Here is a 57,671-nt window from a genome sequence, read left to right on the forward strand (position 1 = left end):
CGCCTCCAGCGGATGCAGGTCACGAGAGTCGACATACAGCTCGGCATGCCACCCCAGCAGTTCATGCACGCGCTTGGCAAAGGGTTCCAGCTTGTCCAGTTGTTCGGAACCACCGCGCTTGAGGTTGAAGCGCAGCGCGCGCACGCCATGGCGGTCCAGGTGCTGCAACTCGTCATCGGTCACCGAGGCGGGTAGCTGGGTGACGCCGACGAAGCCGGGCCCCAGGCGAGCCAGGGCGTCGAGCAGGTAGCCCTGGTCGAACACCTGGAAGGACCCGGACACCACCGCGCCGCTGCTTACGCCCAGCGGCGCGGCCTGGGCCAGGTAATCATCCACCGTATAGGTGGGCGGCAAGTAGCCGTCATTGGCGACCAGCGGGAAACGCGGGTCGATGATGTGGCAGTGAGCGTCGAATACCTGGCCGGTCATGGGTGCGCTCCTGTTCAGGAATCAGCGGGCGATATGGCTGATGTAGGTGCCGGTGCCGTCGAGGATGTTGCGAAGGGTTTCTTCGACTTCCAGCAGGTCTACCTGGCTGCTGTCATAGTTGATCACCAGTTCCACGTCACCGTTCAATACGTCGGCATCGTCGGCGGCCAGTTCCAACGTCAGGGTCTTGTCGTCCAGGGTCACCTTGAAGTCGCGCACGTAGCAGGGGTCTTCCTCGCCCAGGGTGAGTTCCACGTCCTTGTCGTCGGCCAGGCGGGTGATCAGGATCATACCGCCCTTTTCGTCATGGCAGCACACCAGGGCCATGTTGTCTTCTTCGTCGTCGCACGGGTTGACCATCAACTGGCTGGCTTGAAATTGCATGATTATTACCAAGGTAGGAGGGCAGGAAGCGATTCTGACACTGTTTGCCCGGAATCAGAAACTGGCGTGTGCAACGCCCTGTGTAGCTCGTACGACAACTCCCCGTTGACCGAATATGTCGCAGCGTCGCAAGTATCCAACAGGTGGCACTGGGTAAGCTGGGCAGTTGAGGGGGTGTTCCATTTTGGTGCAACGTCCAATGCGCCTTGCAGGGCGCCCCCTGTTCCGGCCCCTGGCCGGAATTTCCTCCCCTGTTGCAACGGGTTGGCTATGGTTGATCCCAGCAGGGGAATACACGCGACGCTTCATTCAAAAACAAGCCCAAGCGGAGTACCACAGATGGCGTTCTTCACCGCGGCCAGCAAAGCCGACTTCCAGCAACAACTGAAAGCGGCCCTGGCGCAGCACATCGGCGAGCAGGCACTGCCACAAGTAGCGCTGTTCGCCGATCAGTTCTTCGGCATCATCTCAATGGACGAACTCACCCAGCGCCGCCTCAGCGACCTGGCCGGCTGTACCCTCTCGGCCTGGCGCCTGCTGGAGCGGTTCAACCACGCCCAGCCCCAGGTGCGGGTGTACAACCCTGATTACGAACGCCATGGCTGGCAGTCGACCCACACCGCCGTGGAGGTCCTGCACCACGACCTGCCGTTCCTGGTGGATTCGGTACGCACCGAACTCAACCGCCGCGGCTACAGCATTCATACCCTGCAGACCACCGTGCTGAGCGTGCGCCGCGGCGCCGACGGCACCCTGCTGGAGGTGCTGGCGAAGGGCACCCAGGGCGAAGGTGTGCTGCAGGAATCGCTGATGTACCTGGAGATCGACCGCTGCGCCAATGCCGCCGAGCTGAACCTGCTGGCCAAGGAACTGGAGCAGGTGCTGGTGGAGGTGCGGGTTGCCGTCGCTGATTTCGAGCCGATGAAGGCCAAGGTCCGCGAAGTGCTGGCGCTGGTGGACCAGAGCCCCTATGCCGTGGACGAGGGTGAAAAGGCCGAGGTCAAGACGTTTCTGGAATGGCTGGTGGGCAACCATTTCACCTTCCTGGGCTATGAAGAATTCGTGGTGGCCGACGAGGCCGACGGCGGCCACCTGGTGTACGACGAGAACAGCTTCCTGGGCCTGACCCGCCTGTTGCGCGCCGGCCTCACCGCCGAAGACCTGCGCATCGAAGATTACGCCGTCAACTACCTCAATGAACCCCTGCTGCTGTCCTTCGCCAAGGCCGCGCACCCCAGCCGCGTGCACCGCCCGGCCTACCCCGACTACGTGTCGGTGCGCCAGTTGGATGCCAGCGGCAAGGTCATCAAGGAATGCCGCTTCATGGGCCTGTACACTTCGTCGGTGTACGGCGAGAGTGTGCGGCAGATCCCGTACATTCGCCGCAAGGTCGCCGAAATCGAGCACCGCTCCGGCTTCGACCCCAAGGCACACCTGGGCAAGGAGCTGGCCCAGGTAGTGGAAGTGCTGCCCCGCGACGACCTGTTCCAGACCCCGGTGGACGAGCTGTTCAGCACGGTGATGTCGATCGTGCAGATCCAGGAACGCAACAAGATCCGCGTGTTCCTGCGCAAGGATCCCTACGGGCGTTTCTGCTACTGCCTGGCCTATGTGCCCCGCGACGTCTACTCCACCGAAGTGCGGCAGAAGATCCAGCAGGTATTGATGGAGCGCCTCAAGGCCAGCGACTGCGAATTCTGGACCTTCTTCTCAGAGTCGGTGCTGGCGCGGGTGCAGTTGATTCTGCGCGTCGACCCGAAAAATCGCATCGACATCGACCCCCTGCAACTGGAAAACGAAGTGGTGCAGGCCTGCCGTTCGTGGCAGGACGACTACGCCGCGCTCACCGTGGAGGCCTTTGGCGAAGCCCAGGGCACCAACGTGCTGGCTGACTTCCCCAAGGGTTTTCCCGCCGGCTACCGCGAGCGCTTCGCCGCTCACTCTGCGGTGGTCGACATGCAGCACCTGCAGACCCTCTCGGAAAAGCGCCCGCTGGTGATGAGTTTCTACCAGCCGCTGGCCCAGACCGGCAAACAGCAGCTGCACTGCAAGCTCTACCACGCCGACACGCCGCTGGCGTTGTCCGACGTGCTGCCTATCCTGGAAAACCTTGGCCTGCGCGTGCTGGGTGAATTCCCGTATCGCCTGCGCCATACCAATGGCCGCGAGTTCTGGATTCACGACTTCGCCTTTACCGCTGCCGAAGGCCTGAACCTGGATATCCAGCAGCTCAACGACACCCTGCAGGATGCCTTCGTGCATATCGTGCAGGGCGACGCCGAGAACGACGCGTTCAACCGCCTGGTGCTGACCGCCGGCCTGCCGTGGCGCGATGTGGCGCTGCTGCGTGCCTATGCCCGCTACCTCAAGCAGATCCGCCTGGGCTTTGACCTGGGCTACATCGCCAGTACCCTGAACAACCACACCGACATCGCCCGCGAGCTGACCCGGCTGTTCAAGACCCGTTTCTACCTGGCCCGCAAGCTCACCGCCGAAGACCTGGACGACAAGCAGCAGCGCCTGGAGCAGGCGATCGTCACCGCCCTGGACGATGTGCAAGTGCTCAACGAAGACCGCATCCTTCGTCGCTACCTGGACCTGATCAAGGCCACCCTGCGTACCAACTTCTACCAGCCGGATGCCAAGGGCCACGCCAAGTCGTATTTCAGCTTCAAGTTCAACCCCAGGCTGATTCCCGAACTGCCCAAGCCCGTGCCCAAGTTCGAGATATTCGTCTACTGCCCGCGGGTGGAAGGCGTGCACCTGCGCTTCGGCAATGTTGCCCGCGGCGGCCTGCGCTGGTCGGACCGTGAGGAAGACTTCCGCACTGAAGTGCTGGGCCTGGTGAAAGCCCAGCAGGTGAAGAACTCGGTGATCGTGCCGGTGGGCGCCAAGGGCGGTTTCGTACCGCGTCGCTTGCCCCTGGGTGGCAGCCGTGACGATATCCAGAACGAGGCCATCGCCTGCTACCGCCTGTTCATTTCCGGGTTGCTGGACATTACCGACAACCTCAAGGAGGGCGGCGTGGTGCCCCCGGCCAACGTAGTGCGTCATGATGATGACGACCCCTACCTGGTGGTCGCCGCAGACAAGGGCACCGCGACGTTCTCCGACATCGCCAATGGCATCGCCATCGACTATGGCTTCTGGTTGGGGGACGCTTTTGCTTCGGGTGGTTCGGCCGGTTACGACCACAAGAAGATGGGTATCACCGCCAAGGGCGCCTGGGTAGGTGTACAACGCCACTTCCGCGAGCGCGGTATCAACGTGCAGCAGGACAGCATCAGCGTGATCGGCGTCGGCGACATGGCGGGCGACGTGTTCGGCAACGGCCTGCTGATGAGCGACAAGCTGCAACTGGTGGCGGCGTTCAACCACCTGCACATCTTCATCGACCCCAACCCGGACCCGGCCACCAGCTTCGCTGAACGCCAGCGCCTGTTCGACCTGCCGCGCTCGGCGTGGAGCGACTACAACACCTCCATCATGTCCGAAGGCGGCGGTATCTTCCCGCGCAGTGCCAAGAGCATTGCCATCAGCCCGCAGATGAAAGCGCGCTTCGATATCCAGGCCGACAAATTGACGCCTACCGAGCTGCTGCATGCGCTGCTGAAGGCGCCGGTGGACCTGCTGTGGAACGGCGGCATTGGCACCTACGTCAAGTCCAGCAAGGAAAGCCACGCCGATGTGGGCGACAAGGCCAACGACGCCTTGCGCGTCGATGGCAATGAGCTGCGTTGCAAGGTGGTGGGCGAGGGCGGAAACCTGGGCATGACCCAGCTGGGCCGGGTGGAGTTCGGCCTGTTGGGTGGCGCCACCAACACCGACTTCATCGACAACGCTGGCGGCGTGGACTGTTCCGACCATGAGGTCAACATCAAGATCCTGCTCAACGAAGTGGTGCAGGCCGGCGACATGACCGAGAAGCAGCGCAACGTGCTGCTGGGCAGCATGACCGATGAAGTCGGCCACCTGGTGCTGGGCAACAACTACAAGCAGACCCAGGCCCTGTCCCTGGCGGCGCGCCGTGCCTATGAGCGCATCGCCGAGTACAAGCGCCTGATGGCTGACCTCGAAAGCCGCGGCAAGCTGGACCGCGCCATCGAGTTCCTGCCCACCGAGGAGCAGTTGCTGGAGCGGGCGGCGGCCAACCAGGGCCTGACCCGCGCTGAACTGTCGGTGCTGATCTCCTACAGCAAGATCGACCTCAAGGAAGCGTTGCTCAAGTCCCAGGTGCCGGACGATGCCTACCTGACCCGCGACATGGAAACGGCGTTCCCGCCCAGCCTGGTCAGCCAGTACGCCGAGTCCATGCGTCGCCACCGCCTCAAGCGCGAGATCGTCAGCACCCAGATCGCCAACGACCTGGTCAACAACATGGGCATTACCTTCGTGCAGCGCCTGAAGGAGTCCACTGGCATGAGCCCGGCCAACGTGGCCGGGGCTTACGTGATCGTGCGTGACATCTTCCACCTGCCGCACTGGTTCCGCCAGATCGAGGCGCTGGACTACCAGGTGTCCGCCGATGTGCAGTTGGCGTTGATGGACGAGCTGATGCGCCTGGGCCGCCGCGCCACGCGCTGGTTCCTGCGCAGCCGTCGCAACGAGCAGGACGCCGGGCGCGACGTGGCCCACTTCGGGCCGCATATCGCCGCGCTGGGCCTCAAGCTCGATGAGCTGCTGGAAGGGCCGACCCGGGAGCATTGGCAGACCCGCTACCAGGGGTACGTCGAAGCCGGTGTGCCGGAGTTGCTGGCACGCATGGTGGCGGGCACCAGCCACCTGTACACCCTGCTGCCGATCATCGAAGCCTCGGACGTCACCGGTCACAATGCCGCCGAAGTGGCCAAGGCGTTCTTCGCCGTGGGCAGTTCGCTGGAGCTGAACTGGTACCTGCAGCAGATCAGCAGCCTGCCGGTGGAGAACAACTGGCAGGCCCTGGCCCGGGAAGCGTTCCGTGATGACATCGACTTTCAGCAGCGCGCCATCACCATCTCCGTGTTGCAGATGATTGATGCGCCCGCAGATATGGATGAGCGAGTGTTGCTGTGGGCCGATCAGCACAAGAACATGGTAGCGCGCTGGCGCGCCATGCTCGAAGAGCTGAGGGCGGCTACCGGGACCGACTATGCCATGTACGCAGTAGCCAACCGCGAACTGATGGACCTGGCGTTGAGTGGTACGTCCAACCCTTGAGGCTACGATAGTCATTTAAACCCGTCCTTGTGACGGGTTTTTCATTCTTGCAGACGGCGCGGGTGTGCCTGGTGGGGTCACGGGCCGTGGGGTGGGCCGGCTACCTTGCGAACTTCCCGGCTATTCTTTGAGGGGAAACCCTTCTGCTGTTTACCTGGTTGCGGACTTGAAGGGTTGTTCATTGCTTCAGTGCGGGAGCTGGTAAACCCGCTCATGCCATTCATCACGGCACCCGCTATCCCTTTTCCGTGGGGCTTTTTCACTCTGTCTTTCCGGTTGCCCCAGGCCTACCTTCCCCGTTACACCGAATTCGCGGTGGTCCAGAAACGGGAATGACATCATGGAAGATATCAAGACAAGGTCCTTTATCGCCAAGCTCTTTTGCACAACTGCCCCTTATGAAGGCGCCGTAGGATGGTCAGATTCGATACTGCATGGCGAGTCGGGCTGGCTGGTAGTAGGGGGGGCGGCGCAGCCGCTGCAGTTACGTTTCGAGCACATCGAAACGACGACCGAGAACCGTATTCACTACCACATCCATACCCACGAGAACGAGTACTACCCGCGGGCCAGGTTGGGCCTGAGCCTGAACCATTACCTGGGGTTGTACACGGTTGCCGAGGTCACCCACCACTGGAAACTCGAACCCTTGGGCGAATGGGCAGTGGGTGAAGACATCCATTTTTACCTTCGCGATAACCTGGGGCAGCGCGTAGGGATTTATCGGCAAAGCTACCTCAATGTCAGGGCGCCTGAAGCTGCCCGCTTCAAGGCGCAGATCATTGAACTGCTATAGGCCGTTTCAGGACGATGCATGACCAGGAGGTCATCATGAGCCAGCTCGAAGGGCTTTCATTCATTGGCAAGTCTGCCCATGTGGGCGTGAACAATTAAACACCTGGTGCGGCGCGTGCTTGAGTGCCCGCCCTGTTTTCAATAGAGGAAAAGGAGTTCCATCATGCATGACGTTTTTGAAAAAACATTTATCGCTACGCTCGTTTGTACCTCCGACACGTTGCGTGGGGCGGTGAATGTGGTCCCCGTTGGGGAGATAGAAGGAACAGGCGCCCTGGGCGTTCGTGAAGAGGGCGAAGGAACGGCATTGACCTTCAACTATCAAGGCAGCCCCGATGGCCTGCCACTGTTTGAAATCACTACGGGCGAGCCGGGCGCGGTACTGGATATCGATATCAATGGTGCCTTGGGCTTATATCCGCTTGATGAGGAAATCTCTAACAAGTGGCAGTTGCAAGTTCTGGAGCAAGGCGATGAGCAAGTGCCAGCACGCGTGCAGCTCAAGACTGAGGACGGGGACGCCGTGCTGCTGGATCGCAGTGGGGGCGAAGGCGAGGAAACCATTAACGTGATGGATGGCGAGGAGGTCGTGTTTGAACTACGCGTGGTCCAGTGGCTTTGATCTGACGCGCGTCGGTTATCCCGCGCTTGCATTTAGGGACCCCGCCGGCTCGCGGGTTATCCTCTTGAATGGAGATAGAGTATGGAAAATGTCATGGGACGTGGTTTTTCCGCACGGCTGAAGTGCGCAGGCATTGGAGTAAGGGGCGTTGTCACGCTGTCGCGAAGCAATGGGCTGACAAAGGGCGGTTGGCTGTTGGTAGCCGACGGCTCGGTGCCGAGTACTCCGTTCAAATTTGAATATCAGAAGGAAGCTGATGGTCGCTTTCATTACTCGGTCAACAGCGGGGACGTTGACAGTGGGTATGAAGGTGCCGCGCTGGGTATTAGTACCAACGGCTACCTTGGGGTTTATCAGGTGGCCAGTGTCGAAAACCTCTGGAAGCTCGAAGTCATCGCCGGGCAGGATGAAAACCGCCCCACGCGATTCTGGCTGTTCGGTGCGGCAGGCGAGCAAGTCAAGGTATCCTCGGCCGTGCGTCATACCGGGACTCGATACGGTGGGGTGTACCGCACCAGTGATCGTACGGCGTACCTGAACACCCGAAAAGGCATCGTTGCCGAATTCGAACTGGATGAAGTGACGCTGCTCGATTGAGCGCTGCCCCAGGCATTGCCAGGGTGTGACGCAAAAAAAACCGCCCATATCAGTGGGCGGTTTTTTCATTGCCGGTCAGGTTCAGGCCTGGACCACCGGAATGTTCGCGTTGGCAGCTGCCTCGCGGAATTCGGCGATCTGGTCGAAGCTCAGGTAGCGGTAAACGTCGGCAGCCATGCTGTCGATGTTCTTCGCGTACTCCATGTATTCCTCGACGGTTGGCAGCTTGCCCAGGATCGAGGCAACGGCGGCCAGTTCGGCGGAGGCCAGGAACACGTTGGCACCATCGCCCAGACGGTTCGGGAAGTTACGGGTGGAGGTCGAGACCACGGTGCTGTTCGGCTCCACGCGTGCCTGGTTACCCATGCACAGCGAGCAGCCTGGCATTTCCATGCGCGCGCCAGCCTTGCCGTAGATGCCGTAGTAGCCTTCTTCGGTCAGCTGGTGAGCGTCCATCTTGGTCGGCGGCGACAGCCACAGGCGGGTTGGCAGTTGGCCTTTCACCTGGTCCAGCAGTTTGCCGGCGGCGCGGAAGTGACCGATGTTGGTCATGCACGAGCCGATGAACACTTCGTCGATCTTCTGGCCTTGAACGGTGGACAGCAGACGCGCGTCGTCCGGGTCGTTCGGGGCGCAGAGGACAGGCTCCTTGACGTCGGCCAGGTCGATTTCGATGATCTCGGCGTATTCGGCATCGGCGTCGGCCGACAGCAGCTCAGGGTTGGCCAGCCAGGCTTCCATGGCCTGTGCGCGACGTTCCATGGTGCGGGCATCGCCGTAGCCTTCGCTGATCATCCAGCGCAGCAGGGTGATGTTCGACTTCAGGTACTCGGCGATGGCCTTTTCCGGCAGCTTGATGGTGCAACCGGCGGCGGAGCGCTCGGCCGAGGCGTCGGACAGTTCGAAAGCCTGTTCAACGGTCAGCTCGTCCAGGCCTTCGATTTCCAGGATGCGACCCGAGAAGGCGTTGATCTTGCCTTTCTTCTCGACGGTCAGCAGGCCTTTCTGGATGCCGTAGTAAGGGATGGCATGGACCAGGTCACGCAGGGTGATGCCAGGTTGCAGTTTGCCCTTGAAGCGCACCAGTACCGACTCCGGCATGTCCAGCGGCATGACGCCGGTGGCAGCGGCGAAGGCGACCAGGCCGGAACCGGCCGGGAACGAGATGCCGATCGGGAAGCGGGTGTGCGAGTCGCCACCGGTGCCGACGGTGTCAGGCAGCAGCATGCGGTTCAGCCAGCTGTGGATGATGCCGTCGCCTGGCCGCAGGGACACGCCGCCACGGGTGCGGATGAAGTCCGGCAGGGTGTGGTGGGTGACCACGTCGATCGGCTTCGGATAGGCGGCGGTGTGGCAGAACGACTGCATGACCAGGTCGGCGGAGAAGCCCAGGCAGGCCAGGTCTTTCAGCTCGTCGCGGGTCATCGGGCCAGTGGTGTCCTGGGAGCCCACGGTGGTCATCTTCGGTTCGCAGTAGGTGCCAGGGCGCACGCCTTTGCCTTCTGGCAGGCCGCAGGCCTTGCCGACCATCTTCTGCGCCAGGGTGAAACCCTTGCCGGTGTCGACCGGGGCTTCGGGCAGCTTGAACAGGTCGGTCGGGCCCAGGCCCAGTTCGGCGCGGGCTTTTTCGGTCAGGCCACGGCCCACGATCAGCGGAATACGGCCGCCAGCGCGGACTTCATCCAGCAGCACGGGGGTTTTCAGTTCGAAGGTGGTGATGACTTCGTCGCTGTCATGCTTGCAGACCTTGCCAGCATGCGGGTACAGGTCGATCACGTCGCCCATGTTGATGTTCGAGACATCGAATTCGATCGGCAGGGCGCCGGCGTCTTCCATGGTGTTGTAGAAGATCGGGGCGATCTTGGAGCCGAAGCAGAAACCACCGGCGCGCTTGTTCGGCACGTAAGGGATATCGTCGCCGAAGAACCACAGCACCGAGTTGGTCGCCGATTTACGCGACGAACCGGTACCCACCACGTCACCGACGTAGGCGATCGGGAAGCCTTCGCCACGCATCTGCTCGATCTGCTTCATCGGGCCGATGGAGCCTTGCACGTCCGGGACGATACCGTCACGGGCCATTTTCAGCATGGCCAGGGCGTGCAGCGGGATGTCCGGGCGCGACCAGGCGTCGGGTGCGGGGGACAGGTCGTCGGTGTTGGTTTCGCCGGTCACCTTGAACACGCGCAGGCTGATCTTGTCGGCCAGGGTAGGGCGCTTCTTGAACCACTCGCCGTCAGCCCAGGACTCGATCACGGCCTTGGCGTGGGTGTTGCCGTTCTTGGCTTTTTCGGCCACGTCGTGGAAGGCGTCGAACATCAACAGGGTGTGCTTGAGCTGCTCGGCCGCGACCGGGGCCAGCTCGGCGCTGTCCAGCAGCTCGACCATGGTGGCGATGTTGTAGCCGCCCTGCATGGTGCCCAGCAGCTCAACGGCGCGCTTCTTGTCGATCAGCGGGGAGGTGGCTTCGCCCTTGGCCAGGGCGGAAAGGAAGCCGGCCTTCACGTAGGCCGCTTCGTCCACACCTGGCGGTACGCGGTTGGTGATCAGGTCGACAAGGAAGGCTTCTTCGCCAGCGGGAGGATTCTTCAGCAGCTCGACCAGGCCGGCTGTCTGTTCGGCGTTAAGCGGCTGGGGCACGATACCCTGGGCGGCACGCTCTTCGATGTGTTTGCGGTAGGCTTCAAGCACAGTTATTACCCTCATCAGTGGTCCCTGTCCGGGACGCTCATCCAGTCATTTCTGCGCCCATGCGCTGCACGGCTTTCCCGCCGTCGAGGCCGGGGCTGCAGAAATTCCTTGTAGAAGCTGCTTTCAAAGTTTTACGCCTCCAGAACGGGGAGCTGATGAGGGCTGGCGCCAGGTATTCGTGCCTGAAAATACCTGCGCCAACGCCGTTCTGTCGGATAACTGTGCTCGTGACGCTTTGAAAACAGCTTCTAGCGGACATTGGTGCCTAAAAAGGCAGCGTGATTCTACGGCAAAAAAACAAGAAAGGTAAGTTAAGCCCTACCACTTCAGGGGTGATCATCCTTAGACAAAGGGCTAACATGGCCGCCTGTCTTACTTTTCAAAGCGTTGCCAAGCCATGTCCAACCAGTCCATCAAGACCCCCTGTGTAGGCCTCTGTTCCACGGTTTACGGGGACCTTGTGTGCCGCGGCTGCAAGCGCTTCCACCACGAGGTCATCCACTGGAACGGTTACGACGACGAGGCCAAGCGCGCGGTGTGGCTGCGCCTGGAACAGTTGCTGGTGCAGGTGATGGTGGCCAAGCTGGAAGTCTTCGACAAGGACAAGCTGCGCCAACAGCTGGAACAACGCAAGATCCGTTTTGTGGCGCACCAGTCCGAATACTGCTGGGCCTACCAGTTGATCGCCCGTGGCGCGCGGGTCATCAACCAGCTGGAGGCGTATGGCATGGCTTTGCTGCCGGAATTCCGCAACTGGGAGCTACCGGAATTGCGCGATGCCATTGATCGGGAATTTTTCCTGCTGTCCGAGGCGCATTACGAGCGCTACATCGCACCGGGGTTTCTCCAGGATGCGTTTGCTGGCTGAATCCTGCAGGGTGGCTACTGGCCTCATCGCGAGCAAGCTGTGCTCCCACCGTGTTCACTTTGATTAAGTGTGAACGCTGTGGGAGCACAGCTTGCTCGCGATGAGGCCGCTAGATACACCGCCTCACCCCCGCGCCAACTCCTCAAGGTGCGCGATGATTTCGTCAGTCTTGAGCACCAGCACGTCACTCTCCAGCGTGTCGAGCACCACTTCGGCGGTGTTGCCGATCAGCGCGCCCGCCACCCCGGTGCGCGCCACTGTGCCAATCACCGTCACGGCGGCCTTGAGTTTCTGCGCGGTAAATGGAATCAGCACATCCGCCGGCCCCTCGGCGATGTGCAGGTGCGCATGGTCGATATCGAATTCGGTCTGGAACGCCAGGCATTGTTCCCGATACCGCGCTTCGATGGTTTCGGAACGCTGGAATGTGGGGTCTGGCGCCGACAGCATGGGGGAGGGGTGGGCGGCGATCACATGCAGGTCGCCCTTGGCCAGGCGGGCAATGTCGAAACCGTGCTCGATAATCGAAGCATGCAGGTGCCGGTGCTCGCCGTCAGCATTGCCCACGTCCACCGCCGCCAGGATCACCCCGTGGCTCCAGGGCCGCTCGCTCTTGACCATCAGTACCGCGCACGGGCATTGGCGCAGCAGCTTCCAGTCGGTGGGGGTCAGCAGAAAGCGTTTCAGCGCGCTTTCGTGGACGTGCTGCTTGATCACCAGGCCGCAGCCTTCGGCTTGCTGCACCTTGATGATGGTCTTTTCCAGGCTGCCTTCCCAGGCCTGCTCGGCGCTGGCACTGAAACCGTTGTCGTGAAGCTGGGTCTTGAGCAGGCTCAGCAGGGCGCTGTGGTCCTGGTGGTGGTCGCACATCAACAGGTGCAGGTGGGCCTGGGTCACACCGGCGATCAACTTCGCGCGGGTCAGCGCCTGGCTGTGGGCGTGCCCGGGGTCCAGCACCACCAGAAGGCTGCGGATCGCTTGCATGACGGGTCTCCTGCGAGGTAGGCATGCCACTACTATAGACAGCCGTCAGTCCGCCGCCCTGTCCTGTATCAAGCATAGCGGCTGGCGCTTGGCCGTGGCGTCCGTATAATCGCCGGCTTTTGCGCCCCTTGAGGAGTCGAGCATGCTGTCTGAAATCCATGAGTTCCTCGGTTGCAGGACGCCGCAGGCCTGGGTCGACGCGGCCCTGGCCGACCAGGAAACCATGCTCGTGGACCACAAGAACTGCGAGTTCAAGGCCGCCAGCACGGCATTGAGCCTGATCGCCAAATACTGCACACACGCCGACCTGATCAACATGATGTCGCGCCTGGCCCGCGAGGAGCTGGTGCACCACGAGCAGGTCATCCGCTTGATGAAAAAGCGCAAGATCGAGCTGCGTCCACTGTCGGCTGGCCGCTATGCGTCGGGCCTGCGCAAAGTGGTGCGCAACCATGAGCCGGTCAAGCTGGTGGACACCCTGGTGGTGGGCGCCTTCATCGAAGCGCGCAGTTGCGAACGTTTCGAGGCCCTGGTGCCGCACCTGGACGAAGAACTGGGGGCGTTCTACCACGGGCTGCTCAAGAGCGAGGCGCGGCACTATCAGGGTTACCTGAAACTGGCGCATCAATATGGCGAGGCCGAGGATATCGCCCGCACCGTGGAGAAGGTGCGGGCGGTGGAAGCCGATCTGATCCTCAGCCCTGACGCAGAATTCCGCTTTCACAGCGGTGTGCCCGCCGCCTGATATCCCCCCCGAACCCTGTGGGGCCGGGCCAAGCTCGGGAAGGCCGCACCACAGGGTCACTGAATTTCCCCCGCCCCTGAACGTCTGAATAATAAGCAAGCTAACAATTTAATTTGACATTAGCTGCCTAGGCAGTAACATCTTGTATAAATTACTGCCTAGGCAGGCTTTTACACGATGAAACATTTCACCCCGGAAAACTTTCGCACTTGCACCATCGGCCTGCTCCTGGGCCGTGCGTCGTCCGTCAAGGACCGCATCCTGGATACGCACCTGGTCCCCGAAGGGGTGACTGCCGCGCAGTTCAAGGTGTTGATCATCATCGAGCAGTTCGATGTCGACCGGCCGGCCGAGTTGTGCCGCTACCTGTCGCTGGACAGCGGCTCGATGACGCGCATGCTCGACCGATTGGAACAAAAAGGCTTCATCAGCCGTCGACCTTGTGCCGATGATCGCCGTCAGGTACGGGTCAGCCTCACACCGGCCGGCCTGGCGCTGGCGGGCAAGTTGCCGGTGGTGGGCGCCGCGGCCATGAACGAGCTGGTAGGCGTGCTCGCCCCGGATGAACTGGAAAGCCTGGAACGAATCTTAACCAAAGTATTGCTGGCGGCAGGGGACACCCTCACCGCCTTGCGGGTAGGTGCTAAATGAGCGGCAAGTCCTTACGCAACCGGTTCAGCCTGGTGTTTCTGGCCATGAGCCTGGCCGGCTGCGCCAACTTCCATGACCTGACCACCTCCGGTGTGGCCACTGATGCAAAAAACCTTCATGCCGACGCCACGCTCAAGGGCGTGACCCTGTCACCGGCTGCCTGGCACAGGGCCGATTGGTGGAAGAGCCTGGGCGATGACCAGCTCGACGGCCTGATCCGCGAAGCGCTGCGCGACAGCCCCGACATGCAGGTGGCCGCGGCCCGAGCCCACCAGGCCGATGCAGCCGCCTACGCGGCCGACGCCGCGCGCATGCCCACCCTGGACGCCCAGGCCGGCGTGACTCGCGAGCGCCTGCCCAAGGTGCAAGACCCGCAAGGCATTGGTGGCCTGTACGCCACCGTGCGCCAGGCCGACCTGTCGTTCAACTACAGTTTCGACCTGTGGGGCGGCCAGCGTGACGCCTGGGAGGCCGCCCTGGGCCAGGCCCGTGCCGCCGAAGTGGACCGCCAGGCCGCGGCCCTGACCCTGGCCGCCGATGTCGCCCGTGCCTATAGCAACCTGGGCCAGGCCTACATCATGTACGACCTGGCACAGGACGACCTCAAGCGCACCCAGCAGATGCTCGAGCTGGGCCAGCGCCGCCTGACCGCCGGCATCGACAGCGACTACCAGTTCCAGCAAACCGAAAGCCTGGCCGCCAGCTCCCAGGCGTCGGCCGAAGACGCCAGCAAGCGCCTGCAGAGCGCCAGGATCGCCTTGGCGGTGCTGTTGGGCAAAGGCCCGGATCGTGCCAACGAAATTGCCCGGCCCAAGGTGTTGCAACCGGCCGCGGTGGCCTTGCCTTCCGTGCTGCCCGCCGAACTGCTGGGCCGGCGCCCCGACCTGGTGGCTGCCCGCTGGCGCGTGGAGGCCGCGAGCAAGGACGTTGCCGCGAGCAAGACGCGTTTCTACCCCAACCTCAACCTGAGCGCCGCCGCCGGTACCCAGTCGCTGTTGGGTGATGCCCTTTTCGGCAGCGCCAGCAAGTTCTTCAACATCGCCCCCACCGTGTCGCTGCCGATCTTCGACGGTGGCCGCCTGCGCGCCAGCCTCGACGCCACGGACGCCGACTACGACCTGGCCGTGGCGCAGTACAACAAGAGCCTGGTGAAGGCCCTTGGCGATGTCAGCGACGCGGTCAACCAGTTGCACGCCATCGACCTGCAGATCAAGGCCCAGGCGCGCGCGGCCAGCATTGCCAAGCAGTCCTTCGACACCGGCACCCTGCGTTACGGCTCGGGTATCGGCAACTACGTGGACGTGCTGACCATCGAGCAGCAATTGCTGCAGGCACAACGACAACTGGCCAGCCTCAACGCCGAACAGATCGACCTGTCGATCCAGTTGATGCAAGCCCTGGGCGGCGGTTATCAGGGCGAAGACGTTGCCCAGGCCGCTACCACTCCCGCACACGCAACACAGACTGAATAAGCTAGGTATCTGTCATGGCTACTGCCTCCGCTACAAATGCACCGGACAAGGCTCCGCAATCGGACACCCCCAACGCCGGCAACCCGCGCAAGCGCAAAATACTGCTGTTCCTTCTGTTGCTGCTGGTGATCCTGGGTGGCCTCGGCGTATGGGGCTGGTACGAAATGTACGGCCGCTGGAATGAAAGCACCGATGACGCCTATGTGAACGGCAACGTGGTGGAAATCACTCCGCTGGTCACGGGTACCGTCACCAGCATCGGCGCCGATGACGGCGACCTGGTACACGCCGGGCAAGTGCTGCTGGAGTTCGACCCGGCCGACGCCAAGGTCAACCTGCAAAGTGCCCAGGCCAACCTGGCCAAGGCCGTGCGCCAGGTGCGCGGCCTGTACAGCAATGTCGACGGCGCCAAGGCGCAGTTGCTGTCGCGCCAGACCGACCTGAAGAAGGCCCAGGACAACTACGACCGTCGTCGTACCCTGGCTGCCGGTGGGGCGATTTCCCAGGAAGAGCTGTCCCACGCCCGTGACGACCTGAACGCGGCCCAGGCAGCGGTCGCCAACGCGCAGCAGGGCCTGAAGAGCAATACCGCGCTGGTGGATGACACCACTGTGGCCACCCACCCGGAAGTGATGGCTGCCGCGGCGCAATTGCGCCAGGCCTACCTGGCCAATGCCCGTACCACGCTGATCGCGCCGGTGACCGGCTACGTGGCCAAGCGTACCGTGCAACTGGGCCAGCGTATCCAGCCGGGTACCGCGACCATGGCGGTCATTCCCCTGGACCAGGTGTGGGTAGACGCCAACTTCAAGGAAACCCAGCTGAGCAAGATGCGCATCGGCCAACCGGTGGACATCACCGCCGACCTGTACGGCAGCGATGTCAAGTTCAGCGGCACCGTGGACAGCCTCGGCGCCGGCACCGGCAGCGCCTTTGCGTTGCTCCCTGCGCAGAACGCCACCGGTAACTGGATCAAGATCGTTCAGCGGGTACCCGTCCGTATCCATCTGAACCCGGATGAGCTGAGCAAGCACCCGCTGCGTATCGGCCTGTCCACCGTGGTCGACGTCAACCTGCACGACCAGAGCGGCCCGGTACTGGCCCAGCAGCCGCCGCAAAAAGCGTCGTTCAGCACTCAGGTCTACGACCGCCAACTGGGTGAAGCCGACGACATGATCAACCGCCTGATCCACGACAACAGCGTTGGCGCCGGCAACACTGCCCAACGTTGATTCGCCAATCCGCAGGCCCGGTGCGCACGCGCCGGGCCTGATCGACTTCTTTTCCGGGGATTTGCGATGAGCAACGCTTCCTTCAAGCCGCCCAGCCTGCTGCTCAGCACCATCGGCCTGTCGCTGGCGACTTTCATGCAGGTGCTCGACACCACCATTGCCAACGTGGCATTGCCGACCATTTCCGGCAACCTGGGCGTCAGCTCCGAGCAGGGCACCTGGGTCATCACCTCGTTTGCGGTGAGTAACGCCATCGCCTTGCCGCTGACCGGCTGGCTGAGCCGACGGTTCGGCGAGGTGAAGCTGTTCCTGTGGGCTACCATCCTGTTCGTGCTGGCGTCGTTCCTGTGCGGTATTTCCACCTCGATGCCCGAACTGGTCGGCTTCCGCGTGCTCCAGGGCGTGGTGGCAGGGCCCCTGTACCCCATGACCCAGACACTGCTGATCGCGGTCTACCCCCCGGCGAAAAGGGGGATGGCACTGGCACTGCTGGCCATGGTGACGGTGGTGGCGCCCATTGCCGGACCGATCCTGGGTGGCTGGATCACGGACAGTTACAGCTGGCCGTGGATCTTCTTCATCAACGTGCCCATCGGTATCTTCGCCTGCCTGGTGGTGCGCCAGCAGTTGGCGGCGCGGCCGGTGGTCACCAGTCGCCAGCCCATGGACTACGTGGGCCTGATTGCCTTGATCATCGGGGTCGGGGCCTTGCAGATCGTGCTCGACAAGGGCAACGACGCTGACTGGTTCGAGTCCAACTTCATTGTTATCGGCGCAGTGATATCGGCCATTGCCCTGGCGTTCTTCGTGATCTGGGAGCTGACCGACGAGCACCCGGTGGTGAACCTGAAGCTGTTCAAGTACCGCAACTTCCGTTTCGGCACCATTGTGCTGATATTGGGTTATTCCGGGTTCTTCGGCATCAACCTGATCCTGCCCCAGTGGTTGCAGACGCAGTTGGGCTACACCGCCACCTGGGCGGGCCTGGCGGTGGCGCCGCTGGGCATATTGCCGGTGCTGATGTCGCCGTTCGTGGGCAAATACGCCACCCGGTTCGACCTGCGGATTCTGGCGGGGCTGGCGTTCCTGGCCATCGGCACCAGTTGCTTCATGCGGGCGGGCTTTACCAATGAGGTGGACTTCAACCACGTGGCGCTGGTGCAGATGTTCATGGGTATCGGGGTGGCGCTGTTCTTCATGCCGACCTTGACCATCCTGCTCTCGGACCTGCCGCCCGCGCAGATCGCCGACGGTTCGGGCCTGGCGACCTTCCTGCGGACCCTGGGCGGCAGCTTCGCCGCCTCGCTGACCACCTGGATCTGGATTCGCCGGGCGGACCAGCACCATGCCTACCTGACGGAAAGCATCACGCCGTACGACCCGGCGACCCAGCATGCGATTCAGCAGATGGGCGGGGCGGGGCTCAAGACCTATCAGCAGTTGGATGGGATTGTCGAGGCGCAGGCCTACATGCTGTCCACCGTGGATTACTTCACGCTGCTGGGCTGGATGTTCATGGGGTTGATTCTGATCGTCTGGCTGGCCAAGCCGCCGTTCAGCGCCAAGGCCGGGCCGGAGGCCGCGGGCCACTGATCGGTGGTGCGGCGTTCCCCCGCTTCGCCCGGTCCCACAGGGTTCTTGCTGACCTGGTGAGACCGAGCGAAGCTCGGGAAAAAGGCGACGCGGTCTAGAAGGGGAACGCCGCCAGGGACATCCCTTGCTCATCCACCTGCAACGCCCACCCATCCTTGTCCCAATCCCCCAGTACAATCCGCCGCGCCGGCGCATCGCCTGCGTGGAGCTTGTGGATGGCGGGCCGGTGGGTGTGGCCGTGGATCAAGGTGGTGACCTTGTGCTCGGCCATCACCCGCGGCACTTCCTCGGGCGTGACGTCGACGATATCGTTGGCCTTCATGCGGGTTTGCGCGCGGCTCTCACTGCGCAGCTTGCGTGCCAGCCTGTGGCGGGTGCGCAAGGGCAGGTGGCGCAGGATGAACAGCGTCAGCGGGTTGCGCAGGATGCGGCGCATGCGCATGTAGCCTTCGTCGCGGGTGCACAGGCTGTCGCCGTGCATCAACAATACCGGCTCGCCGTAGAAGTCCACCACGCTGGGGTCGCGCAGCAGCGTCGCGCCCGCCAGCTTGCAGAAGTGCCGGCCAAGCAGGAAGTCGCGGTTACCGTGCATCAGAAAGATCTTCGTGCCACTGTCGCTCAGGGCGCGCAGGGCCTCGCCGATCGAAAGCTGGTAGGGGGTCATGCCATCGTCGCCGATCCAGGCTTCGAAAAAGTCCCCCAGAATATAAAGAGCGCTCGCCGAGCGCGCGCGCCCGGCGAGAAACTCCAGGAACGCCCGGGTGATGTCCGGACGTTCTTCCTGCAAGTGCAGATCAGAGATCAGCAGAATCACTCAATGATCTCGGCTTTCTCGATGACCACGTCTTCTACCGGTACGTCCTGGTGGCCCGACTTGGAGCCAGTGGCCACGCCCTTGATCTTGTCGACCACGTCGTTGCCTTCGACCACTTCACCGAACACGGCATAGCCCCAGCCCTGAACGGTCGGTGCGCTGTGGTTCAGGAAGGTGTTGTCGGCGACGTTGATGAAGAACTGCGCCGAAGCCGAATGCGGCTCCATGGTACGGGCCATGGCGACGGTGTACTTGGTGTTGGAAAGACCGTTGTTGGCTTCGTTCTGGATGCTTGGGCGCTTGTCTTTCTTTTCCTTCATACCTGGCTCGAAACCGCCGCCCTGGATCATGAAGTTGCTGATGACGCGGTGGAACACGGTGTTGGCGTAGTGGCCAGCGTTGACGTATTCGATGAAGTTGGCCACGGTTTTCGGAGCCTTGTCAGCGTTCAGCTGCAGCACGATGTCGCCGAAGTTGGTAATCAGTTTTACTTTGGACATTTCAGGATTCGCTCTTCTTTAGAGAATGTGGCGGGTCATTTATAACCCTGACGCGCAGTTTACAGGTCGCGATACGCATTTCGAGGCTGTTTTTTCGCAGACGGCCGGCGAAACCCGGCAGACTGGCCTGTCAGCGACTTGACAGCTTCGGCTATGATAAGCGCTTTGATTTAGTCGGCCTACCCATGGCCACAGGTACGTTTTCAAGGATCCTATGAGCAAGCCCACCGCCGATCACGCTCCCAATGCCGCAAACGCCAAAGGCGCGCCGGTAGTCCCGACCAATTTCCTGCGGCCGATCCTGCAGGCCGACCTGGACTCGGGCAAGCACGCCAGCATCGTCACCCGCTTCCCGCCGGAGCCCAACGGCTACCTGCACATCGGCCACGCCAAGTCGATCTGCGTGAACTTCGGCCTGGCCAAGGAGCTGGGCGGCGTGTGCCACCTGCGCTTCGACGACACCAACCCGGCCAAGGAAGACCAGGAGTACATCGACGCCATCGAGCGTGATGTCAAGTGGCTGGGTTTCGAATGGGCCGGCGAAGTGCGCTACGCCTCGCAGTATTTCGACCAGTTGCACGACTGGGCCGTGGACCTGATCAAGGCCGGCAAGGCCTATGTGTGCGACCTGACCCCGGAACAGGCCCGCGAATACCGTGGCAGCCTGACCGAGCCTGGCAAGAACAGCCCGTTCCGCGAGCGTTCGGTGGAAGAGAACCTGGACCTGTTCGCCCGCATGAAAGCTGGCGAGTTCCAGGACGGCGAGCGCGTGCTGCGCGCCAGGATCGACATGGCCTCGCCGAACATGAACCTGCGCGACCCGATCCTGTATCGCATCCGCCATGCCCACCACCACCAGACCGGTGACAAGTGGTGCATCTACCCCAACTACGACTTCACCCACGGCCAGTCCGACGCCATCGAAGGCATCACCCACTCCATCTGCACCCTGGAGTTCGAAGGCCATCGGCCGCTGTACGACTGGTTCCTGGACAACCTGCCGGTGCCCAGCCACCCGCGCCAGTACGAGTTCAGCCGCCTGAACCTGAGCTACACCGTGACCAGCAAGCGCAAGCTCAAGCAACTGGTGGACGAGCAGCACGTGCAGGGCTGGGACGACCCGCGCATGTCCACCCTGTCGGGCTTCCGCCGTCGTGGCTACACCGCCGCGTCCATTCGCAACTTCTGCGAAATGATCGGTACCAACCGCTCCGACGGCGTGGTGGACATGAACATGCTGGAATTCAGCATCCGTGACGACCTGGACCGCAACGCCCCGCGTGCCATGTGCGTGCTGCGCCCGCTGAAGGTGACGATCACCAACTACCCCGAAGGCCAGGAAGAAACCCTGGAGCTGCCACGCCACCCGAAGGAAGACATGGGTGTTCGCGTGCTGCCGTTCGCCCGTGAGATCTACATCGACCGCGACGACTTCATGGAAGAGCCGCCCAAGGGCTACAAGCGCCTGGAGCCAGCCGGTGAAGTGCGCCTGCGCGGCAGCTACGTGATCCGTGCCGACGAAGCCATCAAGGATGCCGACGGCAACATCGTCGAGCTGCTGTGCAGCTACGACCCCGACACCCTGGGCAAGAACCCCGAGGGCCGCAAGGTCAAGGGCGTGATCCACTGGGTGCCGGCCGCCGCCAGCGTCGAGTGCGAGGTGCGTCTGTATGACCGCCTGTTCCGCTCCCCGAGCCCGGAAAAGGCCGAGGAAGGCGCCAGCTTCCTGGACAACATCAACCCTGATTCGCTGCAAGTGCTGACCGGTTGTCGTGCCGAGCCTTCGTTGGGCAACGCACAGCCGGAAGACCGCTTCCAGTTCGAGCGCGAAGGCTACTTCTGCGCCGACCTGAAAGACACCCAGCCTGGTCGTCCGGTATTCAACCGTACCGTCACCCTGCGCGACTCGTGGGGCAGCTAAGGAATCATCGTGCTAACGATCTACAACACGCTCACCAAGAGCAAGGAAGTCTTCAAGCCGCTGGACGGCAACAAGGTGCGGATGTACGTGTGCGGCATGACCGTGTACGACTTCTGCCACATTGGCCATGGCCGCAGCATGATCGCCTTCGACCTGGTGACCCGCTGGCTGCGCCATAGCGGCTACGACCTGACCTATGTGCGCAACATCACCGACATCGACGACAAGATCATCAACCGCGCGCGGGACAACGGCGAAAGCTTCGACGCCCTGACCGCGCGCATGATCGACGCGATGCACGAGGATGAAGCGCGCCTGAACATCCTCAAGCCGGACCTGGAACCGCGTGCCACCGACCACATCGCCGGCATGCATGCGATGATCCAGACCCTGATCGACAAGGGTTTCGCCTACGCCCCGGGCAACGGCGACGTGTACTACCGCGTCGGCAAGTTCGTGGGCTACGGCAAGCTGTCACGCAAGAAGATCGAAGACCTGCGCATCGGTGCCCGCATCGAAGTGGACGAAGCCAAGCAGGACCCGCTCGACTTCGTGCTGTGGAAGGGCGTCAAGCCCGGCGAGCCGAGCTGGGAATCGCCATGGGGCCCGGGCCGGCCGGGCTGGCACATCGAGTGCTCGGTGATGTCGACCTGCTGCCTGGGCGACACCTTCGACATCCACGGCGGTGGCAACGACCTGGAGTTCCCGCACCACGAGAACGAGATCGCCCAGAGCGAGGCCGCCACCGGCCAGCAATACGCCAATGCCTGGATGCACTGCGGCATGATCCGCATCAATGGTGAGAAGATGTCCAAGTCCCTGGGCAACTACTTCACCATTCGCGACGTGCTGGCCAAGTATCACCCGGAGGTGGTGCGCTACCTGCTGGTGTCCAGCCACTACCGCAGTTCCATCAACTACTCCGAGGACAGCCTGCGCGAGTCCAAGGGTGCGCTGGAACGCTTCTACCACGCGCTCAAGGGCTTGCCGGCCGTGGCCGCCGCCGGTGGCGAGGATTACGTTCAGCGTTTCACCGACGCCATGAACGACGACTTCGCCACCCCGGAAGCCTGTGCAGTGCTGTTCGACCTGGTGCGCGAAATCAACCGCCTGCGTGACAGCGATGTCGATGCGGCGGCTGGCTTGGCGGCGCGCCTGCGTGAGCTGGGCGGGTTGCTGGGGGTGCTGCAACTGGAAGCGGATGACTTCCTGCGCGCCGGTGCCGAAGGCAAGGTTGACGCGGCTGAAGTCGAAGCCCTGATTGCCGCGCGCCTGGCGGCGCGGGCGAACAAGGACTGGGCCGAGTCGGACCGCATCCGTGACCAGATCACCGCCATGGGCGTGGTGCTGGAGGACGGCAAGGGTGCCACCACCTGGCGCCTGGCGGACTGACCACCGCAGGTTGAAAAAAAAAGGGGTGGTGCCGTTGGCACCGCCCCTTTTTTTGCCCTGATGCACAGCCCCGTGGCGGCGGCCCCAGCCCATCAAGCGTAATGCCGGCCTTCCAGCGCCGTCAGTTCCATCAGCAACTGCCGTTCGCTGCTGTGCCATTGGGTTTCCAATTGCTTGAACTGGTCGCCCAACTGCTCGATCGACTCCCCAGGCGAATCCTCGGTCAACTTCAGCACCCGCGCCTCGTACTCCACTTTGAGCGCCGCGAAACGCTCCGGGTAAGTGTCACGCAGGTAGGCCTGCCAGAAGTCGCGGTCCGCCGCATACTGCAGGAAGGCGTCACCCTGTTCCCCTCGTTGCACATGGCGCCGGGCATCATCCAGTTCACCGGGGCGCAGGTCCGCGGTGCCTTCGTACAGCATGCGCCCGGGTGGCAGGGGCAGGTTCAATTCCCGGGCCAGGCGCAGGCGGTACGCCAGGCGTACTTCGGCCTGGTCACGCGCCCCGGCCTGTTCGACGGCAAAACGGTCCAGTTCCTGGGAGCGGTACAACTGGCGTACCAGGCGGTCAAGCACTTGCCCTCGCTGGTCGGCTTCGATACCCGCCAGGGACTGGCGCGTGAACACCTGGATTTCCATCTGGTTGAACGCCAGCCTGATACCGTCCGGGCAGGTGGAGTGGTCCAGTAGCAGCTGCAGGGGTTCTTCGGCCATGCCGTTGAGCAGCAGGCGCAGTTCGGTGTCGGCCGCGGCGGCCTGCAGCACGGTCCAGACCCGCTGGTTCAGTTCGGCGCGGGTGGCCAGCCGGCGGAAATCGGCGGTCTGGCGCAGCCGGTCGATCATGTTGAGCAAGTGCCCGGCGTCTGCGCCGGTGGCTATCTGTTCCCAGGTCTGGCGCCGGCCGGCCTCAGCTTCGACATCGCCGGCCAGCCACGGCTCGACGGTGGCCACCTGGGCGCTGGCTTCCACGTCCAAGCCAGGGCTGTGCGGCGTGTGCGCGCTCCCCTCGGAATCGGAGCTGTGTGCATCGCTTTGTGACAGCTCCAGAATGTCCTCGGGCAAATCCATGTCGAAGCCGTACGGCCGGTAGTAGGACTCCGAAATGTGTGCCCTGCGCATGGTCTCGTGGGTCAGGGGGTTGTTGCGCAGCTCAATGACCGTATGGCCTGTGTCGCGGCGATGGTTGGCCAGTATGTGCTCCGGCAGTTCGGTCAAGCCGTTGTTTTCCAGCCCGAGGCGCTCTAGGTGGTCGGGAATCAGGTCGCCCAGCCACTCAGGCCACTGGCGGAGACCGGTATTGTCCAGGCTCAACCACGCCATGTTGCGGGCGGCAAGGCCGCGGGCATGGGTGATGGTGCCCAGGGTGTTGCCATTCAGTACCAGCGACTCAAGCGAAGGCAGCCCAGCGAAGAAGTCGAGGGCTGCCTGGTCTATGGTCAAGCCTTGGTTCACCAGGCTCACCGCCCGCAGGTCGGTCATGTTCTGCAGTGCGGTCGGCAGCTCGGTCATGGCGCTGATGTGGTCGGTGAAGATCAGGTTGCGCAGGCGCGGGAAGCGTTGCAGCAGGCTATTGATCTGAGCGGCCGTGGCGTCGGTGCGGGTGACCGTCAGGTGGTGGATGTTCTCGTAGAAACGGTCGGGCAGGGTGCCGGGGAAGTCGGCAAGGGCGCCGCCTTCCAGCGCGAGGAATGGCCGCGCGCCTTCGACACTGTAGGTCTGCCAATACTCGTTGATTGCCTCGGCGGTCCGTTGGCGCAACGCCCGGCGCGGCGCATCCACGGTGCTGGAGGACGACGAGGTCGCGAGCCAGTCGTCCACCGCCTGGCGCAGTGCGCGGCTTTCGCGTACCAGCCCTTGCAGCTCATCTTCGGGCAAGTCGGCGTCGAAGATGAAGCGGCTGTCTGAGCGCTCGCTCATGCGCAGGGTAATCATGGTTTCGCGGGGCAATGGGTTGTCGCGCACGATCAGGCGAGTCTGGCGCGGGCTACCCGCCGGGTTGGCGAGGATGTGGGCTGGCAGTTCACTGAGGTGGTTGCCGCGTACGGACAATTGTGTGGTGTGCTCCAGTACCTCGGTGTTGAACCAGTCGGGCCTGAAGACGCTCCATTGGTCCGCGGTATGGTCCATGCCCAGGTACTCCAGCTCCAGCCCGCTGATGTCCAGCGGGGCGTAGAACGGGTTGCCGCTCAAGTCCAGCCGGCGTAACCGCGGCAGGCGCCGTATCGTGGCCAGGGTCGACTCCTGCATGGCAATGCGCAGGTTCCTGAGGCTCAGTTCGGTGAGCTCGGGGTATTGCTCGGCAATCAGGCCGGGCCAGTCGCGGAACCAGGCGAAGGCCGGCGACGCCGCGCCTTCGATCGACAATGCGGTCACTGCCGGAAAGCGTTGCAGCAACCCCTGCGCGGCCGTGCGTTCGGCCTGGATCGCCAGGTCCAGCTGGTTGGGAATGAAGAGGTCGCTGATCCACGGTGACGCCAGGGTGTTCAAGCGCAGGTCTCGCACACTCAGGCGCTCCACGCGTTCCAGCAGAAACGAGGGCAGCCGGGGAGGGAAGTCGGCCAGGTAAACCGCGTCCAGCCGGAGTTCGTGGCTGCCCCGGCCGGTTTCCGGCAGGGCGCCGTGTCGCCAGCAGTGCCACAGCGCGTCGCCGATGCGTTGTCGGCTACCGGCGCGCGCCGGGTCCATCGACGGAATCGCGGCAGACTCCATCACCCATTCGTCCAGCGCCGCGCGCAGGTGCTGCTGTTCATCCAGCAGCCGGTTGAGGCGGGCGTCGATGGCTTCGCGGTTGAGCCCGGCCGCGTACAGCTCCTCCAGCAGGGTACGAGCGTGGGCATCGAGGGGCGACTCCAGCTCCAGAATGCGGATCTTGTCCAGCAAGCTGTCCTCGGTGATGATTCGCCCGGGGCGCGCCGGGCCGCGCAAGGCCATGCCTGGCCGGCCTTCCGCCAGTGCCATGGGCGACTTGGCCCCCGGTTTGTCGGCGGCCATGTTCAACAGCTCGCGGACTTTGTACCGGGGCAGCAACGGGGCATCGCGCACGGTTTGTTGCAGGGCCTGTTGCTGGTTGACGCCGGGAAAGCCCAGTTCGGCGCGTTGGGCATCCGGCAAGGCATGCAGCACGGCGCCATATATGTCATCCCGGCCATGCAGGTGGCGATTGTCGCTGTCGCGCGTTTCGTAGCGGTCGGTATCCTTTATCAGCACTTTGTCGACGCGGGCCTGGTCCGTGCCCACCTGGTCCAGGAGCGGGCCGTGGAAGGCGCCGTCGCGCACACGAATGCGTACCTCCTTCGACCAGCCCGGCAGTGCCTCGATACTGTGCAGCTTGACCACCTCGGTATCCGGGTTGGGGCCAGTCTCCAGGTAAAGGCCTTCATAGGCGCGGTTCAGGCGCAGCGTCTCCAGGAAAAAGCGGGCTTCGCCAGACACGCGTTCTGGTGGCGTCCCGTCGGCCAGCAGGCGCGTGCGTTCTCGCGGGGTGACCTGCGCGGCCAGCTCATCGGCTACCGCGCGGGGCAAGCCTTCGAACTGTTGCTGGAGCCGCGCGGCCACAGCATCGTCGCTGGTTTGCAGCGCCTGATAGCGCTGTTCGAACAGCCGGGTGCGATGGCGGCGGGCTTGCTCGGCCAGCCGTTGACGAAGTTCGCGAGTGCGCGCCGTCGTGCTCAGTTGGCCGGCACTGACGTTCTCCTGCAGCAGGGCCTTGACCTCGGCTTCATCGAGTTGCTCAAGCACCACGTCAAGGGCGATGGTGCCTTCGACGACCCTGACGGGCGGACGGCTACCGGGCGGGGTACCGAAGGTGCGCAAGGGGGTGCCCTGGGTGTCCACCCATTCCAGCAGGCGCCCGTCAGGCCAGCCCGGCGCTTCGCTCAGGAGCTGTAGTTGCAGTGCGTCATCGGTCACGGTGAAACCGGATTCCAGCTGGTGTATGAAAGTGTCCAACTGCTGGTCCAGGCGAAAGCGCTGCAAGGTGTCATCGAACAGCGGCGGAGGTCGTTCCCCTTCGGCGAGTGAGCGGCGCAGCACGGCTTCATGGGTATCGCTGGCACGCAGGATACGGCTGCCGGCCTCGTCGCTGATGCCGTCTGTCATAGGGCCCAGGCGGCGGAACAGTTCATGGCCTTCCCAGTCCTGGGGGCGGTCGAGTTCGTGCAGCCATGCGCCCTTGCCGTTGTGGCGCAGGAGTGGCTCGTAGGCGCCCGGTCGGTCGGGGTGTGCCAGCCGGTAAGGTCCTTGCCTGACGCTGTAGGTGCGTCCGTCCTTGGGTAGCCAGAGTTTGCCGGCATATTCATACAGCCCCAGTTCATTGGGCTTCAGCGCCGCAGGCAGCACGACGTCGTGATGGAAGGGCGCAAGATCCGGCTTCCACAACCGCCTGGTGCCGTCAGGCAGGGTCACGGGGCGCATGGCCTTCACCGGCTCGGGCACGCTCACCCCGGGCACGTCGGCGGCCAGCCCAGCGCCGCCCGCGGCCATCAGGGCGATCATCGCCAGGTTGTCCACCACGCCCATCAGGTAGCCGAAGGCGCTGTCCTGATCGCCCTTGACCAGTGCGTCGAAGCCTTCATAGGTGCTGTAGCACAACTGCGCGGCGGTCACCGCGAGCATGATCTCGCCCACGCCGGGTACCACGAAGGCCGCGACGTTCAGGGCGTCGAAAAACTTGTCTTCGAAATACTGCAGCCTGGCGTCGCGGGTTTTCTGGTCTTCGTCGGCGGTGGGTACCAGGTGAAAACGGGCATCGTCCTTGAGCGTGGCCACCTTGCGGTCGTGCAGCGCTTCCAGCCAATAGGTGTCGAAGGGCGTGGTGCTCAAGTGGATGGCGGCGTCCTTGTTCAGCTTGACCTCGTACCAACCTCGGGTGCTGTTCCACACTTTGGGGTAAAGGGTTTGCCGCAGCCGGGTAAACAGGCGGTTGCGCTCACGCGCCGGAACGAGGGTGGCGAAGAAGCGTTGGTAAGCCGGTTCGATCAGACGGTCGCGCAGGGCCTGCATGAAGGCCAGCCGGGAAGGGTAGCATTTGAGTGGGGCCACGGGGTCGTCGGGGATGTAGGCGATGATGCGCTCAAGGCCGTCTGAATAACGCCGTGTGTCGTGGATCAGCGTCACCCCTGTCAATGGCGTGTCGAACACGCTGAGGTGACTGAACGCGGTGTAGGGGGAACTGGCCGTCAGGCGCGTCAATTGCCGATGCATATCAGCGTCGATGTCGCCCTTGAGCAGGGCCACGTGGGCGTGCACGTGCAGCGTTGCGCGCTCCAGCAATTTGACCCGCGCGGCCACCTCGGCCCGGCCTGTACCGGCGGCGTCGCCGGGGCGCTGCAGCCACTGCAGCAGCAGCTCGATGTGGTCCTGGTACTGTCGGCCCAAGTCCATCTCGCGGCACAGGCTGGCGAATTCATGCGGCTCGATGCTCAGGCGTTTGCCTCGGATGGCCAGCACCTCCAGTGGGTAGTCTTCATACAGCCCGGCGCGGATGGCGTCGTCGTCCATGCCGCCGGCTGCCGCGTCCACGGCTTCAAAGTTTTGCATCGCGGCCTGCAAGAGCGTGCTGATCGCGGCTTTGCGGGCGTTCTGCAACTGCACCATCGGGTCTTTGGAAGCGCCAGCGAACGAGTTGTCGACCACGGCGTGGCGGGCGTGGAAGAGGTACGTGCCGGTGGTGTCGAGTTTCAGGCCGAAGCGTTTTTCCAGTTCGGCTTCCAGTCGGGGGCGGGCGAAGGCTTCGGGCGATGGCAGCAGGTCGAATATTTCGTTTACCTCGCGCAGGCTGATCCGATAATCGGTGTAGCTGACGGCGAGTTGTTCGACCACCTCGGGCATGTCCTTGCGACCCTTCACGTACCAGGCGGGGCTCGAAGCCCCCGCTGTCCGCATCCGGGCATGGGTGTCGCTACCGGCGTGGAGCAGCCAGGTGGGAACAGCATTTTTCACGATGTCGTAATGGACGGCAGTGGGGTTGGCCGTGGGGGCAGGTGCTGGCGCGGTCATGACAAAGTCCTTTTGTCCGTTGAGGGGCGCTCAGTTTAAGAGGGCGGTCGCAGGGAAACGGTATCAATGTCTATGTACATGCGCGCAGGCTCAGCGCTCTGTCTTGCAGGCGCGCAGGCGCTTGTACAGGGTGTTGCGACTGACCCCCAGCCGGCGCGCCAGCTGCGAAATATTGCCGTCGCTGTCACGCAGCAACTCTCCCAGGTCGTGCCGGGATGACGGCTCTATCAGGGCGGCAGGCAGTGCCTGCAGTTCCTCGAGAAACGCTTGCGGCAAGTCGCCGACATCAATGGCAAGCGAGTTTACGGTCACATGGATTACGGCAGAAAGACCCTTCCCTGGGCTGGCGTTTCACCGATGCCTGGTTCTCCATGGCCGGGGGCGGTGACAAGGGCTTGCCCAACGGTCTGCCGGTGGACGAGTGGGGGATCCGCGTGCAGGACTGCCACCCTGTGCAATGGACGCCTACCGGCACCAACGTGCCCGACTACCCGCGCCTGGCCCAGCTGTGGTGGAGCCATATCGCCGAGGTTGCCAGTGGCGAGAAAACCCCACAAGAGGCGCTGGATGGCCTGGCCAAGGACCAGGATGCGGTGATGAGCCGGCTTGAGCGCTCCAACGCGCAGAAAAAAGAATGCGCGCCGATCATGAACCCCGAGCGTGACGCACAGTACTGGTTCGATCAGCCGGGCGCGCCGAAACCGAAGCTGGCCAACGAGAAGCCTCAGGGTGAAACCGTGAGCTATGCCCAGTTGCTCAAGTCCTGGGAGGCGGCGCGCAAGTAACCGATGGCCCACATGAAAACGCCGCAGCCCCGGGTTCAGGGCTGCGGCGTTTTTTCGGGCCGGGGTGTCACTCAGGCATGCAGCGTTTCGCAGGCATACAGGGTGTTTTCCAGCAGGCAGGCGCGGGTCATGGGGCCGACGCCACCCGGTACCGGAGTAATCCAGCCGGCGCGGGGCAGGGCGGTGTCGTACACCACGTCGCCCACCAGCTTGCCATCGGCCTGGCGGTTGATGCCCACGTCGATCACGATGGCGCCTTCCTTGATCCACTCACCCTTGACCAGCCCGGGCTTGCCGGCGGCCACCACCACCAGGTCGGCGCGGCCGACGTGGCCGGCCAGGTCCTGGGTGAAACGGTGAGTCACCGTCACGGTGCAGCCGGCCAGCAGCAGTTCCATGGCCATCGGGCGGCCGACGATGTTGGAGGCGCCCACCACCACGGCGTTCATGCCGTAGAGGTCCTGGCCGGTGCTTTCCAGCAGGGTCATGATGCCCTTGGGGGTGCAGGGGCGCAGCAGCGGAATCCGTTGTGCCAGGCGGCCGACGTTATAGGGGTGGAAGCCGTCCACGTCCTTGTCCGGGCGGATGCGTTCGAGCAGCCTGGAGGCGTCCAGGTGCTCCGGCAGGGGCAGTTGCAGCAGGATGCCGTCGATGTTCGAATCATCGTTCAGACGGTCGATCAGGCTTTCCAGCTCGTGCTGGGTGGTCTGGGCAGGAAGGTCGAAGGCTTGGGACAGAAAGCCTACCTCTTCACAGTCTTTACGCTTGTGCGAGACATAAACCTGGGAGGCAGGATCGCTGCCGACCAGGATCACGGCGAGGCCGGGGGTGCGAAGGCCTTGCTGGCGGCGCTCGGTGACCCGTTGGGCGATCTGCTGGCGCAGGCTAGCGGCGATCGCCTTGCCGTCGATTAGTTGTGCAGTCATGACGCGTGATTAACCATCGAGAGGGAAGAAAAGGTGCGGGTATTCTCGCATGCTATAGAAGCAGGGCAAAGGCGCTTGGTCCGACGATTCCGCTAACCCCTTAAAAAAAATGAATTTTTTCAAGAAAACAGTTGACGACCCTCCAGGGCGTCTATAACATTCGTCGCACTTGTCGGGCAGAGCCTAGCACTGGTGAAAAAGGTCAGGCAGAGTTAGTGGTTTAACTCAGCAGGACTGAAGCTTAAAATTTGTAGTCGTGACCGAGTGCAAATTAAATAAGCGCCCGTAGCTCAGCTGGATAGAGCATCCGCCTTCTAAGCGGATGGTCGCAGGTTCGAGTCCTGCCGGGTGCGCCATTAGGCAGCTTTGGCACAAGTAGCGCAATATGGTGGGCGTAGCTCAGTTGGTAGAGCACAGGATTGTGACTCCTGTTGTCGTGGGTTCGATCCCCATCGTCCACCCCATATTTCGAAAGGCGCCTGATGAAAGTCTGGCGCCTTTGCTTTAAAAGCTTCAAAAGCGGACGTGGTGAAATTGGTAGACACACTGGATTTAGGTTCCAGCGGCGCAAGCTGTAAGAGTTCGAGTCTCTTCGTCCGCACCATTCAAGCTGTATCGCCCCGTTTGCTGTTGGGGCACTGGTAACACCCGCGTTATGGTGGGCGTAGCTCAGTTGGTAGAGCACAGGATTGTGACTCCTGTTGTCGTGGGTTCGATCCCCATCGTCCACCCCATATCTCATGAAAAAGGCGCCTGATGCGAATCAGGCGCCTTTTTTGTTTTCCGGGTTTGGGTTTGGGGTGTTTTCGAGACCGAGCGCCGCCCGGGCGGCGCTCGGTCTCTAAGGGCGCCAGAAATCCCAAGCCATGCACCCAGTCCCCCCATCACCCACAAAAAAGGTTCTTCACGTAATCCCGGGAAGGTTGTGGCACCACCACAGATCCGCAGTGAGCAAACAGAGCGGACCAGGTAATGCCCCAGGCATAACTGGCCCGAAACAGATGTGGGACCGGGCTTGCCCGGGAAGCGCCGCGCGGGCGGCGCTCGATTTCAAGGGCGCAAGAAACACCAAGACAGGTATTTGGTGGCCTTCATGCGGTTGCAGGCGGGCCGATAGAATGTCCGTCGGAGCTCCTTGCTGGGGATTGCAGCAGGGCTACGAGGCGCCAAGCGATGTTGTTGTGTTGCTGTTGAGATCGAGCGCCGCCCGCGCGGCGCTTCCCGGGCAAGCCCGGTCCCACATCTGTTTCGGGCCAGTTATGCCAGTGAGATCACTTGGTCCGCCCTGTTTGTTCACTACAGATTTTTGCAGGGAGAACCAACTTTTCCAGCAATCCGTGAAGAACCCACAAAAAAAGCCCGCCTCTCACAAGGCGGGCTTCTTCATTTCCATCATCGACTCAGCGATACCACCCGTGGTGATAACCCCCGCCACCATGCCCATGGTCAGGGAAGATAATGCACCCGGAGGTGCTCAGGATGGCCAGGGCGGCCACGGCAGCCACAGTCAGTTTGGTCAGTTTGTTGATCACGGTTGTCTCCTGGTGTCGGGGGTAATGCACCCGTACTGATGAATCAGACACCGAAAATTTGTAACTGTTTGTCTACGAACGTAAATATTTCGAAAAGATACGTCAGCCAATGTCAATCGGTTGAACCTTGCGCGTGTGCCGCCCGTCGCGGGCGAAAAGGCCCGTCGGCGACCCTGCAAGCCTCTGCCAAGCCCTTTGTGGCCGGGCTTTGGCGGTGGTTGTGCAACTCCTTTTTCCAAGCTGTCTTGCACAGGGTGACTTCTTGTGTTCGACCCTCTAGAATGCATGCCCTTGATTGGGGTCGGAAATGGCCGGCTAACGTCTGTGCAACGAGGAAAATCCATGCAAGTTTCTGTTGAAAACACTTCCGCTCTCGAGCGCCGCATGACCATCGGCGTGCCTGCCGAGCGCATCGAGACCGAAGTCAACAAGCGTCTGCAACAGACTGCCCGTCGCGCTAAGGTTCCAGGCTTCCGTCCTGGCAAAGTGCCGATGAGCGTGATTCGTCAGCGCTACGAAGATTCCGCACGTCAGGAAGCCCTGGGCGACCTGATCCAGGCGACTTTCTACGAAGCCGTGGTTGAGCAGAAGCTGAATCCAGCCGGTGCCCCGGCTGTCGAGCCTAAAGTGTTCGAAAAGGGCAAGGACCTGGAATACATCGCGACTTTCGAAGTATTCCCGGAGTTCGCCGTCGCAGGTTTCGAGTCCATCAACGTCGAGCGCCTGAGCGCCGAAGTGGCTGATGCCGACCTGGACAACATGCTGGAAGTGCTGCGCAAGCAGAACGTGCGTTTCGAAGCTGCCGACCGCGCCGCTGCGAACGAAGACCAGCTGAACATCGATTTCGTCGGCAAGGTCGACGGTGAAGTCTTCGCCGGTGGTTCGGCCCAGGGCACCCAGCTGGTGCTGGGTTCCGGCCGCATGATCCCGGGCTTCGAAGATGGCCTGGTTGGCGCCAAGGCCGGTGAAGAGCGCGTGCTGAACGTGACCTTCCCAGAGGACTACCAGAACCTGGACCTGGCCGGCAAGGCCGCCGAGTTCACCGTCAAGGTCAACAGCGTTTCCGCGCCGACCCTGCCTGAGCTGAACGAAGCGTTCTTCAATCAGTTCGGTATCAAGGAAACCGGTCTGGAAGGTTTCCGCGCCGAAGTTCGCAAGAACATGGAGCGCGAGCTGCGCCAGGCCATCAAGACCAAGGTGAAGAACCAGGTCATGGACGGTCTGCTGGCTGCCAACCCGATCGAAGTGCCAAAGGCTCTGCTGGAAAACGAAGTGAACCGCCTGCGCGTTCAAGCCGTTCAGCAGTTCGGTGGCAACATCAAGCCAGACCAACTGCCGGCCGAGCTGTTCGAAGAACAAGCCAAGCGCCGCGTTGTCCTGGGCCTGATCGTCGCCGAAGTGGTCAAGGCCAACGAGCTGAAGCCGGACGAAGCCCGCGTACGTGAGCTGATCCAGGAAATGGCCTCGGCCTACCAGGAGCCAGAGCAGGTCGTGGCGTGGTACTACAAGAACGACCAGCAACTGAACGAAGTGCGTTCGGTTGTGCTTGAAGAGCAAGTTGTGGATACTGTTCTGCAGAAAGCTAGTGTGACCGACAAAGCGGTCTCCTACGAAGAAGCGGTAAAGCCGGCTGAAGCTCCACAAGCCGACTGATCCCCTTCCAGCGTTGGAACACCACCATAAGCCAGCCTTCGCGCTGGCTTATGCGTATTCAAGACATGACTATTTGGGAGTGAGTGCGAGACATGTCCCGCAATTCTTATATTCAGCAGAGTTCTGACATCCAGGCCGCAGGCGGCCTGGTCCCGATGGTTGTCGAGCAATCGGCTCGTGGCGAACGCGCCTACGACATCTACTCGCGCCTTCTGAAGGAGCGGGTGATTTTCCTGATTGGCCCTGTGGAAGACTACATGGCCAACCTGGTATGCGCGCAGTTGCTGTTCCTTGAAGCGGAAAACCCGGACAAGGATATCCATCTCTACATCAACTCCCCAGGCGGTTCGGTGACAGCTGGCATGTCGATCTACGACACCATGCAGTTCATCAAGCCGGACGTGTCCACTACCTGCATCGGCCAAGCCTGCAGCATGGGTGCGTTCCTGCTTGCCGGTGGCGCCAAGGGCAAGCGTTTCTGCCTGCCGAACTCGCGGGTGATGATTCACCAGCCGTTGGGCGGTTTCCAGGGTCAGGCGTCGGATATCGACATTCATGCCCGTGAAATCCTGTCGATCCGTCAGCGCCTGAACGAACTGCTGGCCTTCCACACCGGCCAGACGCTGGAGCAGATCGAGCAGGACACCAACCGCGACAACTTCATGAGCGCCGAGCGTGCGGCCGAATACGGCCTGGTCGATTCGGTGATCAACAAGCGTCAGATGCCCGCGTAAGCAAGGCAAATGCCAGGTGGTTGGCACAACCGGCCACCTGTGGACTTGAAAAACCCCGCGATTGCCTTCATCTTGTGTGGCAAGCCTATCGGATTTGGATCGATCGAATGACTGACACCCGCAACGGCGAGGACAACGGCAAATTGCTCTATTGCTCCTTCTGTGGCAAAAGCCAGCATGAAGTGCGCAAATTGATTGCCGGCCCCTCGGTCTTTATCTGCGACGAGTGCGTCGACCTGTGCAACGACATCATCCGCGAGGAGGTGCAGGAAGCCCAGGCAGAAAGCAACGCGCATAAATTGCCTTCGCCTAGAGAAATCAGCGGCATCCTGGATCAGTACGTCATTGGTCAGGAGCGCGCGAAAAAGGTTCTGGCGGTAGCGGTGTACAACCACTACAAGCGCCTCAATCAACGTGACAAGAAGAACGACGACGTCGAGCTGGGCAAGAGCAACATCCTGCTCATCGGCCCGACCGGTTCGGGCAAGACGCTGCTGGCCGAGACACTGGCCCGCCTGCTCAACGTGCCGTTCACCATCGCTGACGCCACCACGCTTACCGAAGCGGGTTATGTCGGCGAGGACGTTGAAAACATTATTCAAAAGCTGTTGCAGAAGTGCGACTACGATGTCGAGAAGGCCCAGATGGGCATCGTCTACATCGACGAGATCGACAAGATCTCGCGCAAGTCCGACAACCCTTCCATCACTCGTGATGTCTCGGGCGAGGGCGTGCAGCAGGCATTGCTGAAGCTGATCGAGGGCACCGTTGCCTCGGTACCGCCGCAGGGCGGTCGCAAGCACCCTCAGCAGGAGTTCCTGCAGGTCGACACCCGTAACATCCTGTTCATCTGCGGTGGTGCGTTCTCGGGCCTCGAAAAGGTCATTCAGAACCGCTCCACGGCCGGCGGCATCGGTTTCAACGCCGAAGTGCGCAGCAAGCAGGAAGGCAAGAAAGTGGGCGAGTCCCTGCGTGAAGTCGAGCCTGACGACCTGGTCAAGTTCGGTCTGATCCCGGAATTCGTCGGCCGTCTGCCGGTGCTGGCAACCCTCGACGAGCTGGACGAAGCTGCGCTGATGCAGATTCTGACCGAGCCGAAGAACGCCCTCACCAAGCAATACGCCAAGCTGTTCGAAATGGAAGGCGTGGACCTGGAGTTTCGCACCGATGCGCTGAAGTCCGTGGCCCATCGCGCGCTGGAACGCAAGACCGGTGCCCGTGGCCTGCGTTCGATCCTCGAAGGTGTGCTGCTGGATACCATGTACGATATCCCTTCGCAGACTGACGTCAGTAAAGTGGTGATCGACGAAAGCGTTATCGAAGGCAAGTCCAAGCCACTGTTAATCTACGAAAACAGTGAGACACCGGCAAAGGCTGCGCCAGACGCATAAGTCGTACTGCGGCTAGAAACAGGAAGGGGCCTTCGGGCCCCTTTGCTTTTCCTGCGCCGCAGCGCTTGTTTTTTTTCGGGGCTGCCCCCACATTGACTACAAGCTCAATTCCATCTGTCTACGGCCCCAGGGCCGCTGTAGAGGCGAAATCATGAAGACAACCATCGAATTGCCTCTCCTGCCATTGCGTGATGTCGTTGTGTATCCGCACATGGTGATCCCGCTGTTCGTGGGGCGCGAGAAATCCATCGAAGCCCTCGAGGCCGCGATGACGGGCGAAAAGCAGATCCTGCTGCTGGCCCAGAAGAACCCAGCCGACGATGACCCAGGCGAAGACGCCCTGTACCGCGTCGGTACCGTCGCCACCGTGCTGCAACTGCTCAAGCTGCCCGATGGCACCGTCAAGGTGCTGGTCGAGGGCGAGCAGCGCGGCACCGTCGAGCGTTTCATGGAAGTCGACGGCCATTGCCGCGCTGAAGTGCAGCTGATCGACGAAGTCGACGCCCCGGACCGCGAGTCCGAAGTATTCGTGCGCAGCCTGCTGGCCCAATTTGAACAGTACGTTCAACTGGGCAAGAAAGTGCCTGCCGAAGTGCTGTCCTCCCTCAACAGCATCGATGAGCCCGGCCGCCTGGTGGACACCATGGCCGCGCACATGGCGCTGAAGATCGAGCAGAAGCAGGAAATCCTCGAAATCATCGACCTGTCAGCCCGGGTCGAACACGTATTGGCGCTGCTGGATGCCGAGATCGACCTGCTGCAGGTCGAGAAGCGCATCCGTGGCCGCGTGAAAAAGCAAATGGAGCGCAGTCAACGCGAGTACTACCTGAATGAGCAGATGAAGGCCATTCAGAAAGAACTCGGTGACAGCGACGAAGGCCACAACGAAGTCGAAGAGCTGAAAAAGCGCATCGAAGCCGCTGGCCTGCCCAAGGATGCGTACACCAAGGCCCAGGCCGAGCTGAACAAGCTCAAGCAGATGTCGCCGATGTCGGCCGAAGCCACCGTGGTGCGCTCCTACATCGACTGGCTGGTTCAGGTGCCGTGGAAGGCTCAGAGCAAGGTGCGGCTGGACCTGGCTCGTGCCGAGGATATCCTCGACGCCGACCACTACGGTCTGGAAGAGGTCAAGGAACGCATCCTCGAATACCTCGCCGTGCAAAAGCGCGTGAAGAAGATTCGTGGGCCGGTACTGTGCCTGGTAGGCCCGCCTGGCGTGGGTAAAACCTCGCTGGCCGAATCCATTGCCCACGCCACGAACCGCAAGTTCGTGCGCATGGCCCTGGGTGGCGTGCGTGATGAAGCAGAGATTCGTGGCCACCGCCGTACCTACATCGGCTCCATGCCGGGTCGCCTGATTCAGAAGATGACCAAGGTCGGCGTGCGCAACCCGCTGTTCCTGCTGGATGAAATCGACAAGATGGGTAGCGACATGCGCGGTGACCCCGCCTCGGCGCTGCTGGAAGTGCTCGACCCCGAGCAGAACCACAACTTCAACGACCACTACCTGGAAGTCGACTACGACCTCTCGGACGTGATGTTCCTCTGCACCTCCAACTCCATGAATATCCCGCCAGCCTTGCTGGACCGCATGGAAGTGATCCGCCTGCCGGGTTACACCGAGGACGAGAAGATCAACATCGCCACCAAGTACCTCACGCCCAAGCAGATCGCTGCCAACGGCCTGAAGAAAGGTGAGCTGGAAGTGGGCGTGGACGCCATCCGCGACATCATCCGCTACTACACCCGCGAAGCCGGTGTGCGGGGCCTGGAGCGCCAGATCGCCAAGGTCTGCCGCAAGGTGGTGAAGGAGCATGCCCGCGAGAAGCACTTCTCGGTGAAGGTGACCTCCGATTCGCTCGAGCACCTGTTGGGCGTGCGCAAGTTCCGCTACGGCCTGGCCGAGCAGCAGGACCAGATCGGCCAGGTGACCGGCCTCGCGTGGACCCAGGTGGGCGGCGAACTGCTGACCATCGAGGCCGCCGTGGTTCCTGGCAAGGGCCAGTTGATCAAGACCGGTTCGCTGGGCGACGTCATGGTCGAGTCCATCACCGCGGCCCTGACCGTGGTGCGCAGCCGTGCCAAGAGCCTGGGCATTCCCCTGGACTTCCACGAGAAGCGCGACACCCACATCCACATGCCCGAAGGTGCCACGCCCAAGGACGGCCCGAGTGCCGGCGTTGGCATGTGCACCGCCCTGGTATCGGCCTTGACGCAGATTCCGGTGCGAGCCGACGTGGCCATGACGGGCGAGATCACCCTGCGGGGGCAGGTGCTGGCCATTGGCGGTCTGAAGGAGAAATTGCTGGCTGCGCACCGTGGTGGAATCAAGACGGTGATCATCCCGGAAGAGAACGTGCGTGATTTGAAGGAAATTCCTGACAACATCAAGCAGGATCTTCAGATTAAACCGGTTAAATGGATTGACGAAGTGCTGCAGATTGCGCTGCAATACGCCCCGGAGCCCTTGCCCGATGTGGCTCCGGAGATAGTCGCCAAGGACGAGAAGCGCGATTCGGATTCCAAGGAAAGAATCAGCACGCACTAGCACGTATTTTCAGCCGGGGGGCTTCCTTGACAGTTTTTTCAAGCCCTTGTTATAAAGCGGCACTTCATGTGTCGGTCGCCTCCCGGCGCAGTTTCAGCTTTCACCACATACTTAGAAACAAACTCATATAGATATAAGGGGACTTAGAGTGAACAAGTCGGAACTGATTGATGCTATCGCCGCATCTGCTGATATCCCGAAAGCTGTAGCCGGCCGCGCGCTGGACGCAGTAATCGACTCCGTCACTGGCGCTCTGAAGGCTGGCGACTCCGTGGTACTGGTTGGTTTTGGTACTTTCTCTGTGACCGATCGCCCAGCTCGCGTTGGCCGTAACCCACAGACTGGCAAGGCCCTGGAAATCGCTGCTGCCAAGAAGCCTGGCTTCAAGGCCGGCAAAGCATTGAAAGAATCGGTAAACTAAGTTCTTTCACGCCTTTGCCCGACCGGGGCGGGAAAAACTTCCGACCTGGAAGCGGAGCAGCCATGAGCTGGCCTCAAGCCGACGCACGGCGCCGGTGATTGCTCCGCCAGTTACGAGAAGGCGCATCCTCGGATGCGCCTTTCTTCTATCCGGATTCTACCCACTCTCCGCGGTTGCTTAATCAGTACAACCGTTTCTGGGGGACGCATGCTGCAGAATATCAGGGACAATTCACAAGGCTGGATTGCCAAGACCATCATCGGTGTCATCGTTGCCTTGATGGCACTGACCGGCTTCGATGCCATTTTCAAAGCCACCAACCACAGCGCCGACGCGGCCAAGGTCAATGGCGATGCCATCACCCAGAGCGAGCTGGCCCAAGCGGTAGAAATGCAGCGCCGCCAGCTGATGCAACAGCTGGGCAAGGATTTCGACGCTTCGATGCTCGACGAGAAAATGCTGCGTGAAGCGGCCCTCAAGGGCCTGATCGATCGCAAGCTGCTTATCCAGGGTGCTACCGATGCCAAGTTCAGCTTCTCTGAAGCCGAGCTGGACCAGTTGATCCTGCAGACCCCTGAATTCCAGGTGGACGGCAAGTTCAGCGCCGACCGTTTCGATGGCGTTATCCGCCAGATGGGTTACTCGCGCCTGCAGTTCCGCCAGATGATGGCCCAGGAAATGCTGGTTGGCCAACTGCGTGCCGGTGTCGCCGGCAGCAGCTTCGTCACCGACGCCCAGGTGCAGGCTTTCGCCCGTCTTGAGAAACAGACCCGTGATTTCGCCACCCTGACCTTCAAGGCCGACCCGGCCGCGGTCAAGGTCAGCGACGATGAAATCAAGGCGCATTATGACGAGCACGCCAAGGAATTCATGAGCCCGGACCAGGTGGTCGTCGACTACGTGGAACTGAAGAAGTCGTCGTTCTTCGACAAGGTCACCGTCAAGGACGAAGACCTGCAGGCTGCCTACAAGGCCCAGACCGCTGCCCTGTCGGAGCAGCGTCGTGCTGCTCACATCCTCATCGAAGTGAACGCCAAGACCACCGATGCCCAGGCCAAGGCCAAGATCGAAGAGATCCAGGCGCGCCTGGCCAAGGGTGAAGACTTCGCCAAGCTGGCCAAGGAGTTCTCCCAGGACCCTGGTTCTGCCAGCAACGGCGGTGACCTGGGCTACGCGGGCAAAGGGGTTTATGACCCGGCGTTCGAGGCGTCGCTGTACTCGCTGAACAAGGACCAGGTGTCGGCACCGGTTCGCTCCCAGTTCGGCTGGCACCTGATCAAGCTGCTGGGCGTGGAAGCACCCAACGTGCCGACCTTCGCCAGCCTGAAGGACAAGCTGACCCGGGACGCGAAAACCGCCCAGGTCGAGCAGATGTACGTGGACGCGGCCAAGAAGCTGGAAGACTCGGCCTTCGAAGCGTCGGACCTGGTACAGCCAGCCTCTGATCTGGGCCTGAAGGTACAGACCTCGGCACCGTTCGGCCGTGAAGGCGGCAGCGAAGGCGTGACCGCCAACCGTGCCGTGATCCAGGCAGCGTTCAGCCCTGAAGTGATGGACGAAGGCGCCAACAGCTCGGCCATCGAGCTGGACCCGGAAACCACCGTGGTGGTTCACGTCAAGGAACACCGCAAGCCGGCACAACTGCCGCTTGAGGCCGTTGCCGATGCCATTCGCAAGCACCTGGCGCAGGTCAAGGCCAGCGCCGCCGTGAAAGCCAAGGCCGATGCACTGGTGACTGGCCTGCGTGGCGGCACCGTGCCGTTGGCAGCGAGCCAGGATGGTCAGGCTTGGAAAGTCCAGGAAGCCGCTACCCGCAACCAGGAAGGGGTGGACCCAGCCGTGTTGCAGGACGTGTTCCGCATGACCAAGCCCCAGGGCAAGGACAAGCCGGTCTTCGACAGCGTCAGCCTGTCGGATGGCAGCTACGTGGTGGTGCGCCTGAACGGTGTCAACGAAGCGGCCGCCGCTTCCGATGCCGAGAAAGCCCAGTACCGTCGCTTCCTCGCTTCCCGTGTGGGGCAGCAGGACTTCGCGGCGTACCGCAAGGCGCTCGAAACCAAGGCGGACATCACGCGCTACTAAGCCTGTGACAGCCCCATGAAAAAGGCCGCGAAAGCGGCCTTTTTTCATGGTTCGGTGTTGTCTTCTTCCCGAGTTGCGCCCGGTCCTGCGCAGGAATGAGGGGACGCCGTCAGGAAGGGTGGCGCAGCAGGTAACTGTCCATGATCCACCCATGCCGCACGCGTGCTTCTTCCCGCACCCGCACGATCTCGTCGGCCACTTCATCCAGCGGCCCGGCAACCAGCAACTCATCCGCCGACCCCACGTAAGCCCCCCACCAGATGTGCAGCCCTTGGCCGCGCAAGCGGTTGAACGCCTGGTGTGCGTCCAGCATCACCACCTGGCTGTCCCCGGCCTCGATGCGTGCCGGCAACTGGCGCCCAGGGCTGATCTGCACCGAGCCGCCGATTTCATTCAGCGGTACCTTGTGGCTGGCCGTCAGCGCTTGCACCGAGGTGATACCAGGGATCACTTCGTAATCGAATACCTGGCGCCCCTGCGCCAGGATCGCCTGCAGGATGCGCAGCGTGCTGTCGTACAGCGCCGGGTCGCCCCACACCAGAACGCCGGCGCATTCACCGTCGGCCATGTGTTGGGCAATCATGTCCTCGAACACCTGCTGCTTGTCGGCGTTGAGTTGCCGGACAGCCCCGGTATAGCTGTTGCCGTCGGGGCCACGCTCGGGGTTGGCAGCCTCCACGAAACGCCACGGCCGTTCGGTGGCCAGCCGTGTGCACAGCTCACGGCGCACATCGCCCAGGCCTTGCTTGGCCGGCCCCTTGTCGAAGAGAAAGAACACGTCGGCGCGGTTCAGCGCCTTCACTGCTTGCAGGGTCAGGTGGTCGGGGTGACCGGCGCCAATGCCGATGACCAGAATGGTTTTCATCAAACGTGCCTCAGGGCAGATATTGGATATGCGGGCGACCGTGGTGCGCGGATAAGCTTACCTCGGCACGCACGCCGTACACGTGGGCGATCAGCGGTGCCGTCAGGACATGCTCAGGGCTTCCATCGGCGACCACCCGGCCTTGGTGCAGCATCACCAGGCGGTCACAGTACATCGCCGCCAGATTCAAGTCGTGCAAAGCCATCACGCAGGTGACCGGCAGCGTGTTGATCAATTGCAGCAGTTGCAATTGGTGTTGGATGTCCAGGTGGTTGGTGGGCTCGTCCAGCAGCAGCTCGCTCGGGCACTGGGCCAGGGCCCGTGCGATCTGCGTGCGCTGGCGTTCGCCACCCGACAGGCTGTGCCAGAACCTCTCGCGCAAGGGCGCAAGGCCGGTTTGCGCCAGCACCTGGTCGACGATGCGCTGGTCCTCGGTGGTCCAGGGGGTAAGCGCGCCGCGGTGCGGGGTGCGGCCCAGGCGCACGATGTCCTGTACCCGCACCTCGACCTCGGTGCCGGCATGCTGCTCGACCATGGCAACGCGCCGGGCAATGGCCTTGCGCGGCCATTGGTGCAGGGGGCGGCTATCCAGGCTGACGCTGCCATGGGCAGGGGGGCGCAAGCCTGCCAGCAAGCGCAGCAGGGTTGATTTGCCCGAGCCGTTGGGCCCGATCAGGCCCAGTGTGCCGCGCTCGGGCACCGTCAGGCTGATATCGCCGATGATCATCTGGCCTGCGGCGCTCCAGCCGACCTGGTCGGCCCGCAGGCTCATGCTGCCCGCCTGTTGCGGTAAAGCAGGGCTGCGAACACCGGCGCCCCCACCAGCGCGGTAACCACCCCGATGGGCAGCACCTGGCCCGGCACGATGAGGCGCGAGACGATATCGGCCAGCACCATGAAGTTGGCGCCTATCAGCACGCAGGCCAACAGCAGCCGCACATGGCGCGGCCCTACCAGCAAGCGCGCCATGTGCGGCACCACCAGGCCCACGAAGCCCACGGCGCCAACAATGCTGACCAGGCAGGCAGTAACGAGCGCCGTGATGGCGAACAGCACCAGGCGTACCCGTGCCACCGGCACGCCAAGGCTGGCGGCGGCGTCGTCACCGAAGACGAAAGCGTCCAGGGTGCGGGCACAGTACAGGCACACCACCAGGCCGCCGGTGACCACTGCGGCGGCAAGGCCCACGTCGGTCCAGCGCACTCCGCTGAGGCTGCCCAGCAGCCAGAACATCACGCTGCGGGCCTGCTCGGCGTTGGCCGACGTAGACACTACCCAGGCGGTCAATGCGTTGAACAGTTGCGCACCCGCTACCCCGGCCAGAATCACCTGGGCCGGGCCGCCCTGAATACCAGTAGCCAGCAGCAATACCAGGGTGAAGGCCAGGGTGGCGCCCATGAACGCGCCCAGGGAGATACCGATCAGCCCACCGCCCAGGCCCAGCAGCATGACCAGCACGGCGCCGGTGGAGGCACCCGCGCTGATGCCCAGTACGTAAGGTTCGGCCAGCACGTTGCGCAACAGCGCTTGCAGCACGGCGCCGCACAGCGAAAGGCCGGCACCGCAGCAGGCGGCTACCAGGGCGCGGCTGAGGCGGTACTCCCAGATGATGCCTTGCTGGATGCGCGGTATGTCGTAGTGGCCCATGCCCATGCCGTTGAGCAGGGCCTTGAAGGTCACCGCCAGGGGAATGTTCAATTCACCCAACGACACGGCCAGGGTAACCGACAGCGTCAGGCTGGCCAGCGCCAGCAAGGCCAGCAGCCAGCGCGTCAAGCGCGCGCTGTCGGCTGTCAGGCGGTGGATCACTGGGTCGGCCCTGCCTTGGCCAGGCCCTGGGCAATGTGTTCGATGGCGTCGACCACGGCCATGGACGGGTTCAGGCTGTTGGCGTCGACCACGATCAGGCGGCCGTTGCGCACGGCTTTGAGTTCACGGGTCACGGGGTCGCTGCGCAGGAAGGCCAGTTTCTTGTCCACATCGTCAGCGGGGTACAGGCGGCGCTGCATGCGCGCTACCACGATCACGTCGGGGTCCTTGGCGGCGATGCTTTCCCAGCTCACGCCCGGCCATTCTTCGTCGCTGTCGACGATGTTGTGCAGCCCCAGTACTTTGGAAATGTAGCCCGGCGCGCCGTTCCTGCCCGCCACCCACGGGTCGCCTTCAAGGCGCGTGCTGGAGAACCAGTACAGCACTGACAGCGGTGGGTGCGGTGTGGCATTGGCCAGCTTCACCGCGGCGGTCACACGCTCATGCAGGCGCCCGCTCAGTGCCTGGCCGGCGGCCTGCACGTCGAAGATGGACGCCAGCTCGCTGATTTCCTTGTCCACCAGGTCCAGCGAATACAGCTGGCTGCGGCTGCCGTCGGCGTTGGACGTGGCTGTCACGCCCTTGCCGTCGCAATCGCTGGGCGAGACATAGGAGGGAATACCCAGCTTGAGCAACTGTTCCGGGCTGGCGACCTCGCCCTGAGGGCCGACGTGATAGGTGTACTGAGCGACGACAATGTCCGGCACCGCCTTGGCCACCGACTCGAAGCTGGGGGCGTTGTCAGCCAGGCGCGGCACCTTTGCCCCAGCGGCGGCCAGGGGGGCCGGCAGCGGGCCGAACCACACCCCGGTACCGACCATGCGCGGGCCCAGGCCCATGGACAACAACAGCTCGGTGCTGGCCTGGCCCAGGCTCACCGCCCGCTGTGGCGCGGCATCGATGCGCACGCTGTGGCCGCAGTTTTGCAGCGTCAGCGGATAGTGGGTGTGGGCGGTATCGGCCAGGGCGTGGCTGGCAGCGGCCAGTGACAGGCAGGCAAGGGCAAGGCGGCGTAATGGCATGAAAACAGCTCCCGGGATGGCGCGTCCGTTGGGCGAAAGAAAGGCTGGCAACAAGGTCTGGCTTTCGGGGTTGCCCGAACACAGTGGCGCGACCGCGCCGGATTCGAACCGGCTTCCTGCTGCAAGCGCGAAAAAACCGGGGAAGGGTAGGCTGCATTGCGGCGCAGGGCAAGCGCCGCTGGGGTCAGGCAAACACCAGTGCCTTCAGCCCACCCTCTGCTTCGGCATCGGGAAACTCCGGCGGGTTGTCCAGGCGGCACTGGAACGCCAGCCCTGGCGCTTCCTCGGCCATGCTCCGGATCAGGAAGTCCGACCCCACGGCCGGGTCGTTGACGCAGGCCAGCACCACGCCGCCTTCGGTCAGCAGTTCCGGCAGTTTGCGCAGCACCTTGCGGTAGTCCTGGGTAAGCACGAAGCTGCCTTTCTGGAACGATGGCGGGTCGATGATGACCAGGTCGTAGGGGCCACCGCGCTTGACCTTGCCCCAGGACTTGAACAGTTCGTGGCCCAGAAAGCTGACACGGTCCAGGTCGTGGCCGTTGTGGCGATGGTTGTCGCGGCCGCGGCTCAGGGCGGCGCGCGCCATGTCCAGGTTCACCACGTGCTCGGCGCCGCCGGCGATGGCGGCCAGGCTGAAGCCGCAGGTGTAGGCGAACAGGTTGAGCACCCGTTTGCCCGCGGCCTGTTCGCGCACCCACTGGCGGCCATAGCGCATGTCCAGGAACAGACCGATGTTCTGCTTGCGGCCCAGGTCCAGTTGGTAACGCAGGCCGTCTTCGTCGATCAGCCAGCTGTCCACCGGTTCGCCCAGCAGCCATTCGGCGCTGCTGTCGGGCAGGTAGCGGTGCTGCACGATCAGGCTATGGGCTTGGGGAGTGGCCTGGGCCAGTTGCAGCAGCATGGGCTTGAGTGCCGCCAGTTCCTCGGCGGCCGGCTCGCGAAACAGCGACACCAGTAGCACGCCCTGCAGCCAGTCCACGGTGATCTGCTCCAGGCCCGGCCAGCAGCGGCCGCGGCCGTGGAACAGGCGGCGGGTCTCGGCAGGTGGGTTTTGCAAGGCGCTGGACAACTGGTGGTGCAACAGAGTGATGGCGTCGGTGTTCATCGAAGGCTTTTGGCAGGCGGAAACCGCCCATGGTAAACCCCGTGCACGGCCGTGGGAACCGACGGCCGTGCCCTCGCTGGGTTTACTGATGCTTGGCTTGCAGTTCCTTGGCCATTTTCAAGTGTTCCTGCAGCTTGGGCAGGGTGTCTTTGGCGAAGGCCTTGAGCTCGGCCTTGTCGGAGGAGTCGACCTCTTTCTGGAACAGTTCGATGGTGTCCTCGTGGGCTTTCACCTGGTTCTCGGCATAGGCTTTGTCGAACGACTCGTCACGCATCTCCAGCATTTTCTTTTTCGCCTGGTCCACCAGCGTGGCATCGTCCGGCACGACCAGGTCGAGTTTGTGCGCCACGGCCGCCAGTTTCTGGTTGGCGGCGCCGTGATCCTTGATCATCTGCTGGGCGAAGGCTTTCACGTCCGCCGAGGTGCTTTTCTGCAATGCCAGCTTGCCGGCCTCCACTTCGGTGATGCCACCGGCGGTGGCGTCAGAGACGAAATCACTAGTGGTAGCAGCCATTGCCGCGCCTGCGAAGGCGCCACCCAGGGTCAGTGCCAGTGCCAGCGTGCCTGCTTTGAATGCGTCCATCGGGCTCTCTCCGTCAATTGTTGTTATTGCGATGCATGCACCGCTCAAACGGTAGAGCACAGCCGGGGCGCAATGGTTTGACTGCAAGACGGTCACGGCCGACGAGTGGGCGTTCGACGATGGTCTGGCATCAATGATGCGTATTCATGCGTTAAGCTGATCAGCTAACAAAAGTCGGCATGAGTAACCGGGATGAGCATCAATTTCGACCTGAACGACTTGCAGGCCTTTCGTGCCGTGGTGGAGCAGGGCAGTTTCCGCAAGGCGGCCGAGGCTATCAGCATTTCCCAGCCGGCCCTGAGCCGACGTATCGAGAAGCTGGAAGGTGCGCTGAATGTTCGCCTGTTCGACCGCACTACCCGTCGTGTCAGCCTGACCATGGTCGGCCGCGCTTTCGCCCCCAGTGCCGAGCGCCTGCTCAATGACCTGGACATCGCCTTGCTGGGTATCAGCGAAGTAGCGTCCACGCGGCTGGGCAATGTCACCGTGGCGTGTGTTCCTTCGGCGGCGTACTACTTCATGCCCACCGTGGTGGCCCGCTACCACAAGCTCTACCCGCGTATCCGCGTAAAGGTGCTGGACGCCAGCGCCAACACCGTGCAGGAAGCGGTGCTCAGCGGCGAGGCCGACCTGGGCCTGAGCTTCACGGGCAACCTGCCACCGGAGCTGGAGTTCGAGCTGCTGATTCAGGAGCACTACGTGGCTGCCTGCCGCCGCGACCATCCGTTGGCCGCGCGCAAACAGCTGACCTGGGCCGAATACTTCGACCAGGACTACATCTCGGTGGACAAGACTTCAGGCAACCGTTTCGTGCTGGACCAGGCGCTGCTGCACGTGCGCCCGGCCAGGCCGAGCATTTGCGAGACGCGCCATGTGACCACCATGCTGGGCTTGGTGGAGGCGGGGTTGGGAATCGCCGCGGTGCCGTCCATGGCCCTGCCGCTGGGCGAGCACCAGTGGATGACCAGCATCCCCCTGGTGGAGCCTGCCGTGCAGCGCAGCGTCGGGCTGATCCGCCGCCGGGGCAGGGCACTGACCCCGGCCGCGCTTGAGCTGGAACAGCTGATTCGCGAGCTGCGCAAACCCCTGGCCGATCAGTGAGGCACCGAGTCCAATCCGGTACCGGTGACCACTGACTGCGCCTGGGGCGACGCCAGGTAGTCGAGCAACGCCTTGGCCTCCTGCGGGTGCGGGGCACCCACGGGAATGCCGGCGGCGAAGCGGGTGACCGATTGAACGGCTTCAGGGATCTTGCCCACGTAGCTCACGCCGGCGATCGGCAGCAACTCGCTGACCTGTTGCAGGCCTACCTGGGGCTCGCCTTTGGCGACTTCACCGGCCACGGGAATGCGTTCGATCATCTTTGCCTTGGGCTTGAGCTGCGCCTCGATACCCAGGCGCTTGAACAGTTGGTCCTGTACATACACGCCGCTGGCACTGTCGGAATACCCCACCGAGCGAGCATTGAGGAGGGTCTGTCTGAAGGCGTCGACGCTACTGATGTCCGGCTTGGGCTCGCCGGCTTTCACCACCACGCCGATGCGCGAATCGGCCAGTTCCACCCGCGAAGCGGGCAACACCTTGCCTTGCTTGATCAGGTCGTCCAGCGCGTAGCCGACCATGATCACCACGTCGGCTTGCTCGCCCCGCGCCAGGCGGTTCGGAATGGCCTCGGCCGCCTTGCCCATGGACGGCCCCAGAATGGTTTCCAGGGTATCGCCATGTTGGGCGGCGAACTGCGGCCCCAGCACTTTGTAAGCAGCGGTAAAGCCGCCCGACGTCATGACTTTCAGGTCGGCCGCCTGGGCCAGGGTGCAGGCGGCCAGGGTCATGGCCGCCAGGGTCGTGAGCAATCGTTTCATGTCGCGCCCCTTATACGGCTGCGCGCAGCTGGGCGCTGCCGCGACGGTACAGGTACAAGGTGGCGCACAGGGCGCACAGGGCGGCGAAGCTCATCCAGTAGCCTGGGGCGGCCTTGTCGCCACTGCTGTGGATCAGCGCCGTGGAGATGGCCGGGGTAAAGCCGCCGAACACCGCCGTCGCCAGGCTGTAGGCCAGGGAGAAGCCGGCCACGCGCACTTCCACGGGCATGATCTCGGTCAACGCCGGGATCATCGCGCCGTTGTACATGCCGTACATGAACGACAGCCACAGCAGGGTTTCCAGCATGTGCGCAAAGCTCGGCGCCTGGGCCAGGAATGACAGCGCCGGGTACGAGGTGGCGATGGCCAGCACGGTCATGGCCAGCAGCATCGGCTTGCGCCCGATGCGGTCGGAGAGGGCGCCGCCGATGGGCAGCCAGATGAAGTTGGAGACACCCACCAGCAGGGTCACCATCAAGGCATCGGCGGTGCTCAGGTTCAGCACGTTCTTGCCGAAGGTGGGTGCGTAGACAGTGATCAGGTAGAAAGCGGTGGTGGTCATCGCCACCATCAGCATGCCGGCGACCACGATGGTCCAGTTCGCCACCAGGGTGTTGTACACCTCGCGCATCGCCGGGCGATGACGACGGGCGCTGAACTCCTGGGTTTCTTCCAGCTTGCGACGCAGCAGGAAAATGAAGGGCACGATCATGCAGCCCACGGCGAACGGAATGCGCCAGCCCCAGGCGGCGATGTCATCCCCACTCATCCACTGGTTCAGGGCATAGCCTAGCGCCGCGGCGACGACAATGGCCACTTGCTGGCTGGCCGACTGCCAACTGGTGTAGAAGCCTTTCTTGCCGGGGCTGGCCATTTCCGCCAGGTACACCGACACGCCTCCCAGCTCGGCACCTGCGGAGAAACCCTGCAACAGCCGGCCCAGCAACACCAGGGCGGGGGCCAGCAAGCCGATGGTGTCGTAACCGGGTACCAGGACGATGAGGATGGTGCCGCTGGCCATGATCGACAGCGTCACGATCAGGCCTTTGCGCCGGCCCACATCGTCGATGTAGGCGCCGAGAATCACCGCCCCCAGCGGGCGCATCAGAAAGCCCGCGCCGAACACGGCGAAGGTCATCATCAACGAGGCAAATTCACTGCTGGCGGGAAAGAATGCGGCGGCGATATGGGTGGCGTAAAACCCGAACAGAAAGAAATCGAACTGTTCCAGGAAGTTGCCGGAGGTAACACGGAATACCGCGCCGGCTTTGGCGCGAGCGGACGCGGTCGCGCCTTGGGGTGAGGACTGCATGTGCATCTCCCATCATTTTTATGACACGTGCAACGGGGCACATGGTTTTTTGTAGGGGGACGATGGTCGCGGAAATATTTTGAAATGATAACTGCATATTTCTGATTGATTGATGCGTAACCGGTATCAGTCAGCGCATCAAACGACCCCGGCGCAGCCGGATTGGCCCACTACCGATGCGGTCGGGGGCCAGGGTGGCCTCGCCCTGAGTGATGCGCAAAACGTCAGCCTGGGCCAGGCACGACGCCACGCGGCGGATGTCAGGCATCAGGCTGCGCCACAGCGCTTCGTCGGCGGCCAATACCCGGGCCACATCGCTGGGGCAGATCGAGTCTTCAGGCGCGCGCTGGGAAAGCAGGGCGAAAATGGCCCGGGTGATCAGGCTGTCGTCGATGGTCATGGCAGTACTGGGCAGTCACAAAATGCCTTTGTAACAGAGCTGGGGCGCTGCGTCAGGTTTTCGTGCGCAGGCCGTGCGCGCCACGGGCCAGCCATACGGCGCCGACCATGACCAGCACAACGGCGATACGCACGGTCCAGGTCTCGGCGCCCAGCAGCAGGAACAGCCCGGTGGCCATGCCGCAGCCAAGTCCCGCCAGCATGCGGCGGCGGTTATCGGGCAGGCGGGCGTGGCGCACCCAGTGCCAGTACATCCACCAGAGCGTGATCACCCCCACCACCGCGCCGAGGATGAACAGCGTCAGGCGCGCCGCCCCTGGCGGGTCGTAATACATGGGCACGGTGAGCATGCTGCCGACGAACAGGGAGCCGACGAATACACCCAGGCCAGCACCGGCGCTGGCAAGCAGCAACAGCGCCAGGGCGCACACGTGAAACGGCCAGCGCAGCGGAGCGGGGCGGTGGGGGATCGAGTCCATGATCAGCAATGCTCACTAAACGGGGGGGCGTGGCCGCGCAGTCTACGCTATCAGCGCTGCACTTCGATGGGGCTGGCCTGCGGCGCGCGGGCTGGCCGGGCGAAGGCCACGAAGTAAGCCAGGCCCACGAACACCGCGCCGCCCACCGCATTACCCAGGAACACGGCCACCATGTTGTCGGCGAATACACCCCAGTTCAGCGCCCCGGCGAAAATTGCCGCCGGAATCACGAACATGTTCGCCACTACGTGCTGGAAACCAATGGCCACAAAACCCATGACCGGGAACCACATGCCCAGGATCTTGCCCGTCACTTCCTTGCTCGCATACGATAGCCACACCGCCAGGCACACCATCCAGTTGCAGCCGATACCGGAGACGAAGGCGTGAGTGAAGTCGGCGCTGGCCTTGGCGGTGGCGATCGCCAGCGTCTTGGCCAGGAATGGCCCTTCGGTCAAGCCCAGCAGGTGGCCGAAGCAGTACGCCACGAACAGCGCGCCGGCCAGGTTGGCCAGGGTCACCAGCAGCCAGTTGCGCAGCAGCGCCGCCAATGAGATCTTGCCGCTGAACAAGGCCATCGGCAGGGTCATCATGTTGCCTGTGAGCAGTTCACCACCGCCCAGGATCACCAGGATCAGGCCCAGCGGAAACACGGCCGCGCCCAGCAGGTTGCCCAGCGACGACCATGGGCCCGGGATCATGGTGCTGACATGAATGTCCAGCAGAAAGCCCAGGGCGATGAAGGCGCCGGCCAGAAAGCCCAGCACCAGGATGGCAGGCAAGGGCGCCTGGGCTTTGCGGGTACCAGTGTCGATGGCCATTTCGGCGATCTGTTGCGGGGTATTCAAGGACATGGGAGCAGACTCGTGAACCGGGTGGAGGGGATGCGCGTTTTCCGCTTTTCGCCTTCCTGGCCCTGCGACGTTTTGCGACATTGATTGCCGCGAAAGCTAATGGCTGAAGGCCTGCACGTCTAATTGCTTGTTTCGATAGCGCCATTGAGCGGGTCGATGGCAGCCGCGAAACGTTCGCCGGCAAGTCGACTGCGGCCGGGGGGCAGTGTGCTGCAGCCCGGGCAGGGGTAAGATAAACTTCGACAATGGTGGGGTATGGGGCCCAAACGGGTATAGAATCCCTTATTCTTCAAGAGATTAAACGTTCCGTACACGGGGCGGTCTATCTCGGCGATTATTTACAAAGGCAGGCCGGAACTTGGAACAGCTAAAACGCCTTGAAAGCGGAATTGAAGGGCTCGACCTTCTGTTGAAGGGCGGCCTGGTCGCGGGCTCGTCCTACATCGTCCAGGGGCGACCGGGTTCGGGCAAGACCATCCTGGCCAACCAGCTGGGCTTCAACCACGTGCGCAATGGCGGGCGGGTATTGGTGGCGACCCTGCTGGCCGAGTCCCACGAGCGGCTCTTCCAGTACCTGTCGACCCTGAGCTTCTTCGATGCCAGCCGCATCGGTAACGAAATCCAGTTTGTCAGCGCCTTCGACACCCTGGAAAACGAAGGGCTGGATGATGTGGTGAAACTGCTGCGCCGCGAGATCAGCCGGCAGAAGGCTACCGTGCTGATCGTCGACGGGCTGCTCAATGCGCGCTCCAAGGCCGAGTCGCAGATCGACACGAAAAAATTCATCTCGGAATTGCAAGGCCATGCTGCCTTCGCCGGTTGCACCGTGCTGTTCCTTACCAGCTCGCGGCTGGACGACGGCAGCCCCGAACACACCATGGTCGATGGCGTCATCGAAATGGGGGAGGAGTTGTTCGGCACCCGTTCGGTGCGCCGCATCCAGTTGCGCAAGACCCGCGGTAGTGGTGCCCTGTCGGGCCTGCACGAATGCGAGATCACCGACGATGGCCTGGTGGTGTACCCGCGCATGGAAAGCCTCTACAGCCACCCGTCGCGCCCCGACAGCGCCGACCTGACCCGTCTGCCCAGCGGCGTGCCGGCACTGGACAAGCTGATCGGCGGTGGCCTGCCACGGTCCTCGGTGACCCTGGCCATGGGCCCCTCGGGCATCGGCAAGACCTCGCTGGGTATTCACTTCCTGGGCGCCGGTACCACCGCCGAGCCGGCCCTGCATTTCGGCTTTTACGAGTCGCCCCAGCGGCTGGCCATCAAGGCTCAGGCGCTGGGCTACGACTTCAAGGCGATGCAGGACGCGGGTGCGCTGTTCGTGACCTGGCAGCCCACCACGGAGGGCCTGGTCGATGGCCTGGGTGCGCGGTTGCTCAAGCAGATCGACGAGTACAACATCAAGCGAGTGCTCATCGACAGCCTGGGCGGCATGACCCGCTGCGCCACCAGCAGCGCACGCCTGACCGAATTCTTCAGCGCCCTGATGGGCGAATTGCGCGCCCGTGGCGTGACCGTTTTCGTCACCTGGGAAATCCGTGGCCTGTTCGGCCCCGAGATCACTTCGCCCACGCCGGACCTGTCGAGCATTGTCGACAACCTCCTGCTGCTGCGCTTCGTGGAATATGAAGCTGAACTTAAACGCCTGCTGTCCATTCTCAAAGTAAGGGACAGTGTTTATGACCCTTCGCTTCTGGAGCTGGTCATCGACGAGCGTGGTATCGATCTTAAAAAGGCCTTCAAGCATGCAGAGGCAGTGTTATCCGGCAGCGCCTCGGCGGTCAGCAAGCCTTGAAGACGCCCGGATCGAGTTGACATGAGCACCATCCTGATCGTCGATGACGAATTCATGATAGCCAACATTCTCGAACTGGCGTTCGAGGAAGAAGGCTATGAGGTCGTCAAGGCTGCGAACGGGCGCAAGGGCTTGGAAGTGCTTGAGCGCGAGCGCCCGGCGCTGGTCATCACTGACTTCATGATGCCCGTGATGGACGGTCTGGAAATGGCCCGCAAGATCCGCGAGCACCCGTTGCACCGCAAGTTGCCTATCCTGCTGATGAGCGGTGCGCAGGGCAGCATCGGGCGCGCAACCCCGGAACTGTTCGCTGCGGTATTCGACAAGCCGTTCAAGCTCGACGAGGTGATCACCAAGGTGAAAGAGCTCATTGGCGGGGCGGACAACTCACCGCATTGAAGCCAGTAACGCCAGCAGACGCTCGACGATAGCCACCCGATCCTCATTCCCCAACGTCAACGGCGGCAGCAGCCGAATGGTCCGGCCGCGGGCCACGTTGATCAACAGCCCGTGCTCAAGGGCCGCCAGCTTGGCCAGGTGGGCCGCGGGCTGCTGCAGCTCGATGCCGATCATCAGGCCGTGGCCACGCACTGCCACTACCCCCGGATGGCCCTTCAGGGCACCCCGCAAGGCATCCAGCAGCAATCTGCCCTGATGCTCTGCGTTGGCGACCAGGTTTTCCTGCTCCATGATGTCCAGCACCGTGCACGCCACCCGGCACGCCAACGGGTTGCCGCCGAATGTACTGCCATGGCTGCCAGGGCTGAACAGGCTGGCCGCCGTACCCGTGGCCAGGCAGGCGCCGATAGGCACACCATTGCCCAGGGCCTTGGCCAGGGTCATCACGTCGGGCACCACGCCTTCGTGCTGCCCAGCGAACCAGCGGCCTGTGCGGCCCAGCCCGGTCTGGATCTCGTCGAGCATCAACAGCCACTGCTGAGCGTCGCATAGCTCGCGCAAGGCCTTCAGGTAGCCACCCGGAGCCACCTGTACGCCGCTTTCACCTTGCACCGGTTCCACCATCACGGCCGCAATGCGTTGCCCGTACCGTTGGGCCACGGCTTCCAAGGCCAGCACGTCACCGAACGGTACGCTGATGAAACCCTCCACCAGGGGCGCGAAACCGGCCTGGCAAGCAGGGCTGTCACTGGCTGAAAGGGTGGCGAAGGTACGGCCGTGAAAGCTGTTTTCCATCACCACCACCAGCGGCTGGCTGATGCCTTTCGCCGTGGCGTGCAGGCGTGCCAGTTTCAGGGCCGCTTCATTGGCTTCTGCGCCGGAATTGCAGAAGAACGCCCGGTCCATTGCGGCCAGCGTGGTCAGGCGCGTTGCCAGGCGCGCCTGCCAATCGATACGGTAAAGGTTGGAGCAGTGCAGCAGCAACCCGGCCTGGTCGCGGATGGCCTCGACGATACGCGGGTGGCTGTGGCCCACGGAAGTCACGGCAACACCGGCCAGGGCGTCCAGGTATTCGCGGCCTTCGTTGTCCCACAGGCGGCAACCAGCGCCCCGTTCGAAGCTGATGGGCAGTGGCTGGTAATTGTTCATCAGGGCGGTCATGGGCATCGTGTCCTTGCAGGGTGTGGAGCGTCAGTATGTTTATCCAGCAAAGCGGGATAAACGGCTCTAGACTGAGAGGACTTTAAAGTGGGAGTGGATAATGGACCTGTTCCAGGCCATGGGCGTGTTCGTCCAGGTGGTGGAGGGCGGCAGCATGACCGCCGCCGCCGATGCATGCGGCATGTCCACCACCATGGTGGGCAACCACCTGCGGGCGCTGGAGCAGCGCCTGGGCGTGAGCCTGTTGCGCCGAACCACTCGGCGCCAGAGCCTGACCGAGTTCGGCAGCGCCTATTACCAGCGTTGCCTGGATATCCTGGGCCAGGTCAGCGCCGCCGAGCAATTGGCCGAAGAAGTGCAAGCCGTGCCCCACGGTACGCTTCGCATCACCGCGCCGCCGACGTTTGGTGCCGAGTGCCTGATGCCGTGCCTGGCCGCTTACCTGAATGAAAACCCGGCGGTGAAGCTCGACGTAGTATTGACCGACCGCCTGGTCGACCTGGTGGAAGAGGGGTTCGATGCGGCCATCCGCCTGGGCACCCTGGAAAACTCCAGCCTGATTGCCCGGCCGCTGCAAGACTATGGCCTGACGCTGTGCGCGGCCCCGGTGTACCTGGCGCGGCGCGGCACGCCCGCGGATGTACAGGCCTTGGCCGGGCACGATTGCCTGGCCTTTGCCTACCCTGCAGGCACCGAGTGGCGGTGGACGCAAAAGCACTGGCGCCTGAGCGGCCCCGAGGGGGAGGTGAGCGTGGACGTCAGTGGCCGCATCGCCGTCAACAGCGCCCCGGCGCTCAAGCGCGCGGCGATATCGGGGTTGGGCATCGCGATGTTGCCCGATGCGCTGGTGCGCGAGGAACTGGCCAGCGGGCGGCTGGTGCCGCTGCTGCCCGACTGGCATTTGCCGGTGCGCCCGATGCACCTGGTCTACCCCCAGGAGCGTTACCGTTCACCGAAGCTGCGCAGCTTCGTGGAGTTCGTGGTCGGGGCAATGGCAAAGGACATGTAGCAACGGGCCTGGCCGCGTCCTGGGCGCCGCGGTGTTTCCAGCACACCGCTTGGCCCCGACGCGGCAGCCCAGCCACCGCTCAGACTTCCAGGCGTTTTACCTCGCCCAGCAGCAACAGATAGGCCAAGGCACCTGCCAGGGCCACCGCGCCGATGAACCACAGCGCGCCGGTGAACGAACCACTGCTCGACACGATGAAACCGATCACCAGCGGCGTGATGATGCCGGCCAGGCCGGTCACCAGGTTGAACACGCCGGCGGTCAGGCCGATCAGTTTTTTCGGGGCGATGTCGGAGATCACCGTCCAGCCCAGGCCAACCATGCCCTGGCCGAAGAAGGCGATGGACAGAATGGCGATCACTGCCTGGTCGCTCTCCACGAAGTTCGCCGCGACAATGCAGCTGGCCATCAGCAACCCAGCGATGATCGGCAGCTTGCGGCCCAGGCTGGCGTTGCCGGTGCGCTGGATCAGACGGTCGGAGAACCAGCCGCCCAGCATCACCCCGCAGCCCGCCGCGATGAATGGCAACACGGCGAAGATACCCATCTTCATCCAGCCCATGTGGCGCTCTGTGGACAGGTAGGTGGGGAACCAGGTCAGGAAGAAAACCAGGGTGGAGTTACCGGCGAACTGGCCCAGGCAGGCGCCCCAGATCTGCCGGAAGCCCAGCAATTGGCGCAGGCTTTTCCAGGAGAACGGGGTTTTCTTCTCGTCCTTGGGCGCCAGGCCGCCACCGGCTTCGATGTACGCCAACTCAGCGGCATTGACGCGGGTGCACTCGTGGGGTTCGCGGTAGCGAAGCTTCCATACCACCGCGAACACCAGGCCGATCACGCCCACCAGCACGAACAGCGAACGCCAGCCGTAATGGGCCAGCAGCATGAACAGCAGCGGGCTGAGGAAGGCCAGGCCGATGTACTCGCCCACGGTGTAGATACTGGTGGCCCGGGCACGTTCCTGCTGAGGGAACCAGGTGGCGACAACGCGGCTGTTGGTGGGGAAGCAGGTGGCTTCGCTGACGCCGAGCAACAGGCGCAGGCCAATCAGCGAAGTGAAACCGGAGACCAGGCCGTGCAGCAAGGTTGTCAGCGACCAGGCACTGGCGGCGACGAAATAGGTCTTGCCGCTGCCAAAGCGGTCGAGCAGGGCGCCGCCGGGTACCTGGGCCAGCACGTAACTCCAGGCGAAGGCAGAGAACATCACGCCCATCAGCGCCGGGTCGATGCCCAGTTCGGTGGTCATTGTGGGCGCGGCGATGCCGAGGATGCTGCGGTCCAGGTAGTTGATGATGGTACCCACCGCCAGCAGCGTCAGAATGACGAAGCGGGCACGGCTGGGACGCACGGCAGAGGCAGCAGCGGAACGAGGCACGGTGGGGATCGTCACTGCGCCCGAATGATTGTCAGGCATGGGGTGATTCTCGTCTTTGTAGTTGTTGCCCGCAGGCTATTGAAGCGTCGACGCAGGGTCAAGGCAAAATGTACGAACTAGTTCGATGATCGGCCGCTAAACCCCTCTGCGACGGGCTGCCGCACGCGCTACCGGCAAAGGTTAAGAATTTTTCATCCTGCTGACCACCCGGCGAAGCGCTAGTAGCGGTAAAACGCATGGCTGGTTACCCTGTGGGCTTTTCCCCAGCCGCCTCGCCCCGCCATGGCCCTCGCCGCCCCACCCGACCTCACCAACCTCGACATTCCCGTCCAGCCGCTGGCGCGCGCCTACCCGCGCGGGCTGTTCGTGGAGCCCCACCAGCATGCCTGGGGCCAGTTGCTGTACGCGACCAGCGGGGTGATGTGGGTGGAAACCCCGGCGGAGGCCCTGATGGTGCCGCCCCAGCGCGCCGTGTGGCTTCCCCCGGACGTGCCCCACGGGATTCGCGTGGTCACCGACCTGCAAATGCGCAACATCTACTTGCGCCCGGCCATCGCCGCCACCCTGGACCGCCGCGTGCAGGTGCTTGAAGTGGGCGGCCTGCTGCGCGAACTGATTCTCAACCTGGTCGACCATGGGCGCGAAAGCCGGGGTGAGTACTACCAGGCGCTGGCGCAATTGGCGG

46 protein-coding genes, 4 tRNA genes and 1 pseudogene (2 of these 51 only partly in view) are annotated in these 57,671 nt (G+C 62.8%); 28 read left to right on the forward strand and 23 right to left on the reverse strand.

What is annotated here, in order from left to right; translation table 11 throughout:
* Both QBK88_RS11555 and QBK88_RS11560 read right to left on the reverse strand, forming a co-directional pair.
* On the reverse strand, positions 1-429 hold the 5' portion of the coding sequence (locus tag QBK88_RS11555; protein WP_277962134.1) for an amidohydrolase family protein. Its footprint begins 321 nt before the window's first position; 429 of the gene's 750 nt are visible here — the first part of the coding sequence; its start codon is at positions 427-429; its stop codon lies beyond the left edge, outside the window.
* Between the two features lie 21 nt (positions 430-450).
* On the reverse strand, positions 451-813 hold the full coding sequence (locus tag QBK88_RS11560; RefSeq protein WP_277962135.1) for a hypothetical protein: 363 nt from the start codon (positions 811-813) through the stop codon (positions 451-453).
* 339 nt (positions 814-1,152) lie between these two features.
* Between QBK88_RS11560 and QBK88_RS11565 the strand changes: the two genes are divergently transcribed.
* The 4 genes from QBK88_RS11565 (at position 1,153) to QBK88_RS11580 (ending at position 8,023) form a co-directional block, all read left to right on the forward strand.
* A complete protein-coding gene (locus tag QBK88_RS11565) occupies positions 1,153-6,009 on the forward strand; it encodes an NAD-glutamate dehydrogenase (RefSeq protein WP_277962136.1) in 4,857 nt (1,618 codons plus the stop codon).
* 340 nt (positions 6,010-6,349) lie between these two features.
* Positions 6,350-6,805: a hypothetical protein gene (locus tag QBK88_RS11570; RefSeq protein WP_277962137.1), complete on the forward strand. Its 456-nt coding sequence runs from the start codon at positions 6,350-6,352 to the stop codon at positions 6,803-6,805.
* A gap of 162 nt (positions 6,806-6,967) precedes the next feature.
* On the forward strand, positions 6,968-7,426 hold the full coding sequence (locus QBK88_RS11575) for a hypothetical protein (protein ID WP_277962138.1): 459 nt from the start codon (positions 6,968-6,970) through the stop codon (positions 7,424-7,426).
* An 81-nt stretch (positions 7,427-7,507) separates the two neighbouring features.
* Positions 7,508-8,023 (forward strand): hypothetical protein, encoded by a 516-nt coding sequence (locus QBK88_RS11580; protein ID WP_277962139.1) that lies wholly within the window; start codon positions 7,508-7,510, stop codon positions 8,021-8,023.
* Between the two features lie 81 nt (positions 8,024-8,104).
* Here the strand turns inward: QBK88_RS11580 and acnB are convergent, their stop codons facing one another.
* On the reverse strand, positions 8,105-10,714 hold the full coding sequence (acnB, locus tag QBK88_RS11585; protein ID WP_277962213.1) for a bifunctional aconitate hydratase 2/2-methylisocitrate dehydratase: 2,610 nt from the start codon (positions 10,712-10,714) through the stop codon (positions 8,105-8,107).
* Positions 10,715-11,111: 397 nt separating this feature from the next.
* Here acnB and QBK88_RS11590 point away from each other — a divergent pair, with 397 nt between their 5' ends.
* Complete coding sequence (locus tag QBK88_RS11590) at positions 11,112-11,582, forward strand: DUF1289 domain-containing protein (protein ID WP_277962140.1); 471 nt, start codon at positions 11,112-11,114, stop codon at positions 11,580-11,582.
* Between the two features lie 123 nt (positions 11,583-11,705).
* Here the strand turns inward: QBK88_RS11590 and QBK88_RS11595 are convergent, their stop codons facing one another.
* The gene (locus tag QBK88_RS11595) at positions 11,706-12,566 is read right to left on the reverse strand and encodes a universal stress protein (protein WP_268149806.1); all 861 of its coding nucleotides are present in this window, start codon (positions 12,564-12,566) and stop codon (positions 11,706-11,708) included.
* 142 nt (positions 12,567-12,708) lie between these two features.
* Here QBK88_RS11595 and QBK88_RS11600 point away from each other — a divergent pair, with 142 nt between their 5' ends.
* The 5 genes from QBK88_RS11600 to QBK88_RS11620 all read left to right on the forward strand — a co-directional run bounded on the left by QBK88_RS11600 (position 12,709) and on the right by QBK88_RS11620 (position 18,259).
* Entirely contained in the window at positions 12,709-13,311 is a 603-nt protein-coding gene (locus tag QBK88_RS11600; RefSeq protein WP_176570171.1) for a tRNA-(ms[2]io[6]A)-hydroxylase, read from the forward strand.
* Between the two features lie 177 nt (positions 13,312-13,488).
* The gene (locus QBK88_RS11605; protein WP_277962141.1) at positions 13,489-13,962 is read left to right on the forward strand and encodes a MarR family transcriptional regulator; all 474 of its coding nucleotides are present in this window, start codon (positions 13,489-13,491) and stop codon (positions 13,960-13,962) included.
* Complete coding sequence (locus QBK88_RS11610) at positions 13,959-15,434, forward strand: efflux transporter outer membrane subunit (protein ID WP_277962142.1); 1,476 nt, start codon at positions 13,959-13,961, stop codon at positions 15,432-15,434. The genes QBK88_RS11605 and QBK88_RS11610 overlap by 4 nt, the downstream gene beginning before the upstream one ends.
* Before the next feature lie 14 nt (positions 15,435-15,448).
* The gene (locus QBK88_RS11615; RefSeq protein WP_277962143.1) at positions 15,449-16,666 is read left to right on the forward strand and encodes an HlyD family secretion protein; all 1,218 of its coding nucleotides are present in this window, start codon (positions 15,449-15,451) and stop codon (positions 16,664-16,666) included.
* A 66-nt stretch (positions 16,667-16,732) separates the two neighbouring features.
* The gene (locus QBK88_RS11620; protein WP_277962144.1) at positions 16,733-18,259 is read left to right on the forward strand and encodes a DHA2 family efflux MFS transporter permease subunit; all 1,527 of its coding nucleotides are present in this window, start codon (positions 16,733-16,735) and stop codon (positions 18,257-18,259) included.
* A 94-nt stretch (positions 18,260-18,353) separates the two neighbouring features.
* Here QBK88_RS11620 and lpxH read toward each other — a convergent pair whose 3' ends face one another.
* Together lpxH and QBK88_RS11630 are read right to left on the reverse strand one after the other, a co-directional pair.
* A complete protein-coding gene (gene lpxH / locus QBK88_RS11625; RefSeq protein WP_277962145.1) occupies positions 18,354-19,073 on the reverse strand; it encodes a UDP-2,3-diacylglucosamine diphosphatase in 720 nt (239 codons plus the stop codon).
* Complete coding sequence (locus tag QBK88_RS11630; protein ID WP_277962146.1) at positions 19,070-19,573, reverse strand: peptidylprolyl isomerase; 504 nt, start codon at positions 19,571-19,573, stop codon at positions 19,070-19,072. Before QBK88_RS11630 ends, lpxH begins: the two co-directional genes overlap by 4 nt.
* A 214-nt stretch (positions 19,574-19,787) precedes the next feature.
* On the opposite strand from QBK88_RS11630, the gene QBK88_RS11635 reads away from it, so the two are divergent.
* Entirely contained in the window at positions 19,788-21,494 is a 1,707-nt protein-coding gene (locus QBK88_RS11635) for a glutamine--tRNA ligase/YqeY domain fusion protein (protein WP_277962147.1), read from the forward strand.
* A gap of 9 nt (positions 21,495-21,503) precedes the next feature.
* Entirely contained in the window at positions 21,504-22,886 is a 1,383-nt protein-coding gene (gene cysS, locus QBK88_RS11640; protein WP_277962148.1) for a cysteine--tRNA ligase, read from the forward strand.
* 92 nt (positions 22,887-22,978) lie between these two features.
* On the opposite strand, the gene QBK88_RS11645 is transcribed toward cysS, so the two are convergent.
* Together QBK88_RS11645 and QBK88_RS11650 are read right to left on the reverse strand one after the other, a co-directional pair.
* Positions 22,979-28,882 (reverse strand): NEL-type E3 ubiquitin ligase domain-containing protein, encoded by a 5,904-nt coding sequence (locus tag QBK88_RS11645; protein WP_277962149.1) that lies wholly within the window; start codon positions 28,880-28,882, stop codon positions 22,979-22,981.
* Between the two features lie 90 nt (positions 28,883-28,972).
* The gene (locus tag QBK88_RS11650) at positions 28,973-29,194 is read right to left on the reverse strand and encodes a helix-turn-helix domain-containing protein (RefSeq protein WP_277962150.1); all 222 of its coding nucleotides are present in this window, start codon (positions 29,192-29,194) and stop codon (positions 28,973-28,975) included.
* On the opposite strand from QBK88_RS11650, the pseudogene QBK88_RS11655 reads away from it, so the two are divergent.
* Positions 29,159-29,667, forward strand: a pseudogene (locus tag QBK88_RS11655) (hypothetical protein); the annotation flags it as partial. The gene QBK88_RS11650 and the pseudogene QBK88_RS11655 sit on opposite strands and share 36 nt — an antisense overlap.
* A gap of 71 nt (positions 29,668-29,738) precedes the next feature.
* Here QBK88_RS11655 and folD read toward each other — a convergent pair.
* Complete coding sequence (gene folD, locus QBK88_RS11660) at positions 29,739-30,593, reverse strand: bifunctional methylenetetrahydrofolate dehydrogenase/methenyltetrahydrofolate cyclohydrolase FolD (RefSeq protein WP_268149826.1); 855 nt, start codon at positions 30,591-30,593, stop codon at positions 29,739-29,741.
* A 279-nt stretch (positions 30,594-30,872) separates the two neighbouring features.
* On the opposite strand from folD, the gene QBK88_RS11665 reads away from it, so the two are divergent.
* The 4 genes from QBK88_RS11665 to QBK88_RS11680 all read left to right on the forward strand — a co-directional run bounded on the left by QBK88_RS11665 (position 30,873) and on the right by QBK88_RS11680 (position 31,327).
* Positions 30,873-30,949, forward strand: a tRNA-Arg gene (locus QBK88_RS11665).
* A gap of 32 nt (positions 30,950-30,981) precedes the next feature.
* Positions 30,982-31,057, forward strand: a tRNA-His gene (locus tag QBK88_RS11670).
* 55 nt (positions 31,058-31,112) lie between these two features.
* A tRNA-Leu gene (locus tag QBK88_RS11675) sits at positions 31,113-31,197 on the forward strand.
* A 54-nt stretch (positions 31,198-31,251) separates the two neighbouring features.
* Positions 31,252-31,327 (forward strand) — tRNA-His (locus QBK88_RS11680).
* Positions 31,328-31,993: 666 nt separating this feature from the next.
* Here QBK88_RS11680 and QBK88_RS11685 read toward each other — a convergent pair.
* Entirely contained in the window at positions 31,994-32,125 is a 132-nt protein-coding gene (locus tag QBK88_RS11685; protein WP_268149828.1) for a hypothetical protein, read from the reverse strand.
* Positions 32,126-32,467: 342 nt separating this feature from the next.
* Between QBK88_RS11685 and tig the strand changes: the two genes are divergently transcribed.
* The 6 genes from tig (at position 32,468) to QBK88_RS11715 (ending at position 40,954) form a co-directional block, all read left to right on the forward strand.
* Entirely contained in the window at positions 32,468-33,778 is a 1,311-nt protein-coding gene (tig, locus tag QBK88_RS11690; protein ID WP_268149830.1) for a trigger factor, read from the forward strand.
* 92 nt (positions 33,779-33,870) lie between these two features.
* Entirely contained in the window at positions 33,871-34,512 is a 642-nt protein-coding gene (gene clpP, locus QBK88_RS11695) for an ATP-dependent Clp endopeptidase proteolytic subunit ClpP (RefSeq protein ID WP_158153968.1), read from the forward strand.
* Positions 34,513-34,619: 107 nt separating this feature from the next.
* Complete coding sequence (gene clpX / locus QBK88_RS11700; RefSeq protein ID WP_268149833.1) at positions 34,620-35,903, forward strand: ATP-dependent Clp protease ATP-binding subunit ClpX; 1,284 nt, start codon at positions 34,620-34,622, stop codon at positions 35,901-35,903.
* Positions 35,904-36,054: 151 nt separating this feature from the next.
* Entirely contained in the window at positions 36,055-38,451 is a 2,397-nt protein-coding gene (gene lon / locus QBK88_RS11705; RefSeq protein ID WP_268149835.1) for an endopeptidase La, read from the forward strand.
* A gap of 148 nt (positions 38,452-38,599) precedes the next feature.
* Positions 38,600-38,872 (forward strand): HU family DNA-binding protein, encoded by a 273-nt coding sequence (locus QBK88_RS11710; RefSeq protein WP_277962151.1) that lies wholly within the window; start codon positions 38,600-38,602, stop codon positions 38,870-38,872.
* Between the two features lie 207 nt (positions 38,873-39,079).
* A complete protein-coding gene (locus QBK88_RS11715) occupies positions 39,080-40,954 on the forward strand; it encodes a SurA N-terminal domain-containing protein (RefSeq protein ID WP_277962152.1) in 1,875 nt (624 codons plus the stop codon).
* 109 nt (positions 40,955-41,063) lie between these two features.
* Here the strand turns inward: QBK88_RS11715 and cobF are convergent, their stop codons facing one another.
* From cobF to QBK88_RS11745, 6 genes are all read right to left on the reverse strand, one after another.
* Positions 41,064-41,819, reverse strand: a complete 756-nt coding sequence (cobF, locus tag QBK88_RS11720; protein WP_277962153.1) for a precorrin-6A synthase (deacetylating) — start codon at positions 41,817-41,819, stop codon at positions 41,064-41,066.
* Positions 41,820-41,829: 10 nt separating this feature from the next.
* Entirely contained in the window at positions 41,830-42,591 is a 762-nt protein-coding gene (locus QBK88_RS11725) for an ABC transporter ATP-binding protein (RefSeq protein WP_277962154.1), read from the reverse strand.
* Positions 42,588-43,628, reverse strand: a complete 1,041-nt coding sequence (locus tag QBK88_RS11730) for an iron ABC transporter permease (RefSeq protein WP_277962155.1) — start codon at positions 43,626-43,628, stop codon at positions 42,588-42,590. The genes QBK88_RS11725 and QBK88_RS11730 overlap by 4 nt, the downstream gene beginning before the upstream one ends.
* Positions 43,625-44,650 (reverse strand): ABC transporter substrate-binding protein, encoded by a 1,026-nt coding sequence (locus QBK88_RS11735; protein WP_277962156.1) that lies wholly within the window; start codon positions 44,648-44,650, stop codon positions 43,625-43,627. The genes QBK88_RS11730 and QBK88_RS11735 overlap by 4 nt, the downstream gene beginning before the upstream one ends.
* 184 nt (positions 44,651-44,834) lie before the next feature.
* Entirely contained in the window at positions 44,835-45,755 is a 921-nt protein-coding gene (locus tag QBK88_RS11740) for a class I SAM-dependent methyltransferase (RefSeq protein WP_277962157.1), read from the reverse strand.
* 82 nt (positions 45,756-45,837) lie between these two features.
* Positions 45,838-46,338: a DUF4142 domain-containing protein gene (locus QBK88_RS11745; RefSeq protein ID WP_277962158.1), complete on the reverse strand. Its 501-nt coding sequence runs from the start codon at positions 46,336-46,338 to the stop codon at positions 45,838-45,840.
* Between the two features lie 192 nt (positions 46,339-46,530).
* Between QBK88_RS11745 and QBK88_RS11750 the strand changes: the two genes are divergently transcribed.
* Positions 46,531-47,439 carry a LysR family transcriptional regulator gene (locus QBK88_RS11750; RefSeq protein WP_268149851.1) on the forward strand — a complete coding sequence of 303 codons (909 nt, stop codon included), beginning with the start codon at positions 46,531-46,533 and terminating at the stop codon, positions 47,437-47,439.
* Here QBK88_RS11750 and QBK88_RS11755 read toward each other — a convergent pair.
* From QBK88_RS11755 to QBK88_RS11775, 5 genes are all read right to left on the reverse strand, one after another.
* Positions 47,433-48,200: a substrate-binding domain-containing protein gene (locus tag QBK88_RS11755; protein ID WP_277962159.1), complete on the reverse strand. Its 768-nt coding sequence runs from the start codon at positions 48,198-48,200 to the stop codon at positions 47,433-47,435. The two genes, QBK88_RS11750 and QBK88_RS11755, sit on opposite strands and share 7 nt — an antisense overlap.
* Positions 48,201-48,210: 10 nt before the next feature.
* Positions 48,211-49,512, reverse strand: coding sequence for an MFS transporter (locus QBK88_RS11760; RefSeq protein ID WP_277962160.1), 1,302 nt, complete (start codon positions 49,510-49,512; stop codon positions 48,211-48,213).
* A gap of 130 nt (positions 49,513-49,642) precedes the next feature.
* Positions 49,643-49,912, reverse strand: a complete 270-nt coding sequence (locus tag QBK88_RS11765) for a DUF3253 domain-containing protein (RefSeq protein ID WP_268149857.1) — start codon at positions 49,910-49,912, stop codon at positions 49,643-49,645.
* A 52-nt stretch (positions 49,913-49,964) separates the two neighbouring features.
* Positions 49,965-50,390, reverse strand: a complete 426-nt coding sequence (locus QBK88_RS11770) for a hypothetical protein (RefSeq protein ID WP_277962161.1) — start codon at positions 50,388-50,390, stop codon at positions 49,965-49,967.
* 50 nt (positions 50,391-50,440) lie between these two features.
* Complete coding sequence (locus QBK88_RS11775; protein WP_277962162.1) at positions 50,441-51,244, reverse strand: formate/nitrite transporter family protein; 804 nt, start codon at positions 51,242-51,244, stop codon at positions 50,441-50,443.
* A gap of 358 nt (positions 51,245-51,602) precedes the next feature.
* Between QBK88_RS11775 and QBK88_RS11780 the strand changes: the two genes are divergently transcribed.
* Positions 51,603-53,045, forward strand: coding sequence for an ATPase domain-containing protein (locus QBK88_RS11780; protein ID WP_277962163.1), 1,443 nt, complete (start codon positions 51,603-51,605; stop codon positions 53,043-53,045).
* Between the two features lie 21 nt (positions 53,046-53,066).
* Positions 53,067-53,444, forward strand: coding sequence for a response regulator (locus QBK88_RS11785; protein ID WP_277962164.1), 378 nt, complete (start codon positions 53,067-53,069; stop codon positions 53,442-53,444).
* Here the strand turns inward: QBK88_RS11785 and QBK88_RS11790 are convergent.
* Positions 53,433-54,611 (reverse strand): aspartate aminotransferase family protein, encoded by a 1,179-nt coding sequence (locus QBK88_RS11790; RefSeq protein WP_277962165.1) that lies wholly within the window; start codon positions 54,609-54,611, stop codon positions 53,433-53,435. The two genes, QBK88_RS11785 and QBK88_RS11790, sit on opposite strands and share 12 nt — an antisense overlap.
* A 94-nt stretch (positions 54,612-54,705) precedes the next feature.
* On the opposite strand from QBK88_RS11790, the gene QBK88_RS11795 reads away from it, so the two are divergent.
* Positions 54,706-55,614 carry a LysR family transcriptional regulator gene (locus tag QBK88_RS11795; RefSeq protein ID WP_277962166.1) on the forward strand — a complete coding sequence of 303 codons (909 nt, stop codon included), beginning with the start codon at positions 54,706-54,708 and terminating at the stop codon, positions 55,612-55,614.
* Between the two features lie 79 nt (positions 55,615-55,693).
* Here the strand turns inward: QBK88_RS11795 and QBK88_RS11800 are convergent, their stop codons facing one another.
* Positions 55,694-56,959, reverse strand: coding sequence for an MFS transporter (locus tag QBK88_RS11800; protein ID WP_445764927.1), 1,266 nt, complete (start codon positions 56,957-56,959; stop codon positions 55,694-55,696).
* Between the two features lie 309 nt (positions 56,960-57,268).
* Between QBK88_RS11800 and QBK88_RS11805 the strand changes: the two genes are divergently transcribed.
* Positions 57,269-57,671: the 5' portion of an AraC family transcriptional regulator gene (locus tag QBK88_RS11805; protein ID WP_277962168.1), read on the forward strand. The gene runs 389 nt beyond the window's last position; 403 of the gene's 792 nt are visible here — the first part of the coding sequence; it begins with the start codon at positions 57,269-57,271; the stop codon falls past the right edge of the window.

This window comes from Pseudomonas sp. RIT-To-2 (assembly GCF_029623465.1).
GTDB classification, from domain to species: domain Bacteria; phylum Pseudomonadota; class Gammaproteobacteria; order Pseudomonadales; family Pseudomonadaceae; genus Aquipseudomonas; species Aquipseudomonas silvicola.

What these genes read in the sequence shown, in the direction of transcription:
- QBK88_RS11560 (WP_277962135.1), bottom strand. Translation starts at nt 813, where the DNA reads ATGCAATTTCAAGCCAGCCAGTTGATGGTCAACCCGTGCGACGACGAA.
- QBK88_RS11565 (WP_277962136.1), top strand. Translation starts at nt 1,153, where the DNA reads ATGGCGTTCTTCACCGCGGCCAGCAAAGCCGACTTCCAGCAACAACTG.
- QBK88_RS11570 (WP_277962137.1), top strand. Translation starts at nt 6,350, where the DNA reads ATGGAAGATATCAAGACAAGGTCCTTTATCGCCAAGCTCTTTTGCACA.
- QBK88_RS11575 (WP_277962138.1), top strand. Translation starts at nt 6,968, where the DNA reads ATGCATGACGTTTTTGAAAAAACATTTATCGCTACGCTCGTTTGTACC.
- QBK88_RS11580 (WP_277962139.1), top strand. Translation starts at nt 7,508, where the DNA reads ATGGAAAATGTCATGGGACGTGGTTTTTCCGCACGGCTGAAGTGCGCA.
- QBK88_RS11590 (WP_277962140.1), top strand. Translation starts at nt 11,112, where the DNA reads ATGTCCAACCAGTCCATCAAGACCCCCTGTGTAGGCCTCTGTTCCACG.
- QBK88_RS11595 (WP_268149806.1), bottom strand. Translation starts at nt 12,566, where the DNA reads ATGCAAGCGATCCGCAGCCTTCTGGTGGTGCTGGACCCCGGGCACGCC.
- QBK88_RS11600 (WP_176570171.1), top strand. Translation starts at nt 12,709, where the DNA reads ATGCTGTCTGAAATCCATGAGTTCCTCGGTTGCAGGACGCCGCAGGCC.
- QBK88_RS11605 (WP_277962141.1), top strand. Translation starts at nt 13,489, where the DNA reads ATGAAACATTTCACCCCGGAAAACTTTCGCACTTGCACCATCGGCCTG.
- QBK88_RS11610 (WP_277962142.1), top strand. Translation starts at nt 13,959, where the DNA reads ATGAGCGGCAAGTCCTTACGCAACCGGTTCAGCCTGGTGTTTCTGGCC.
- QBK88_RS11615 (WP_277962143.1), top strand. Translation starts at nt 15,449, where the DNA reads ATGGCTACTGCCTCCGCTACAAATGCACCGGACAAGGCTCCGCAATCG.
- QBK88_RS11620 (WP_277962144.1), top strand. Translation starts at nt 16,733, where the DNA reads ATGAGCAACGCTTCCTTCAAGCCGCCCAGCCTGCTGCTCAGCACCATC.
- QBK88_RS11630 (WP_277962146.1), bottom strand. Translation starts at nt 19,573, where the DNA reads ATGTCCAAAGTAAAACTGATTACCAACTTCGGCGACATCGTGCTGCAG.
- QBK88_RS11635 (WP_277962147.1), top strand. Translation starts at nt 19,788, where the DNA reads ATGAGCAAGCCCACCGCCGATCACGCTCCCAATGCCGCAAACGCCAAA.
- QBK88_RS11645 (WP_277962149.1), bottom strand. Translation starts at nt 28,882, where the DNA reads ATGACCGCGCCAGCACCTGCCCCCACGGCCAACCCCACTGCCGTCCAT.
- folD (WP_268149826.1), bottom strand. Translation starts at nt 30,593, where the DNA reads ATGACTGCACAACTAATCGACGGCAAGGCGATCGCCGCTAGCCTGCGC.
- tig (WP_268149830.1), top strand. Translation starts at nt 32,468, where the DNA reads ATGCAAGTTTCTGTTGAAAACACTTCCGCTCTCGAGCGCCGCATGACC.
- clpP (WP_158153968.1), top strand. Translation starts at nt 33,871, where the DNA reads ATGTCCCGCAATTCTTATATTCAGCAGAGTTCTGACATCCAGGCCGCA.
- clpX (WP_268149833.1), top strand. Translation starts at nt 34,620, where the DNA reads ATGACTGACACCCGCAACGGCGAGGACAACGGCAAATTGCTCTATTGC.
- lon (WP_268149835.1), top strand. Translation starts at nt 36,055, where the DNA reads ATGAAGACAACCATCGAATTGCCTCTCCTGCCATTGCGTGATGTCGTT.
- QBK88_RS11715 (WP_277962152.1), top strand. Translation starts at nt 39,080, where the DNA reads ATGCTGCAGAATATCAGGGACAATTCACAAGGCTGGATTGCCAAGACC.
- cobF (WP_277962153.1), bottom strand. Translation starts at nt 41,819, where the DNA reads ATGAAAACCATTCTGGTCATCGGCATTGGCGCCGGTCACCCCGACCAC.
- QBK88_RS11725 (WP_277962154.1), bottom strand. Translation starts at nt 42,591, where the DNA reads ATGAGCCTGCGGGCCGACCAGGTCGGCTGGAGCGCCGCAGGCCAGATG.
- QBK88_RS11735 (WP_277962156.1), bottom strand. Translation starts at nt 44,650, where the DNA reads ATGCCATTACGCCGCCTTGCCCTTGCCTGCCTGTCACTGGCCGCTGCC.
- QBK88_RS11740 (WP_277962157.1), bottom strand. Translation starts at nt 45,755, where the DNA reads ATGAACACCGACGCCATCACTCTGTTGCACCACCAGTTGTCCAGCGCC.
- QBK88_RS11745 (WP_277962158.1), bottom strand. Translation starts at nt 46,338, where the DNA reads ATGGACGCATTCAAAGCAGGCACGCTGGCACTGGCACTGACCCTGGGT.
- QBK88_RS11750 (WP_268149851.1), top strand. Translation starts at nt 46,531, where the DNA reads ATGAGCATCAATTTCGACCTGAACGACTTGCAGGCCTTTCGTGCCGTG.
- QBK88_RS11755 (WP_277962159.1), bottom strand. Translation starts at nt 48,200, where the DNA reads ATGAAACGATTGCTCACGACCCTGGCGGCCATGACCCTGGCCGCCTGC.
- QBK88_RS11760 (WP_277962160.1), bottom strand. Translation starts at nt 49,512, where the DNA reads ATGCAGTCCTCACCCCAAGGCGCGACCGCGTCCGCTCGCGCCAAAGCC.
- QBK88_RS11765 (WP_268149857.1), bottom strand. Translation starts at nt 49,912, where the DNA reads ATGACCATCGACGACAGCCTGATCACCCGGGCCATTTTCGCCCTGCTT.
- QBK88_RS11770 (WP_277962161.1), bottom strand. Translation starts at nt 50,390, where the DNA reads ATGGACTCGATCCCCCACCGCCCCGCTCCGCTGCGCTGGCCGTTTCAC.
- QBK88_RS11775 (WP_277962162.1), bottom strand. Translation starts at nt 51,244, where the DNA reads ATGTCCTTGAATACCCCGCAACAGATCGCCGAAATGGCCATCGACACT.
- QBK88_RS11785 (WP_277962164.1), top strand. Translation starts at nt 53,067, where the DNA reads ATGAGCACCATCCTGATCGTCGATGACGAATTCATGATAGCCAACATT.
- QBK88_RS11790 (WP_277962165.1), bottom strand. Translation starts at nt 54,611, where the DNA reads ATGCCCATGACCGCCCTGATGAACAATTACCAGCCACTGCCCATCAGC.
- QBK88_RS11795 (WP_277962166.1), top strand. Translation starts at nt 54,706, where the DNA reads ATGGACCTGTTCCAGGCCATGGGCGTGTTCGTCCAGGTGGTGGAGGGC.